At 27.9% G+C, this 57671-nt stretch carries 43 protein-coding genes and 14 tRNA genes (2 of these 57 cut by a window edge); 49 read left to right on the top strand and 8 right to left on the bottom strand.

The features are described 5' to 3' along the window. The 3 genes from MPUT_RS03925 to MPUT_RS03195 all read right to left on the bottom strand — a co-directional run. On the bottom strand, positions 1-310 hold the 5' portion of the coding sequence (locus MPUT_RS03925; protein WP_331838522.1) for an AAA family ATPase. Its footprint begins 290 nt before the window's first position; 310 of the gene's 600 nt are visible here — the first part of the coding sequence; it begins with the start codon at positions 308-310; its stop codon lies beyond the left edge, outside the window. Between the two features lie 116 nt (positions 311-426). After that, a complete protein-coding gene (gene alaS / locus MPUT_RS03200) occupies positions 427-3117 on the bottom strand; it encodes an alanine--tRNA ligase (RefSeq protein WP_014035345.1) in 2691 nt (896 codons plus the stop codon). A 99-nt stretch (positions 3118-3216) separates the two neighbouring features. After that, positions 3217-3717: a hypothetical protein gene (locus MPUT_RS03195; protein ID WP_014035344.1), complete on the bottom strand. Its 501-nt coding sequence runs from the start codon at positions 3715-3717 to the stop codon at positions 3217-3219. 335 nt (positions 3718-4052) lie between these two features. Here MPUT_RS03195 and oppB point away from each other — a divergent pair, with 335 nt between their 5' ends. Genes oppB through oppA form a run of 5 tightly spaced genes read left to right on the top strand, consistent with a single transcriptional unit; the run spans position 4053 to position 12810 of the window. Then, positions 4053-5297, top strand: coding sequence for an oligopeptide ABC transporter permease OppB (gene oppB, locus MPUT_RS03190; protein ID WP_014035343.1), 1245 nt, complete (start codon positions 4053-4055; stop codon positions 5295-5297). 17 nt (positions 5298-5314) lie between these two features. Then, the gene (oppC, locus tag MPUT_RS03185; RefSeq protein ID WP_014035342.1) at positions 5315-6331 is read left to right on the top strand and encodes an oligopeptide ABC transporter permease OppC; all 1017 of its coding nucleotides are present in this window, start codon (positions 5315-5317) and stop codon (positions 6329-6331) included. A 16-nt stretch (positions 6332-6347) separates the two neighbouring features. Beyond that, positions 6348-8045, top strand: coding sequence for an oligopeptide ABC transporter ATP-binding protein OppD (gene oppD, locus MPUT_RS03180; protein ID WP_014035341.1), 1698 nt, complete (start codon positions 6348-6350; stop codon positions 8043-8045). A 2-nt stretch (positions 8046-8047) separates the two neighbouring features. Further along, the gene (locus MPUT_RS03175; RefSeq protein ID WP_014035340.1) at positions 8048-9895 is read left to right on the top strand and encodes an ATP-binding cassette domain-containing protein; all 1848 of its coding nucleotides are present in this window, start codon (positions 8048-8050) and stop codon (positions 9893-9895) included. Positions 9896-9909: 14 nt separating this feature from the next. Beyond that, the gene (oppA, locus tag MPUT_RS03170) at positions 9910-12810 is read left to right on the top strand and encodes an oligopeptide ABC transporter substrate-binding protein OppA (RefSeq protein WP_014035339.1); all 2901 of its coding nucleotides are present in this window, start codon (positions 9910-9912) and stop codon (positions 12808-12810) included. Positions 12811-12898: 88 nt separating this feature from the next. On the opposite strand, the gene msrB is transcribed toward oppA, so the two are convergent. Beyond that, entirely contained in the window at positions 12899-13828 is a 930-nt protein-coding gene (msrB, locus tag MPUT_RS03165; protein WP_043714034.1) for a peptide-methionine (R)-S-oxide reductase MsrB, read from the bottom strand. 164 nt (positions 13829-13992) lie between these two features. Here msrB and MPUT_RS03160 point away from each other — a divergent pair, with 164 nt between their 5' ends. Both MPUT_RS03160 and MPUT_RS03155 read left to right on the top strand, forming a co-directional pair. Beyond that, entirely contained in the window at positions 13993-14880 is an 888-nt protein-coding gene (locus tag MPUT_RS03160) for a Cof-type HAD-IIB family hydrolase (protein ID WP_014035337.1), read from the top strand. A 203-nt stretch (positions 14881-15083) separates the two neighbouring features. Continuing rightward, positions 15084-16493 carry a BspA family leucine-rich repeat surface protein gene (locus MPUT_RS03155; RefSeq protein WP_014035336.1) on the top strand — a complete coding sequence of 470 codons (1410 nt, stop codon included), beginning with the start codon at positions 15084-15086 and terminating at the stop codon, positions 16491-16493. 195 nt (positions 16494-16688) lie between these two features. Here MPUT_RS03155 and pepF read toward each other — a convergent pair whose 3' ends face one another. The 3 genes from pepF to MPUT_RS03140 all read right to left on the bottom strand — a co-directional run bounded on the left by pepF (position 16689) and on the right by MPUT_RS03140 (position 20669). Continuing rightward, positions 16689-18482 carry an oligoendopeptidase F gene (gene pepF, locus MPUT_RS03150; protein ID WP_014035335.1) on the bottom strand — a complete coding sequence of 598 codons (1794 nt, stop codon included), beginning with the start codon at positions 18480-18482 and terminating at the stop codon, positions 16689-16691. After that, on the bottom strand, positions 18483-19169 hold the full coding sequence (locus tag MPUT_RS03145; RefSeq protein WP_014035334.1) for a hypothetical protein: 687 nt from the start codon (positions 19167-19169) through the stop codon (positions 18483-18485). Positions 19170-19307: 138 nt separating this feature from the next. Then, on the bottom strand, positions 19308-20669 hold the full coding sequence (locus MPUT_RS03140; protein WP_014035333.1) for a M17 family metallopeptidase: 1362 nt from the start codon (positions 20667-20669) through the stop codon (positions 19308-19310). 237 nt (positions 20670-20906) lie between these two features. Here MPUT_RS03140 and tsaD point away from each other — a divergent pair, with 237 nt between their 5' ends. The 15 genes from tsaD to gatB all read left to right on the top strand — a co-directional run bounded on the left by tsaD (position 20907) and on the right by gatB (position 38862). After that, a complete protein-coding gene (tsaD, locus tag MPUT_RS03135; protein WP_014035332.1) occupies positions 20907-21857 on the top strand; it encodes a tRNA (adenosine(37)-N6)-threonylcarbamoyltransferase complex transferase subunit TsaD in 951 nt (316 codons plus the stop codon). 57 nt (positions 21858-21914) lie between these two features. Further along, positions 21915-23045, top strand: a complete 1131-nt coding sequence (locus MPUT_RS03130; RefSeq protein ID WP_014035331.1) for an alpha/beta hydrolase — start codon at positions 21915-21917, stop codon at positions 23043-23045. A 22-nt stretch (positions 23046-23067) separates the two neighbouring features. Continuing rightward, positions 23068-23913, top strand: a complete 846-nt coding sequence (locus MPUT_RS03125; protein ID WP_014035330.1) for a Cof-type HAD-IIB family hydrolase — start codon at positions 23068-23070, stop codon at positions 23911-23913. A gap of 5 nt (positions 23914-23918) precedes the next feature. Then, complete coding sequence (gene asnS, locus MPUT_RS03120) at positions 23919-25283, top strand: asparagine--tRNA ligase (RefSeq protein ID WP_014035329.1); 1365 nt, start codon at positions 23919-23921, stop codon at positions 25281-25283. Between the two features lie 124 nt (positions 25284-25407). Next, positions 25408-26364 carry a glycosyltransferase gene (locus tag MPUT_RS03115; protein ID WP_014035328.1) on the top strand — a complete coding sequence of 319 codons (957 nt, stop codon included), beginning with the start codon at positions 25408-25410 and terminating at the stop codon, positions 26362-26364. A gap of 12 nt (positions 26365-26376) precedes the next feature. Then, on the top strand, positions 26377-27213 hold the full coding sequence (locus MPUT_RS03110) for an RDD family protein (protein WP_014035327.1): 837 nt from the start codon (positions 26377-26379) through the stop codon (positions 27211-27213). After that, positions 27203-29383 (top strand): ATP-dependent helicase, encoded by a 2181-nt coding sequence (locus tag MPUT_RS03105; protein ID WP_014035326.1) that lies wholly within the window; start codon positions 27203-27205, stop codon positions 29381-29383. The genes MPUT_RS03110 and MPUT_RS03105 overlap by 11 nt, the downstream gene beginning before the upstream one ends. A 67-nt stretch (positions 29384-29450) precedes the next feature. Next, positions 29451-29720 (top strand): HPr family phosphocarrier protein, encoded by a 270-nt coding sequence (locus MPUT_RS03100; protein WP_014035325.1) that lies wholly within the window; start codon positions 29451-29453, stop codon positions 29718-29720. Between the two features lie 51 nt (positions 29721-29771). Then, a complete protein-coding gene (locus tag MPUT_RS03095; protein WP_014035324.1) occupies positions 29772-30758 on the top strand; it encodes a CPBP family intramembrane glutamic endopeptidase in 987 nt (328 codons plus the stop codon). A gap of 6 nt (positions 30759-30764) precedes the next feature. Beyond that, complete coding sequence (locus MPUT_RS03090; protein ID WP_014035323.1) at positions 30765-31667, top strand: pseudouridine synthase; 903 nt, start codon at positions 30765-30767, stop codon at positions 31665-31667. Positions 31668-31685: 18 nt separating this feature from the next. Further along, positions 31686-33650 carry a hypothetical protein gene (locus tag MPUT_RS03085; protein WP_014035322.1) on the top strand — a complete coding sequence of 655 codons (1965 nt, stop codon included), beginning with the start codon at positions 31686-31688 and terminating at the stop codon, positions 33648-33650. 8 nt (positions 33651-33658) lie between these two features. After that, complete coding sequence (gene ligA, locus MPUT_RS03080) at positions 33659-35653, top strand: NAD-dependent DNA ligase LigA (RefSeq protein WP_014035321.1); 1995 nt, start codon at positions 33659-33661, stop codon at positions 35651-35653. A 12-nt stretch (positions 35654-35665) separates the two neighbouring features. Next, positions 35666-35962, top strand: coding sequence for an Asp-tRNA(Asn)/Glu-tRNA(Gln) amidotransferase subunit GatC (locus tag MPUT_RS03075; RefSeq protein ID WP_014035320.1), 297 nt, complete (start codon positions 35666-35668; stop codon positions 35960-35962). Position 35963: 1 nt separating this feature from the next. Further along, on the top strand, positions 35964-37418 hold the full coding sequence (locus tag MPUT_RS03070) for an amidase family protein (RefSeq protein WP_014035319.1): 1455 nt from the start codon (positions 35964-35966) through the stop codon (positions 37416-37418). Between the two features lies 1 nt (position 37419). Then, positions 37420-38862 (top strand): Asp-tRNA(Asn)/Glu-tRNA(Gln) amidotransferase subunit GatB, encoded by a 1443-nt coding sequence (gene gatB, locus MPUT_RS03065; RefSeq protein ID WP_014035318.1) that lies wholly within the window; start codon positions 37420-37422, stop codon positions 38860-38862. 34 nt (positions 38863-38896) lie between these two features. Here gatB and MPUT_RS03060 read toward each other — a convergent pair whose 3' ends face one another. Beyond that, positions 38897-39583: a potassium channel family protein gene (locus tag MPUT_RS03060; protein ID WP_014035317.1), complete on the bottom strand. Its 687-nt coding sequence runs from the start codon at positions 39581-39583 to the stop codon at positions 38897-38899. 82 nt (positions 39584-39665) lie between these two features. Here MPUT_RS03060 and MPUT_RS03055 point away from each other — a divergent pair, with 82 nt between their 5' ends. The 27 genes from MPUT_RS03055 to MPUT_RS02925 form a co-directional block, all read left to right on the top strand. Further along, on the top strand, positions 39666-41306 hold the full coding sequence (locus tag MPUT_RS03055) for a TrkH family potassium uptake protein (RefSeq protein ID WP_014035316.1): 1641 nt from the start codon (positions 39666-39668) through the stop codon (positions 41304-41306). A 7-nt stretch (positions 41307-41313) separates the two neighbouring features. Next, positions 41314-42174, top strand: coding sequence for a bifunctional 5,10-methylenetetrahydrofolate dehydrogenase/5,10-methenyltetrahydrofolate cyclohydrolase (locus tag MPUT_RS03050; protein ID WP_014035315.1), 861 nt, complete (start codon positions 41314-41316; stop codon positions 42172-42174). A 2-nt stretch (positions 42175-42176) separates the two neighbouring features. Further along, positions 42177-42941, top strand: coding sequence for a hypothetical protein (locus MPUT_RS03045; protein ID WP_014035314.1), 765 nt, complete (start codon positions 42177-42179; stop codon positions 42939-42941). A 197-nt stretch (positions 42942-43138) separates the two neighbouring features. Next, positions 43139-43214 (top strand) — tRNA-Asn (locus MPUT_RS03040). A 6-nt stretch (positions 43215-43220) separates the two neighbouring features. Then, positions 43221-43296, top strand: a tRNA-Glu gene (locus MPUT_RS03035). Positions 43297-43302: 6 nt separating this feature from the next. Then, positions 43303-43378, top strand: a tRNA-Val gene (locus tag MPUT_RS03030). 11 nt (positions 43379-43389) lie between these two features. Further along, positions 43390-43465 (top strand) — tRNA-Thr (locus MPUT_RS03025). Positions 43466-43660: 195 nt separating this feature from the next. Next, the gene (locus tag MPUT_RS03020) at positions 43661-45346 is read left to right on the top strand and encodes a BMP family ABC transporter substrate-binding protein (RefSeq protein ID WP_014035313.1); all 1686 of its coding nucleotides are present in this window, start codon (positions 43661-43663) and stop codon (positions 45344-45346) included. 4 nt (positions 45347-45350) lie between these two features. Then, positions 45351-46961, top strand: a complete 1611-nt coding sequence (locus MPUT_RS03015) for an ABC transporter ATP-binding protein (protein WP_014035312.1) — start codon at positions 45351-45353, stop codon at positions 46959-46961. Further along, entirely contained in the window at positions 46951-49545 is a 2595-nt protein-coding gene (locus MPUT_RS03010) for an ABC transporter permease (protein WP_014035311.1), read from the top strand. The genes MPUT_RS03015 and MPUT_RS03010 overlap by 11 nt, the downstream gene beginning before the upstream one ends. Before the next feature lie 2 nt (positions 49546-49547). Continuing rightward, the gene (locus MPUT_RS03005; protein ID WP_014035310.1) at positions 49548-50522 is read left to right on the top strand and encodes an ABC transporter permease; all 975 of its coding nucleotides are present in this window, start codon (positions 49548-49550) and stop codon (positions 50520-50522) included. Positions 50523-50641: 119 nt separating this feature from the next. Beyond that, positions 50642-50716: transfer RNA gene (locus MPUT_RS03000), tRNA-Cys, on the top strand. Between the two features lie 199 nt (positions 50717-50915). Then, positions 50916-50992, top strand: a tRNA-Arg gene (locus MPUT_RS02995). Between the two features lie 47 nt (positions 50993-51039). Beyond that, positions 51040-51116, top strand: a tRNA-Pro gene (locus MPUT_RS02990). An 8-nt stretch (positions 51117-51124) separates the two neighbouring features. Next, positions 51125-51200, top strand: a tRNA-Ala gene (locus MPUT_RS02985). Positions 51201-51205: 5 nt separating this feature from the next. After that, positions 51206-51282: transfer RNA gene (locus tag MPUT_RS02980), tRNA-Met, on the top strand. Between the two features lie 10 nt (positions 51283-51292). After that, positions 51293-51369: transfer RNA gene (locus MPUT_RS02975), tRNA-Ile, on the top strand. A gap of 38 nt (positions 51370-51407) precedes the next feature. Then, a tRNA-Ser gene (locus MPUT_RS02970) sits at positions 51408-51500 on the top strand. Between the two features lie 23 nt (positions 51501-51523). After that, positions 51524-51599, top strand: a tRNA-Met gene (locus tag MPUT_RS02965). 2 nt (positions 51600-51601) lie between these two features. Next, positions 51602-51678 (top strand) — tRNA-Asp (locus tag MPUT_RS02960). A gap of 5 nt (positions 51679-51683) precedes the next feature. Further along, positions 51684-51759 (top strand) — tRNA-Phe (locus MPUT_RS02955). Positions 51760-52171: 412 nt separating this feature from the next. After that, positions 52172-52924, top strand: a complete 753-nt coding sequence (gene tpiA / locus MPUT_RS02950) for a triose-phosphate isomerase (protein ID WP_014035309.1) — start codon at positions 52172-52174, stop codon at positions 52922-52924. Beyond that, on the top strand, positions 52908-53750 hold the full coding sequence (locus MPUT_RS02945) for an HAD-IIB family hydrolase (protein WP_014035308.1): 843 nt from the start codon (positions 52908-52910) through the stop codon (positions 53748-53750). Before tpiA ends, MPUT_RS02945 begins: the two co-directional genes overlap by 17 nt. After that, positions 53743-55341 (top strand): 2,3-bisphosphoglycerate-independent phosphoglycerate mutase, encoded by a 1599-nt coding sequence (gene gpmI, locus MPUT_RS02940; protein WP_014035307.1) that lies wholly within the window; start codon positions 53743-53745, stop codon positions 55339-55341. The genes MPUT_RS02945 and gpmI overlap by 8 nt, the downstream gene beginning before the upstream one ends. Before the next feature lie 28 nt (positions 55342-55369). After that, on the top strand, positions 55370-56596 hold the full coding sequence (locus tag MPUT_RS02935; protein WP_014035306.1) for an ATP-binding cassette domain-containing protein: 1227 nt from the start codon (positions 55370-55372) through the stop codon (positions 56594-56596). Continuing rightward, the gene (locus tag MPUT_RS02930; protein WP_014035305.1) at positions 56577-57533 is read left to right on the top strand and encodes a carbohydrate ABC transporter permease; all 957 of its coding nucleotides are present in this window, start codon (positions 56577-56579) and stop codon (positions 57531-57533) included. Before MPUT_RS02935 ends, MPUT_RS02930 begins: the two co-directional genes overlap by 20 nt. Beyond that, on the top strand, positions 57526-57671 hold the start of the coding sequence (locus MPUT_RS02925) for an ABC transporter permease subunit (protein WP_014035304.1). It continues 658 nt past the right edge of the window; only the first 146 of its 804 coding nucleotides appear in the window; it begins with the start codon at positions 57526-57528; the stop codon falls past the right edge of the window. Before MPUT_RS02930 ends, MPUT_RS02925 begins: the two co-directional genes overlap by 8 nt.

The following is a 57671-nucleotide window of genomic DNA, read 5'->3' as shown; positions in this document are numbered from 1 at the left end:
TAAAAATTTTTAACAGCATAGCAAAATTGAATTTCATCGATAAAACATAATTTTTTTTCTTATTATTAGTTACTTTAGATCTAATATGTTCGCCTAATAAAAGGAGATTTCTATATTTTATACTGTCATCTCCATCAAGTTGCAGTACTATAGTTTGATCTTCTTTTATTTCTCAAGATAACAAATATTTTTTATATAGAGTAAAAAGAAGCTCTAATTTATCACATCGTCTTATTCCGGTTATAACTTTCACTCGGTTATTATCTTTTTTATTTATTAGTTTTTGTAAATAAAAATCGCGCTTAATCATACTTTATCCACAAACATTTTGAGTGGAATTCTACCTTTTTTGTTTATGAGATTGTTAAAAATTAATAAAAAAACCTCATTTTGCTAATTTTTAAGCTTTTGAGGTCTGAATTAAAATTATTTTTTAATATATTTTCCTTGAGCAAGGTTGGCATTTCCTCCACCTTTTGTTTCTAATCCTTCGAGGTTGTTAAAAATGTCAATCGCTTTATATTTTGATTGTAAGCTTTCACTTACGCCAACAACTATAAAGTTTGTATCACTTGTTTGACTAGCTAATATTACAATTAGATCATTGTATTTATTTCTCAAGTCATCAGCTAATTGTTTTAAATCTTTGATAGTTAAATCTTTTGTAAATAATTTAATTTCATTAACACCATTTTGGTTTAATTCTGGTTTTAGATTATTAAATTGAGATAGCTTAGATGCAGTTAATAAATCAGATACTTTTTTATCATAATCTTTGAATAGTTCTTTTAATTTAGCAAGCAATTCTTTGATTACAACTAAGTTTTGTTTTGTAATAGTTAAACTTTTGATTTCTGAAAACACTTCTTCAATCATTTTATTTTCTAAGATAGTTTTATTTTGGTTATATTTTTCAATAATGTTTTCAGCATCATCTTTAACTAATTTAAATTGCTCATTTAAATATTCACTGACAGCTTTGTTTGAAGTTAGTGCTTTAATTCTGTATAAACCACTACCTTTTGATTCTAGACCTGTAATAATGAAATCTTCAATCTCAGAAGTATTATCAACGTGAGTCCCACCACATAGTTCTGAAGAAAAATCACCAAATTTAACAACTCTTACAATATCGTCATATTTTTCAGTAAAAAATGCTAGAGCATGATACTTATTAATTGAATCTTGTAAACTACAAAAGTAAGTTTCTCTGTCAATATGTTGATTAATTTTTTCTAAAACTAATTTTTCAGCTTGTTCTAGTTCTTGGCTTGTTGCTAAGCGGTTGAAAGTAAAATCTATACGTAAACCATGTTCATCATTATATGATCCTGATTGCATTACACTGTTTCCTAAAACTTCTCTTAAAGCAGCATGAATCATATGAGTTCCTGAATGATTTTTCATTGTATAGAAGCGTTTATCTTGATCAACTCCAGCACTAACAACATCACCAACTTTTAAGGTTCCTGAAACTTCTATTCTGTGGATGTGTTGGTGTTTTGGACCTTGTTGAACATCAACTACAATTGCATTAGCATTGTTATTAGAAATAACACCAGTATCAGCCGCTTGTCCACCTTTTTCAGCATAAAAAGGAGTTTTATCTAAAATCACATAAGCTTCCGAATCAGTTATTGAATCAATTTGTTTATTATTTGTAAACATATAAACAATTTTTGCATCACTTCTTGATGTTTCATTTCAACCTGTAAATTCTGATTCAACATCTAATTTAGTAAATAATTCATTTTGTTTATCTCAAGCTTTTAAGTCTTTTCTGGCCTTTCGAGCAGTATCTCGGGCTTGTTCTAGTAATTGTTCAAAACCTTCAACATCAACTTGCACATTGTGTTGTTGAGATATTTCTAAAGTTTGTTCAATTGGAAAGCCGTAAGATTCAAATAATAATAAAGCGTGTTTAGCTGAAACTTGTTGTTCATCTTTAATAATTTGTTCTAATAATTCATAACCTTTTGATAGTGTTTTTAAGAACTTTTCTTCTTCAGCTTTAATTGTTTGTTCAACTAGGGCTTGTTTTTGTTCTAAGTATGGGTAAAATTCTTTCATAGCACTAACTACTTGTGAAACTAAAGTGTATAAAAATGCTTTACTAATTCCTAGTTCTCTTCCAAAAATAGACGATCTTCTAATTAAACGTCTGATAATATATCCACGATCTTTATTTCCAGGAAAAACACCATCACTAATTGCAAATGTACAAGCTCTAATATGATCTGCAATTACTTTAAAGGCTGTATTAATTCTTGTTTGTTTAGCCTTAGGATTGAAATAATTATCAAATGAGTATTTAAATTTAGGATCACAAATTGTTTCAACTTTTTTAATTGTTGGTCAGAAAATATCAGTTTCAAAATTAGTTGGGGTATCTTGAAAAATTGAAGCAAGTCTTTCTAGTCCGGCACCAGTATCAATATTTTTTCTTGGTAATTCAGTGTAGTTATTATTTCCGTTGTTATTAAATTGTGAAAATACGATATTTCAAACTTCAATGTATCTATCATTTTCAATATCATCACTAATTAGTTTTGGTCCAATGTTATTCGGATCTCATTTTTGCCCACGATCATAAAAGATTTCAGTGTTTGGACCACATGGTCCTTGACCAACATCTCAAAAGTTAGTATCTCTTGATAGTTTAAAAATATGATCTTTTGGTATGTTAATTTCTTCGGTTCAAATTTTATAAGCTTCTAAATCTTCATTAAAAACAGTTATGTATAACTTGTTTTTATCAATTGCAAATCATTGTGGTGAAGTTAATAATTCTCAAGCTAAATGAATAGCTTTTTGTTTAAAATAATCACCAATTGAAAAATTTCCTAACATTTCAAACATTGTGTGATGACGTGCAGTAACTCCAACATTTTCAATGTCATTTGTTCTAATTGATTTTTGAGAGTTAGTTAGTCTTGGTGAAGGTGGAGTTTTTCTACCATCAAAATAAGGTTTTAAAGTAGCAACTCCTGAATTAATTCACAATAAAGATGGATCATCAACTGGAATTAATGAAACTGGTTCTAAAAAATAGTGTTGTTTTGATTTAAAAAAATCTAATCACATTTGTCGAATTTGATCAGCTGTTAATTTTTTCATATTATTTTTCCCTCTAAAAAAGTGCAAAAATGATTACTTATTAATAATAATTATACCTAACAGAGTAATAAAAATATAATCAAGCTAGTGCGATAAAAACTAGATATTAAACACTAAATAAATAACAATTGCAAAAAGAAACATCAAAAAAGAACTAGATCAAAAGATCTTTTTAATTCTAACTAATTTAGCTTCATAATTTTGTAGTGTTTTTTGATAACGTCTTCTTCGATCATTAAAAAACTCCATAGCATGTTTATTTCTTAAATAACCAATAATAATAGCAATTAAAACTAAAATACTTGCATAAAAAATCGCAAACCATCCAACACCTTTTCAGTTTCTAAAACTAGAAATACTACTAATATTTAAAGTTAAATATCCAAATAACACTGACAATAAACACCCAGCCACAAAAATAGCTAAAATAATTAATCAGTCTTGTCATCTTAACTTTTTTAGCTGATTGTATTCTAAGACTTTTGAGTGATAAGAATAATTATCATAAACAGCTTGAATCTTTTGTTCAACTTCTTTGTTATGAGCTTTTCTATCATCAATTCTATTCTGTTTAATTTCTTTTGAGACTTTATTTTTCATCTTTAATCCTTTGTTTTAATATTAATTGTTATAAAAAAGTTAATTAATATTTTACAACAAACACTAATATTTGTTAATTGAACTTAAGAGTGGTTTGTTAGAAAATAATATTAGTAACTTAAAATATGTTGCAATAAAATTAGTTTAATAATTACTAGTTTAATAATGATAATTTATTAGTTGAAATTAATAACAACACCAATTTGGTCTAATAAAAAAATTTATTTTAGTGTTATTTTTTTTACTTTTTTCTTTTTAAATGTTATTCTCTAAAGAATAAATAAGTTTTAACAGAGAAAAATACTTGTTAAATTGATTAATGAAAGGAGCGTATTATGAAAGAATTACAAAAAACTGTTTATGATCAAAAAATCGATCTTCAAACCGAACTTTTATCAGAACAATTTGATTTATCTTCAGAATTAGATAAACATCAAAAGATCAGTAAACTAACAGCTTTTAAGTACTGATATAGTGATCTAAGTGCTAATATTTATAAATTTTTTGTAAGACACCCTTTATATGGATATTCATTTAAAAGAATCTTTTATGGATTACTTACTTTATTAGTAGCGATTGTTATACTTTATGCAATTACAAGAGCTATTACTCCTGATGTTAAATATCTTCCTCCAAACTACGAAAAACTAAAACTAACAAAAGCTCAATTAGATGAGCTAATGATTGATAGAATGAAAAAATTTGGAGTTTATGGTCCTTTCTTAGAACAAGTGTTAAATTATTTAAAAAATATTACACCATTTATTCCTAAATATATTTTAGTCAATGCTGAATATGCATTAGATCAAGCAACAAACAAGGTAATTGAATCAAATATCATCTATCAAACTAGATTTGTTTATCTAGGAGTTGTATCAAGTCCTTCGATTGCTGAAGAAAGTTCAGATGTTTTAGAACTGTTTAGAAAAGCAATGCCATATTCATTTGTTTTTGGGTCAATTGCAATTTTAATTGCTAACTTTTTAGGTATTGTGATAGGTATTCAACAAGCTAAAAAGAAAAATAGAGCATTTGATGGAATTGTAAGTACTGCTTCAGCTGCACTAATAGCACTTCCTACACTAGTAATTGTGTTGGCTGTCTTTATTTTTTCAGTTTCAATACTAGGTAACTCAGGACTTTATAATAGTGGAAGTTTTGCTACAAGATTCTGACCAATTATTACCATGGTAATTATTAATATACCGATTGTAGCAACTTATACTAGAAGATATGTTTTAGAAGAAATGACATCTGATTATGTAAAATTTGCTCTAGCTAAAGGTATGAGTGCAAAAAGAGCATACTATCTACACATCTTTAGAAATTCAGGAATAAGAACAATTAGAACAATTCCAAGTCAAATTATTTTAACTGTTTTTGGTTCATCAATACTTACTGAAACTCAATGATCAATTCCAGGAATGGGTCAATACATTATCAAATCAGCAGGTGGAAATGACTTTTTCGTATTCTTAGGATTTACAGTATTATCTTCATTTGCAACAATATTTGCTTCACTGTTATCAGATTTAATTTATGTTTGATTAGATCCAAGAATTAGTTTAACTAAAAAATAAGAAAGGATTGGTATGTTATGCAAAATAAACAATCAAAAAACTCAAAAGATGTTTATTATAGTTTTACACCTGAACAATACCAATCTTTTGAATTAGCAAATGGTATTAGTTTAAACGATCTTGATCCAAGTTTATTTACTCATGTTGGATTACAAGAAAAAACTTCAGAATCTATTGCTACTAAACCTTATAGTTATTGAAAAGCAGTTGCAAAGATTTTATTTACAAGTAAAACTTTTATTATATGTACTAGCATCTTATTATTAATAATTCTTATGTCAATTATCGTTCCTTGAGGAAAAGAAGCCGTTCCTTTAATTAGACCAGGATCATCAGCACAAGCTCCAAGTGCACAACACTTATTTGGACTAGGAAAACAAGGTGAAGATTATTGAATTGAAATCTGACTAGGTTTAAGAACAACACTTGCTTTTTCTTTTGTTGTAACAATATTACAATTATCAATTGGAATTTTAATTGGTCTTGTTTGGGGTTATTTTAGAAAGTTAGATATTCTATTTTATCAAATAACAGCTATTATTCTAATTGCTCCACAACTAGTTATGATTATTCTAATTATTTCGATATTTGGAACTGGTTTTTGACCAATGATTCTGGGAGTAATTGTTCAAGCATGAATTGGACCGGCACTAAACGTAAGAACTACAGTCTTAGCTGTAAGAGATTCAGATTACAACGTCGCTTCACTTACACTTGGTTCTAAATCAAGCAAAATTATTAGAAAAAACATTTTACCTAAAATCCTACCAATATTAATTCAAGTTGCAGTATTTTCAATTCCAACTGCCATTTCAATTGAATCAACTCTTTCTTATTTAGGTCAAGGATTTGTTGATGGGATTAAAACTACTTCACTTGGTAAAATTCTAGAACTAGCTATTGGTGGAACTGAATGACAAGTCTTTCCACATCTAATCATTATTCCAGTGATTTTTATTTCAAGTATTTCATTATTATTTTTCTTAGTATTAAAAGTATTTGCAGACTCATTAGATCCAAAAAACCATCGTTAGAAAGGCCGACTTGATTATGAAACAAAAAGTTATTTTATCTATTAAAGACTTAGTTGTTAAGTTCAGAGTTCGTTCTCAAGTTTTGACTTCGATAAGAAACATTAGTTTTGATATTTATGATGGTGAAACTATTGCAATTGTTGGTGAATCTGGATCTGGTAAATCAGTATTTACTAAAACTTTAACTAATATGTTAGAAGATAATGGATATATCGCTAATGGTTCAATTACTTATTATCCTAATCAAAATTCTAATCAAAGCTGATCAAATTTTTCTAAAGAGACTAACTTAGTTGATTTTCATAAAAATAACTTAGAAAACAATTCTAGAAAACAAATTAGAAAACATAATCAGTTGAAAATTAAAGAACTTCAAGCTCAGACTAAAAACTTACAAACCATAACAGTTGATACAATTAATTTCAAAATCCAAGAATTAGAAACTAAAATCCAAGAATTAAAAAAATATGAGTTTACTAAAAATAATAGACAATTAGCTAAACGTGATAGCTATATTAAAGAAGTTGCAGAGCTAAATAAACAAATAGAATTATTAAAAAATCCTAAAAAATTAGATTTCAAAATCCAAGAATTACAAAGAACAATTAATAAGTTAAAACAAGAAAACGCTAACTTTCAATCAGTTTCCATCTTTAAAAAGATTCAATATTATCAAATCATCAATTATATTACTAAAAACAAAGATGACTTAGAATATGATCTAAATCTAGCAAATAAGTATTTAGATAAATTAGCAAATATTGAGTTTAAAAATGATTTTGAAAGTTTAATACTTGAAATCTTAACTGATATTTCTAAACAAACAAAAAAACTTGACAAAGCTAAAATTGAATCACTACTAGAATTATGAAATTTTATTAAACTACCAAATTTTATAATCAAGAAAAAAACATCAAAGAGTTTAGAACAACTTCGTGGTGGAACTATTGCAACCATCTTTCAAGATCCAATGACTTCTTTAAACCCTTTACTAAGTGTAGGATTTCAAATCTCTGAAGTTTTAAGACTTCATAATAAATTATCAAGATCAGCAGCTAAAGCCGAAGCAATTAATTTAATGAAAAAGGTAGGTATTCCTAACGCTGAAAAACGTTATAAAGATCTTCCGAGAAAATATTCTGGAGGGATGAGACAAAGAATTGTTATTGCGATTGCCTTAGCTTGTAGACCAAAAATTTTAATTTGTGATGAACCAACTACTGCTTTAGATGTAACTATTCAAGCTCAGGTGTTAGATCTAATTAAAGAACTTAAAAAAGAATATAAGTTTACTGTAATTTTTATTACTCATGATTTAGGTGTTGTTGCTAATGTTGCTGATCGAGTTGCAGTTATGTATGCCGGTCAAATTATTGAATATGGAACAATTAATGAGATCTTTTTCAACTCTCAACACCCATACACTTGATCATTGTTATTATCACTGCCACAACTAGGTAAAAAAGGTGAAGATTTATATTCAATTTCTGGAACACCACCTTCATTATTTAAACAAATTAGCGGAGATGCATTTGCTCCTAGAAACCAATTTGCTTTAGCTATTGATTACAAATACGAACCAATTATGTTTAAAGTATCAGATACTCACTATGCAAAAACTTGATTATTAGATCCACGTGCTCCTAAAATTGATCGACCAAAACAATTAGAAATGTTAAAAGATGCCGTTAAACAAACAAAGGTTGGTGAGTAATTATGATTAAAGATAAAGAAAAAATCATCAGAGTACGTGACTTGTTAATTCAGTTTGGTAGTGGAAAAAATAAAGTTAAAGCTGTAAAAGGTGTAAGCTTTGATATTTATAAAGGTGAAACTTTTGGATTGGTAGGTGAATCTGGATCAGGAAAAACTACCATTGGTAGAGCAATTATGGGGATTCAACCTGTTACAGATGGAGCAATCTTTTTTGAAAATAAACTACTAAGAGGTAAAGCTCCTAATGTTTATGCTATTAATCAAAAAATCTTTAGACATCTAGATGCAATGAAACAAAACCAACTAACAACTTCTCTATGTTTAAATGATTATTTAAATGAGTTTAAAAGAATTTTTTATAAATACACCCAATCTAAGTTCTATAATTTTAAAACTAAACAATTAGAAGATTATCCAGATAATGTTTCAAGAACAATTGTTGAAGGAACTAATTTAAAAGATACTAAACTAGTAAGTATTAAAAAGAATGTTAATTTATGAATTGTTTTTGAAGCTATTAACGATAATCTAAAAAGAATGTTAAAAATCATTAGGTTACAAGATAAACTTTCAAAATTTTTAGCTACAGTTTTTGAATATATTGACACTAGTAAAGAACTTTCAACAAGCATCAAACAATATCAAAAGATTGTTAGTGATATTATGTTTGAAATTAAACAACACGAAAATCAAATTTATATCATTTTACAAGAAATGACTGAAATTAGAACCAAAGTTGAAAAAGGTTATCACACTTCAATTTCTAAATTCTTTGATGATTTAGGAGTTAGATTAAAAAAAGTTATTGCACTTCAAAAACAAATTTCAGTTTTAATTGAAAAAGCCAAAAAAGCACAAATCATTAATGTTGCTTTGACTGCTCCTAAACAAAAACAGCTAATTATTTCAAGACAATTAGATGCAGTTAAAAACGAAACTTGACTAGTAAAAGATTTTCAAAAACTTGTTGAAATTATTCAAGAAAACAACTTTTATAAGGCTTTGCAAGCTGGTGAGATTTTCCAACAACCAACTAAACAAGCAATTAAAGAAAATAAAAAAGATATTCAAATGATCTTTCAAGATCCAAGTTCTTCATTAAACGAAAGAATGGCAGTTGAAGAAATTATTCAAGAAGGTTTAGATAATTTTCCTGAACTATATCGAAATGATCAAGTTAGAAAAGCTTATATTAAATGATTTAATCAAAATAATACTCAACAACAACTTGATGAAAATAGTCAGATCAAAGAAAGTGATATTAAAAGATATCTAATCACTGAGTTATTAAAAACTGTTGGGATGCTTCCTGAACATCTATCTCGTTATCCACACGAGTTTTCAGGAGGACAACGTCAGAGAATTGGAATTGCCAGAACACTAATTATGAAACCTAAATTTGTTGTTGCTGATGAACCAATTTCAGCACTTGATGTTTCAATTCGTGCTCAGATTATGAATTTGTTAAGTAAATTTCAAAAAGATTTTGATTTAACTTATATCTTTATTGCTCACGATTTAAGTGTTGTTAGATTTACAACTAACCGAATTGCAGTAATTTATCGAGGTGATATAGTTGAATTGGCCGAATCTGATGAGTTATTTGAATGTCCACTACATCCATATACTAAATCATTGTTAAGTGCAATTCCACTACCTGATCCGATTAAAGAACGAAATAAAGTCCATTTTGAATATAAACCAGATGAACAACACTATGATTATTTAATTGATTTTCCTAAATGAAGAGAAATTAAAAACGGTCATTATATCTATGCAAATGATAGAGAATTTAAAAACTATCAAATTCAATTAGATAAATATTACAAATCTAAAAAAACAAGATAAAAGAAGGTGAAAATATGAAAAAGATATTAGGATTAACAACTTCAACATTATTAATAGCTTCAAGTTCAATGACCGCAGTTAGTTGTTCACTTGGTGTAAATCCGTACAAGTTGCTTTCAAGAAGAATTTCAGATACTACAGTTTATAAAGATTTAATTACCCAACCAATTGTTACTTGAAACTCTGCAATTAATAACAGTAGTTCAGATGGTAAAGTAATTTCTAAGCTACAAGACACTTTAATAACTGTTGATAAACATGATAATTTTGAAGGAGCTTTAGCTTTGAAATGAAAAGCTGATACTGATTTCAAAACTTGAAGTTTTAAACTTAGAAAAAATATCAAATGAACTGCAATTGAAAATGGAAAAGCTGTCGATAAGGGAGCAATTACTGCTAAAGACTTTTTCAACACCTTCAGATATGTTTTTAATAAAAATAATAGAGCACTAACTTTAGATATTTGAAGTTCTGCTCTAGCTAATGCTAATAAATTAATTAACTTTTTAAATAAACTCTCAGACCCTAATTATAACAAGAAAGAAAAAAAACCTGATGCTTTATATAATCCGCTCTTTGATAGAGAAAACGCTGGTGAACCAAAGGCTAACTTATTAAAAAAAGAAATGATATCTAGTTACTATCTAGACAGAGCTATTATGGCTTTTAATTTAGAAAATGATGAAAATAAAGCCATGACAATGGCTCTTGATAAGACAATGTCAACTAAAGACATTGAAGCTAAATCTTTAAAAGATGGAAAAATTATAAGTAATAGTAAAGATGGTTATGACATTTCGTTTAAATTAGAAAAACCCACAAGTTATTTTGAAACAATTATTTCTTACTTAAGCTTTGCACCTATGCCAGACATTTCTGTTCAATACGTTCAAGACAAAGATCAAGGGTATTCAAAATTTGCAGGTACTTTATATGCAAAACCATCAGAAAAACAATCTGGTTATGAAACAATGTGATACTCTGGACCTTATATTGTTGATGAATACGTTTCTGGTAGAAATTTGAACTTAAAAAGAAACGAACATTACTTCAATAAACAAAATGTGCATATCCATAAAATGCTTTTTAGTTACACAAATAAAGGAGATCCTTCATCAAGTAGATACTATTTTGAAACAGGTGATATTTCTTCATTTAAGGTAGTTCCAAATGATATTGCTGGTTGGAGCAAATATGTTGGTAATAAAATAGAGGATCCCTCTTTTATGGGTACTAATGTTGTTAAAACAAAACCAACAGCAAGCTGAGCCTTTGCGTTTAATTATCAAAGTTCGGGTACATCAACATTCAAAGATGTTCAACTTGATAATCAAGGTAGTTTAGTTAATAACACAAGAACGGTAAGAAACACAAAACAAGATTCAGAATTAAATAAAACAATAGCATTAAATTCTTTTAGAGTAATGTTTAGATACTTATTAGATCGATCAATTTTTGCCAAATTTCACTCTAGTGCCATTGATGGTAATAAAAGATTAAGTAGTTCTTTGAGAAACACCTACACAAGTCCATTTATATCGACTTATGAAAATAATAAAAATGAAATTCCAGTTGCTGATCCAAATTCGGGTGAAAAGACTGCGGACTACTTAGATTTTATGGCAAAAAACTACTTTGATTTAAGTAAAGGGGATGAAGCTAAGAATCAAGGAAAAGAATCAATAACAGGTTGATTAATTGAAATTTTAAAATCTAAGAGTTTGTTGGATAAAGTTGACATCAATTCCTGATATAAAAGATTTGGAAATGTTAGCAGTAATAAAGGTCAGAAAAAATCTTCACTTAGTCCAGGTAACGATGCTTTTTTTGAAAATGATCTTTTGGCACTACTAGCATTCTTGAAAGATGATGATCAAAAAACTTCTATTAGTAAAATTGACGAACTATATCAAGATTCATCTAAAGTTAGTTTTAAAAATGAAGATTTAGCTAATCAATTTATTAATTTGATTGGTAAATATGATCAAGTTGATGAGAGCAAGTCTTATCCTGAACAAGAAAATAGACTATCTTTTTTACATAAAAAAGTAGAATTAATAAAAAAACAAGTTAGCGAAGATATGAAAAAAGTTGGTGTTGACATTTCAAAACCATTGACTATTCCATTCTTGATAAATCCGGGAAATTCAAGTACAGGAGGTTCTAGTGGTTACAAAAACTATCTAATACAAGCGTTTAAGACATTTAACTTTTTAGTGCGTAAAAAAAATGGTAGCGATATGAATTCACCATTTGTTATTGATCCATATGAACCAGGAACTGCTAAAGAATATGGTGAATTAGTAAGAGAAGGAAAAAGTGCAATAATGGAAATTGGTTGATCTCCAGATTATGCCGATCCAACAAACTATCTTTACACAGTTTTATACGGTGGAGCGTTTGACTATATTATGAATATGGATAAAGTGTTCAATAAAGGAAGTAATGGTGATTTTACGGAGACAGAGTCTATTGAATCGGATAAAGAACACTATAAACAATTAAAGAAAGCAACCGAATTTTTATCAAAGGAAGTTGAAAACGTTGATAAAAATAAATCTGATAAAAAAGATAGATATACAGAATTAGCCAAACTTGAAAACTATTTAAACTTATCATCAGCATTAATAATTCCTACTTATGTTAGAGAATCTGAGTTTTTACCTACTGTTTCATTTGTTGATCAATTAACAATATCACGTTTTCCTATTGGAAGTCAACCTGATCGTATGGTTGGAGTAAAACTTCAAAATCATATAATGCAAAGAGATGAATTTAATAAAAAACTTAATAAATTTAACGAAGAAAAGAAAACAGGATATCAATCTCTATATCCTAATGAAGATGGTCAATACATTAATAATTTCAAAGGAAATTGAAATGATGCAGTAGAACCTAAAAAATCTAAAGTATAATTAATTAGTTGTGTGTTAAACACAACTTTTTTATTATTTAACTCAAATAAAAAAGGTATTGCTACCTTGATTCTACTTATAATATTAATTATTTAACGTATTGTTTATATTCAGAATATCCTTTTTCATCCATATCTTCTAAAGCAATAAAATCTAAAGCAGCACCATTAATACAATATCTTAATCCACCCATATCTTTAGGCCCATCATTAAAAACATGACCTAGATGATTATCTCCTTGACCAGAACGTACTTCAGTTCTTAACATATTATGTGAAGTATCTTCTAAATAACTAACAGCTTGTTTTTTAATTGGTTGGCTAAAACTTGGTCACCCACAACCTGAATCAAATTTAGCTGATGAAGAAAATAATACTTCTCCAGAAATTTTTTCAACATAGATGCCTTTTCTGTATTCTTTATTTAGTTCTGAAGTGTGTGGTCTTTCAGTTGCTGAATGTTTTAAAACATCATAACTTAGTTGATCTAAAGAAAGTTCTTTTCTAACTTGTTTTAAGATTTCTTGTTCATGATCAGTTAAATTTAGATCAATACTTAAATCTACGTGACAATAACCTGTAGGATTTTTTTCTAAATAATCTTGGTGATATTCTTCAGCAGTAAAGTAATTTTTTACTTCTTCAAGTTCAACATAAAATTCTTTGTAGTTCTTTTTAAAGATATTAAATACTGATTCAATAACTTTACGATCATTAATATCAGTATAATAAACACCAGTTCGATATTGAATTCCAACATCATTTCCTTGTTTATTTAATGAATCAGGATGAATAATTCTAAATAAGTGAACTACTATTTCTTCAAGTGAAATAATCTTAGGATCATAGTCAATTTTTACTGCTTCAGCGTGTAGAGTTCTTTTTAAACTATAATATGAAGTACGTTTAGTTGTTCCATTAATATAACCAACTTCAGTTTTAACTATTCCTTTTAGTTTTTGAAAATATGCTTGAACTCCCCAAAAACAACCACCAGCAAGATAAATTGTTTTCATCATTTTTTACCTCCTTACCTCCTAAATTAATATTTTAATTTATATTATAAATTAGATAACTATTTATGTTATTTATTAATAAAATATTTAGACTAATAATAATTATCTAGATATGTTATTTTTTAACCACTTTTTTATAATTATATAGTGTAGATTGGAGTAGTATTATGAAGCTAAAAAAACTAGATGTTAAAAGGTTAATATTAGTTGATTTAGATGGTACTGTGTTAAAAAGTTCTACAGATGATGAAATTCATCCTGTAACTAAAAATGCCTTACAAAATGCTATGAAACAAGGTCATACTGTTTGTATTGTTACTGGTCGAGCTTATCGAGCTATGAAAGATATTTATAAAGAACTAGGATGTGATACTGTAGTTGCTACATTTGACGGAGCTCATATTCATGATCCATTAAAAAAACAACTAAAAAGAATTATTCTTCCAATCAACAATGATATTATTATGCAAATTATTAATGAACCAGAAATTAAAGATGCTGTAGACAACATTTTAATTGAATATTATAATAAGACCTTAATCTGAAAAGAAGATAAAGATTTAGGTGATTTTTTTCACTTAAAAGAAATTGATCCTAAAGATGAAACTAAAGTATTTATTAAAGGTTCACCTTATGAACTTTGAACAGATCCTAGCAACAACATTGTTTTAAAACTAAAATCTAATCAAGTTAAAGATCAGGTTCTGCGTGTGTTGACTAAATATCAAGATGCTGTTAAAATTCAAAGTAATGTTTTATATGGTGTGAAAGCCAAAAGTGAAAAACCCTTTATTACCTTAACTAATAAAAATGCTGATAAAGGTTTTGCTGCTGTGTTTCTAGCTCAGTATTATAATAAAGATTTACAAGATGCAATTGCGTTTGGTGATCAATTAAATGATTATGATATGTTAAGAGTAGTAGGTCACGGAATTGCTATGAAAAATGCTATTGATGGTTTAAAATTTGTTGCTAAGGGAATTACTCATTATACTAATGATGAAGGTGGCTTAGGACATTATTTAAATGGATTATTAAATGGTGAAGAGATGTAAAAAATAACTAACTAGCTTAGTTATTTTTTTATTTAATAACTATTTTTATTATCATTATCTTTTTATCCTACGTATCTTAGAGTATTTTAAACTTAGTTAGGTTTGCTAAAGATGTGCTTTCTTAATACAATATAGTTCATAAGATCAAGTAATCTTATTATTAAAATATATTAACTAACAATTAGAAATTTGAAAGGAAAACTATGAAAGAAAACAAAAATAAACTAAAAAAATGATCGCTCACAAGTTTTTTAAGTTTAACTATTATTTTAACAATTATTACATCAGCAATTGCAATTTCTAGAATTAGCCAAACAGCAAATGATCAAACTCATGCTAATAAAGAAAGATTATCTGATGATTTACAAAAAGAAAACAAAGATCAAAAACTTGATTTAGATACTTTAATAACTAATAAATCACTTGGAGTAATCCGTTTAAAAAATATAAATAAAGAATATATAACTGATAAATTAAATTTATTAAATAAAAATCATCATTTAGATCTATCGCAACTTTCTTATAACAGAATTAATTTTTCTAATGTTACAATTAGTGCTAAACAAAATAGTAATAATTATAAAGGAGAAGTTAAGATCTCATTTATCCCAACTGATGATCAAACTAGCGATCAAGATATTAACAATCATAAAGTTAAATTAACAGCTGAATATGACCAACATGATACTATATGTACTAAAATCGGATATTTTACAAATGATAATAAAGAAATTGTAATAGAAAAATTTAAAGAAACTGTAGTACAAGTTTCTGAATTCTTACCTGAATATATTACAAGTCTAGCCAAAGTTTTTGAATCAAATCAAAACCAAACTATTAAAGGAATAGAAGCTTGAGATACAAGCAATGTCACTGATTTTTCAAAAGCATTTTTTATTGCCAAAAAATTTAATCAAGCTTTAACTTGAGATACTTCAAAAGCTAAAGATATGAGATCAATGTTTCAAGGTGCACTTGCCTTTAATTCTTCGTTAGGTGATAAGTTTGATACATCAAAAGTAACTAATATGTGAGGTATGTTTCAACAAGCAACATCATTTAATCAATCTTTAGGAGATAAATTTGATACTTCAAAAGTTACTAATATGGCAGCAATGTTTAATATTGCTTCATCATTTAATCAATCTTTAGGAGATAAATTTGTTTTAAATATTAAAGATCCAAAAAACTATAAAGCAATTTTTTGAAGTGCAAAAAGTTTTAACCAAGATTTATCACACTGAGAATTACCAGTAGATAATATAAGAGAGTTTATGGCAAAGCATGTAAGAGATTGAGAAGACAAAAACTTGCCGTTATCAATAACCAGAGACACAAATCTAATTGCATTTAAAAATAGTATAAAAAATTTTTTAAATCAAAGTTTACAAAATAAAATAGTAGCCAAACAATCATACAAAGATATTTTAGAAGTGATTAAGCAAGAATTGAATAGTAATTTTGACAATGTAGAATCAGTTGAATTAATGACTGGTTTTAGCAAAGAATCTAAAATAACAGATTTAGATCCAGAAGGTTTATTAAATAAAAAAATTAGATTAAAAATCAATAATAGAATTGGACTAGAACTTGATCTTAAGGTTGTTAAGTAATTAGACTAGCAACTTGATTAACTATTATAATTTGTAATTATCTGATACTATCAATCTAAGATGTAGCTTAGAGCAATGTAAATCTATAAAAGTTTTGGGTTACAATACCATTATTTATGCAAAGACTTTTTAATAAGTCTTTTTTATTTAATCAAAAAATAAAAATTTACACCTTTTTATAGTGTAAATTAGTTTTTATTTTAATAATTCTTTTAACTGATTAGTGTAATTGATAATTCCATTAATCAATGGTTGGTATGTTTCTTCTTTTGTAAAATCAATACCAGCATCTAACATAATTTTTAATGGTTCTTTATGTCCACCAGCTTTTAAAAAGTTAAGAGTTGAATCGATATTTCCTTTTTTAATATCATCATATAATTTAAAGCTTGCTGTAACATCAATTGCATATTTATAAACATAAAATGGTGAGTGAAAGAAGTGACTAATTCTTGGTCATCCAAATCCTTGTTTTTGATCTTCTTGTTCAATTTTATCAAACACTGTATATGCATAATCATTTTGAACTTCAGTAAATAAGTTATTTAATAGTTCAGCAGTGAATGGGATTTGTTTTTCAACTAGTTGACTTGCTCTATATTCAAAGTCAGCAAATTGAATTTGACGATAGAATGTTGAAGTTAGATCAAAAAGTCTTTGTTGTAATAAATAGATTTTTTCTTCTTTTGTTTGCGCATTATTAAACATAAAATCAAACAATAAATGTTCATTAATTGTTGAAGCTACTTCAGCTAAAATAATTGGATATTCACTTAATGGATAAGGTTGGCTTTCATCAGCAAATAGTGTGTGAACTGAATGTCCACATTCGTGAGCTAAGGTATTAACTGAGCTTAATTTATTATCTCAGTTCATTAAAATAATTGGTTCGATACCATGTCCACCAGTCGAATATGCTCCATCTCTTTTATTAGTATCTTCATAATAATCAATTCGATTAGCTGATCAAGCAATTTCTAATTTTTCTAGATATTGATCACCTAAAACTTTTAAAGCTTTTCTAATAATTTCTTTAGCTTGATCAACTGTAAAGCTACGGTTATAGTCTTTTACTAGTTTTAGTTGTCTGTCTGATGGGTAAAATTTTTCTAACTTAAAAGTTTGTTTAATTAGTAATAAATAATCTTGTAAAGGTTTGATGTATTTTTTTCCAACTTCTAATAGTTTTAAATAAATTGAAGTATCAACCGAATCACTACTTAAACTAGATTGTAAACTTGACTGATAATTTCTTAGTTTGACACTTTCAAAATCAGCTTGTAAAATACCTTCATAAATTTGAGCAAAACTGTGTTTTCTATCACTAAAGTTTTTGCTAAATAATTTAGTTGCTTCAAGTCTTAGCTGTTGATCTTTAATCGGATCTGAATCTTGACTAATTTCAGCTAGTAGTGAATTAGTTAACACTTGTTCTTGGTCTTTGTAATTAATTTTTTGATCTTGTCTATCAGCATATGCTAAAGTATCATACATCATTGAAATCGCACCACAACTTTTTGAAACTTTTGAAAGTAGTTCTTCATCGTGTTGATCTAGAATATGTTTAGCTTGTTCAAAGAATTTTTTAAAACCATATTCGTACTTTTGATATTTCTGATCTTCTTTTAATCATGAAAAAATAGTTTCTTGACCAATTTGTTTAAGTTCTGGATTAACAAAAGCAGTTAATGTGTAAATTTCTTGTAATGCATTAATTAAAAGTCCTTCTAGAGTTCTATAAACTTCATTAGTTTGATCAGTATCACCCATTCTTGTATAAATTGATAATTTATTAGCAAGTAATCCAATCTCTTCATCTAATTCGATACTTCTAAAAAAGACTTCTTTTTTATTTAAATTACCTTTAAATTTTTCATATTCTTTTGACAAACTAATTAGTCTATCAAGATCTTGTTTCCACTGGTTTTGATCTTTATAAAGATGAGAAAAATCTCATTTGTATTCATTTGTTGCTTGACTTCTTTTCATTTAAGCTTTCTGCTCGCTTTCTAATTGTTTGATCAATTCTGCGTTTTGTTCTGATAATTGAGAAATAAATTGATCCATTTTTCTAACTGCTTGGTCGAAAAAAGAAATTAAATTAGCTTGTAAGTTAAATAATTGTTCTTTGTTTTCTAATAGTTCATCTTCTTTTAATTTAGAAAGTTGTTCTAATCTTTCGCGATAGTTTTGCATTCCGATATTTAATGTTTGAAGCAGTGCAGATAATTGCATATTTTCAAGATCAACATCAATAAAAATTTCGGTTTGTTGTTTGATTAGATCCATAGTTTGATAGTCTTTAGTATCAAATGTAATTGGTTGTTTATTTAAAAATAAGTTATAAGTTTGGACTAAATTTTTAATGTTTTCCGGGTGAATGCTAGTTGATAAATTAATTCCTTTAGCATCAATTTCAGTTAAGTTCTCAGTTGAAGTAAACCCAATATTATCTTTAAAAATTTCTAGTAATTCATCAGAAGAAAAAACCTTGTTTTGTAAATCAATAATAATAGAATTAACTATTTTTTGAGTTAAAGCTAAACATAAAAGAGTTTTTTCTTGTGTTGCATCTGGTCTTAAAATTAGTACAGGAATTGTTCTGGTTAGTACTTCGTCTTTTGAAAGTGATTGAAAATGATCAGCTTTATAAAATGTTCATGTAGTTAATTTCATAATTTTCTCCTTTACACTTTTTAATCTAATTTAATAATTAGTTAAAAGCATTTTATATATAATTACTTATTTGACTTACTTGTCAAGTAATAAAACAAAACCTCTTAAAAATTAAGAGGTAGTTTGAAAATAAATTAACTACTTATTAAACATCTCAAATAATGTTCTAATTAAAACACCTTCACCGCGTCCATCTTGAGTTGAAGCAGTTGCTGCTATATCAAAGTGAACAAATGGTTTATTTTCAGCAAATTCATTTAAAAAGGCAGCAGCAGTTGAACTTCCAGCATCTCTTCCTTTACATGAGTTAGTTAAATCAGCCATAATAGTATCTTTTTTAACTTTTTCTAAGTGTTCATCAAAAATTGGCATTCTTCACATTCTTTCACCTGTTTTTTCAGATACTTGTTTTAGAATTTCTCATTTTTGATCATTGTGAGTAAATACTCCTGTAGCTCATGGTCCCAAAGCAATTGCGATTGCTCCAGTTAGTGTGGATGCTTCTCAAATTTCAGTTGCTTGTTTTTCACGAATTGCATAAGTGATTCCATCAGCTAAAACCAATCTTCCTTCTGCATCAGTGTTGTTAATTTCAACTGTTAAACCATTCATTGAAGTTAAAACTGATTCTGGTAAAGTAGCTGAACGTCCAATTCTATTATCAGTAAACATACCAATTCCAACTACATTTACTTTAGCTTTAGCTTTAGCTAAGGCCATAACTGTTGAAAGCATAATTGCTGCTCCAGACATATCAAACTTCATTCCATCTAAAAATTGTGATGGTTTTAAGTTATATCCTCCAGAGTCAAAGGTAATTCCTTTTCCAACCAAAGCAACTTTAGGTTGAGATTCATCGCCAACATATTCTAAAACAACTGCTTGGGGTTCATAAGGAGATCCGGCATTAACTCCTAAGAATAATCCCATTTGTAATTTTTCAGCTTCTTTTCTACCTAAAACCGAAACTTTTATTCCTTCAATAGCTTTAGCTTTTTTAACAATTTCTTCAGCTAAGTATTCACTAGTTGCAATGTTTGGTGGAGTGTCTTGTAAACTTCTTGCATAGTTAACAAATTCCATTTTGATTTCTTCAATACTAATCAATGATGAAACTTCTTCTTTTGTTAGTAAGTTATAAACTGGTTTTTCTGATTTTTGACTTTTTTTGTAAGTAACTTTTTCAAATGATTCAAATGAAATTGCTTCATAAATTGCTGAAATAACTTTCTTTTTACATCCACATTCAGCTGCGGCAATTTCAATAAATGAATCAAGATCAACATTAACAGATAGTTTATTTGCTTTAACAAATTGTTTAAAAGCTTTTCTAAGCTTTGCGATTAGATCTTTACCATCTTTTTTAATGACCATATAAATGGTTTTATCTTCACTAATTAAAGTGGTTTGGCAATCAACATCAGCAACAAATTTTTTGTCTTTTGGTTCTGTTAACCCAACTACTGTAAGTTCTTGATTTTGATCATTGAATTTAATCATATAAAATTCTCCTTGTATTTTTAAAATTAAAATTATTATAACATTTTAACAACTTTAGAAGCTATGAAATCTTAAAAGCTTTTAATAATAAATTGTCAAAATTAAACTAGTTTAAGATAGTCAAAATTACAAGAAACTTGCTAATAATTTATTGAAAAAGCAAAGCTAACAAAAGTTATTAAAAATAATTAAAATTAAATGTAACATAAACTAATTAAAATAAAAAGAAAGGTCAAAATGAAAATCTTAGCTATTGAATCAAGTTGTGATGAATTTTCAGTTTCAATAATTGATAATCACCAAATATTAACTAACATAATATCTTCTCAGATTAAAGACCATCAAGTTTTTGGTGGAGTAGTTCCAGAACTAGCAGCTAGATTGCACGTTCAAAATTTAAATTGAGTTTTACAAGCTGCTTTAAAACAAGCAAATCTTGAAATTGAACAAATTGATTATCTTGCTTATACTGAAAAACCAGGATTGATTGGATCTTTGATCATTGGAAAACTAGTAGCTGAAACTATTAGTTTATATATTAATAAACCGATTTTAGCTTTAGATCATATTCAGGGTCATATTTATGGAGCAAGTATTGATCATGAATTTATTTATCCTGTACTAGCAATGGTAGTTTCAGGTGGTCACACTCAAATTATGTTAGTTAACTCAGCTAATGATTTTCAAGTTATTGGCTCAACAACTGATGATGCGATTGGTGAATGTTATGACAAAGTAGCAAGAGTTTTAGGATTGGCCTATCCAGGTGGACCTATTATTGATAAACTAGCTCAACAAGGTAATAAAAACGCTTATCAACTTCCAATAGCTAAAAATGATCACTCATATGATTTTTCATATTCAGGATTAAAAACTGCCTGTATTAATTTAATTCACAATTTAAAACAAAAAAATCAAACTATCAACTTAAAAGATTTTGCAGCTAGTTTTCAATTTGCTGCAACTAGTATTGTTGAAAAAAAACTTGAAAGAGCAATTTTAGAATTTAAACCAAAAACTTTAACAGTTGCTGGTGGAGTTAGTGCTAATAGTCAAATAAGAAAAATAGTTTTAGATCTAGGAAAAAAGCATAATATTAAAAATACTTTTGTTCCTAAAATTAGTTATTGTACAGATAATGCAGCTATGATTGCTAAATTAGCATATGAAAAACTCTTAAATAAGTAGTTATTAATTAAATTTAGTTTTTAAAATCAATAATAATAAGTATAAGCAGGTGTTGATATGAGATATAAAGAAAAAAAGAATTTATTAAAAAAGACAGGTAATAGAAGTTTTAGGCTTTTAAATAAATCGTTTATTGATTTTTATGTGCTTTTAGAAAATTCAATTTTCTTTAAAAGAACTCAAAATAGAAAAGATATTTATATTAATCCTGAAATCAGTAATATGAATAAAATTATGAAATTTTATTTTAAAAAACCACAACTAACTTTTGAAATTAATGACAATCTTGCTCCAATTAAATTTGAAACAAAAGACAAAGTTAAAATTAGTGGTTTAAAATATATTACTAACTCAAAATCTAAAAAATGAATTATCGCTTCACATTGATTTACTGGAAATAAGTATTGAAGTTTATACTGAGCAAAACCATTTATTGAGCTTGGATATAACATTTTAGTTTATGATTTTAGAAATCACGCTGATTCTGAAGATACTGAAATCATTACTATGGGCTTATTAGAAAGTCAGGATCTAAAAGCAGCAATCAAATATTTAACTGATAGTGAAAAACCACAAGTGATTGGACTAATTGGTATGAGTATGGGTGCTTTTGTCATTAATTATCTGACAGTTACTGAGCAAGAATTTTTAAAAGCAACTAAAGTTAAATTTGCAATTTGTGAAGCAACTTACGGGTCAATTGAAACATTATTATCTAAATTATTAAATTCTAAATTTAAATTCTTTAATAAAAAGTTAACTAAAAAGAAAATTTCTGAAATTTTAAAATCTCAAGAAAAAATAACTTTATATGATTGAAGAGAAATGAACATTTTTGATAAATATGAAAAAGAAAATGTTAAACCTGCTCAAGTACCAATTTTATTTATTCATGGATCAAATGATAAATTAGTTAATTCATCTGATACTACTAGATTATTTATTAATCGCTCAAAAACAATTAAAAATGATGAATTACTAATTTATAGTTTTTGTAATCATTGCTCTTCTTTAAAAGAACATTATTTTCAAACTATCTATCGATGATTAAAATTTGAAAATAAAATTATTAAAGATGATCAAGCAACTAACAGTGCATTTGAAAAACTCAAAATTACTAATACTATTATTAATAGTAATTTCAACGAAAGTTTAGAAATTTCAACATTCTATTTTTCAGAGAATTAGAAATATCAGGAGAACAAATAAGATGTCTTTAAAAAATATCAAATTAATCGTAACTGATTTAGACGGAACGGTTTTACAACATGGTAAACTAGCAAACGATTTTGATCAAAAAGTCTTTCAACTAGCTAATCAAAAGGGAGTTTATGTCACTATAGCAACAGGTCAAGGTTATAAATCAGCAAAACCTAGAGCTGAATTATTCGAAATCGAAAAACATTTAGATTTAGCTGTTTTATCAAACGGAGCTATGATTTCTAAAATCTCTGAATTCAAACCAATTTATGTTAATAATATCACTAGTCACATAGTTTATAAAATGGTTAAAAAACTAACTGAAATGAAGATTTGTGTAGTTGTGTTTACAGCAAGTATTGCCGATGTTTATTGAAACCAAATTCCGTTTGTAGTTGAATCAATGAATCAAAGAAATTGATTTGATAGATTTAATAAAATAGTTTGTTCAACAGATTCTGAATTTGAATTTAAAGATGTTGTGCAATTAATGACATTCGTTCCAGAAAACCAACAACAAGAATTTGAAGAGTGATTTTATCAAGAAAGTATGGACAAACACTTAACAATTATGAAAAATAATATTGAAAGTATGCCAATTTATGAATTCACTAATATCAGTGCAACTAAAGGAATAGCTATTAAAAAAATGGCAGAAATTTTAGAAATTGATCCTGAAGATATCATCGTTTTTGGTGATAATATGAACGATATGTCAATGTTTAAAGAAATTAGCAATTCTGTTGCAGTTGGCAATGCAGTTGATAAAATTAAAAAAATAGCTAAGTATACTACTGAAAGCAATGTTGATGCAGGAGTAGGTAAATTTATCAAAAAACATATTCTGGAGGACTAAAAGTTATGGAAATTAAACAATTAATTGATCAACAAAATCAACTAGCTGACACCCAAGTTTCAGTGATTGCAAGAATTAGATCAAACAGACAAGGAAAAGCAGTTTCATTTATGGTACTGACTGATGGAACTACTTTATCAGATATTCAAGTTGTTTATAAAACAGAAACCAAAGGATTTGCTGATGCTCAACAAGCAAGAGTTAGTTCTATTGTAGAAGTTAAAGGAAAATTAGTTTTAACACCAGATAAACCTCAACCATTTGAAATTCAAGCAACTGAAATTGAATTATTAGATCAAGCAATTGAAGATTACCCACTACAAAAAAAAGAGCACTCAGCTGAATTTTTACGTGAAATCGCACATTTAAGAGCTAAAACCAAAACATTTAATTCAATTTTTAGAATTCGTTCAACTGCGGCTTATGCAATTCATAAATTCTTCCAAGATAAAAACTTTGTTTATGTACATTCTCCAATTATCACTGGAAATGATGCCGAAGGAGCCGGAGAAGCGTTTTTAGTAACAACTCGTCAAGATGGCGATTATGCACAAGACTTTTTTGCAAAAAGAGCTAGTTTAACAGTTTCGGGTCAATTACACGCTGAAGCTTTTGCTCAAGCTTTTAAAAACGTCTATACTTTTGGTCCAACTTTTAGAGCTGAAAATTCAAATACTGCAAAACACGCTGCAGAGTTTTGAATGATTGAACCTGAAGTAGCATTTGCTGATCTACAAGATAACATTAATTTAATTCAAGAAATGGTTAAGTATGTCATTAACTACATTTTTGAAAAAAACTACCAAGAATTAGAATTTTGTGATCAAAACTTAGAAAAAGGATTAATCGATAAATTAAATAGCGTTAGAAATTCTGAATTTAAAATTACAACTTACACTCAAGCAATTGAAATCTTAAAACAAGCTGTTAAAAACGGTCATAAGTTTGAAGTATCTGAGATTGAATTTGGACTAGATTTAGGTACTGAACACGAAAGATATATTTGTGAACAAGTTAATAAAGCTCCAACATTTGTAACAAATTATCCAAAAGAAATCAAAGCGTTTTATATGAAGCAAAATCCTGATCAAAAAACAGTTGCAGCAGTTGATTTACTAGTTCCAGGAATTGGAGAATTGGTTGGTGGAAGTCAACGTGAAGATGATTATCAAAAACTAATTTCAAGATGTAAAGAAATGAAAATTGATGTTGATCAGTTAGATTGATATAACAATCTAAGACAATATGGATATTATAAATCTGCAGGATTTGGTTTAGGATTTGAAAGATTGATCATGTATGTTACTGGTGCTTCAAATATTAGAGATGTTATTGCATTTCCAAGAACGCCAAAAAACTTATTATTTTAATGATATTACTAGTTTGCAAAGGCAAACTTTTTTTATTTTGTTGACTGCAAATTAAACTAATATATTAAAACTACTAATAGTGTAAAATATAGATATTGATATAAGAAAGCTGGAGTGATATACAATGTTAATCTCATTTGTTATAAGTCCACAATCTCGATTAGACAGATTAGAATCAACAATAAATTCTATACTTAATCAAACTAATAACGCTTTTGAAATTATTTTAATAATTGATTCTAAGACAACTACTGATCAAATAAAACAATATTTAGATAATTTATTTGATAACAATAAAAACATTATTATTAGTGAAAATAACCGTTCACAAGAAACTAGTCAAGAATGAAATCTTGCAATCGATATTGCTAATAATAAATATCTAGTTTTTGTTAAAGAAGGAGATCTTTTAAAACCAGATTTTGTTGAACAAATAAATAGAATTGTCCAACAAAAAAATCCTGATCTAATTCAATTTGATTCGAAATACACAGGTTTACTTACAAATGTTTCAAAAAACGTTTGTTTAGATAAAAATCAACTTTACAATCTTGAAAAAAGTTATGATCCTTTTGCTTATGTTAGAAGACTTATTTATTCTAAGGCTTTCAACTTAGAAGTTATTAAAAAAAATAACATTTATTTTAGAAGAAAAGTTCGTTTTGATAGCTTATTTACTTTTGAATTTTTATCTTATGCAAAAACTTTTTATGCAACTGATCAAGTGCTAAGTGATCATCTTGTTTCAGTTATGAAATATTCAGCACTTGATATTATTAATCAGTGACCTCATATTATGAATTATTTTAGAAAAATTGGACGATACAAGCAATTAAGTGATCAGTTAAATTATGCGTATTATTATGAACTTTGTTATAACTTTTTAGATTTAGTTAAACTATTTAATAACCCAACTTTATATAAAAAAGCTCTCAACCAATCACAAGAAAAAGTTACTAATAAACTTGATAAATTTATCAAGCAAAATAAAACCTTTTTAGAAAATAAAGATCCTGATTTTACTCAAAGAATGAATGAATTTAATAACTATATAAATTCAGAATTAAAAAAAATTAAATAATTAAAGATGTCTATGCAAAATAAAACTACTTATGCAATTATCAATTATTCTGAAAGCAATCAAAATCTAAAAGATAATCAGTATTGTTTAGCTAGTGTATGAAAAATACTTTTTGCTAGACTTTTTGATTTACTAATAGCTTCAATGCCAATGATTTTAATTAGTCTATTATGAAAACTCCAACCTGGAGATTTGGTTTTACTAATAGTTAGATATCTAATTGTTGGAGTTTGAATGTTTGTTTATTTTGTGGTGTTTTGTTGGTTATTAAAAGCTCAAAGTCTAGGAAAAAGGTTATTTAAAATTCAATTAATTAGTTTAAAAAAGCACAAAATTACTTTTAAAGATTTATTTTTAAGAGAAGCTGTTTTTATCTTTATTCCATGATTAATTGGTGTAGTTTGTTCTATTTTATTAGCTTGGCTACTGCCTAGTCAATTTTCAGAAAAAAATAAAATTTGAATCTCATTTTCAGTCTTGATTTATCAAATAGGTTTAATTATTGTTTTATTGTGATGAGTTGTTATTTTGATATCAGTTAAATTTCATAAATTGCACCAAGCAAGTATTGATATAAAATTAAAACTAGTTGTTGTTGAAACTAAACCAGCTCAGAAAAGTTCGAAAAATGATTTGAACCAAAAACTTTTAAGAGATGATCAACACATTAGCTTAACTCAACAACCTGGTAATTTTGACCTAGAATTTATTGATCAAATTAAAAATCAAGAAAAATATGAATATCAAAAATCAATTAACTTAAAAAGAAAAAAACCAATTGATCAACTAAAACTAGATAGCAAAGAACCTATCAAACAAATTGAAAGTGAGAAAAAAGATGAGCATTAACAAAATTTTAGATTCATTAAATCCCCAGCAACTAGTAGCGGTAGTAACTACTGACAAACCAGTTAGAATTATTGCTGCTGCAGGTAGTGGTAAAACCAGAGTCATTACTGCTAAAGTGGCTTATCTAATTGAAAATCTAAAAATCAAACCTTCTAGGATTTTAGCAGTTACTTTTACAAATAAAGCTGCCAAAGAAATGAAATCTAGGGTTTTAGAAATTGTTGGTGATGATTCAAAATCGGTGTTTATTTCAACTTTTCACTCATGATGTTGTCGAGTTTTAAGAAGTGATGGATCAAAAATTGGTTTAGAAAAAAACTTTTCTATTATTGATTCAGATGATCAAAAAACAATTATTAAAAGATGTGTTAGAGAATCAAATATTATTTTAACTGAAGAGCAAAAAAGAATTTTTGATAAACAAATTCTTTACAAAATTAAACAATGAAAAGAAAATTTGTATTCTTCAGATGAAGCACTAAAAGATGCTTTAAATACCATTGAAAGATACTATGCTGTGATCTATAAACTATATGATCAAAAATTAAAAGAGTCAAACTCATTAGATTTTGATGATTTACAAATTTATGTTTATAAGTTATTTGATACAAATCCTGAAGTGTTAGTTAAATGAAAACAAGCTTATGATTATGTAATGGTTGATGAATTTCAAGATACTAATGAGATTCAGTTTGCTTTAATCAAGTTTTTAACTAAAGATACTAATCATCTAACTGTAGTTGGAGACCCTGATCAAACTATTTATTCTTGGCGTGGTGCTAAAGTTGATATTATTCTTAATTTTTCGAAAGTTTATCCAAATGCTGTTAGTATCTTTTTAAATCAAAATTATCGTTCTACTCAACAAATAGTTAACATTTCAAACGGTTTAATTAACAAAAATAAAAATCGTGAACAAAAAGTAGTTTTTACTAACAATAATAGTGGTAAAAAAGCAATTGTAAAAGAATGTGATTCTCGACAAGATGAAGCTAGATATGTTGCTAGTCAAATTAAACAACTAGTCAAACAAGGCTATCAATATAAAGATTTTTTTATTCTACACCGAATTAATGCTTGATCTCAGGAATTTGAAAAAGAGTTATTTAATCAAAAAATTCCTTTTCAATTAATTGGTGGAATTAAGTTTAGAGAACGAAAAGTAATTAAAGATGCAATGGCTTTTTTAAAAATGATTTCTATAAAAGATAGCATTGCAAGTGAAAGAGTTTTAGGCTTAATTCCTAAGATTGGATCAGTCACTATTAAAAAGATTACTGATTTATCTGAACAAGAAAAACTTACTATTTTTGATTTACTAGTTAGTGATGATAAAACTTTGATTTATTCAATTACCAAACAATTAGATGATTTATCTGAAGTTTTAAAAACCGCACATCAAATGTTTTTAAACAACGATTCAGTTGAAAATATTTTAAGATATTTATTAGTAAATACAGGTTATGAAGAAAAGTTAAAAATCACAAAAGATGATGAAAATTTAGCAAACATTAATGCTTTTTATGATCAATTAAAAAACTTTGATAATGATTTTAATAGTCAATATTATTTAGAAGAAAATAAATTAATTGCATTTTTACAAGAAGAATCACTTACAGGTGATGCTGATGAACAAACTTATTCTGATAAAGTCTTATTACTAACTGTTCATGCAGCTAAGGGATTAGAAAATAAAGTTGTTTTTATTGTTGGAGTTAATCAAGGAATTTTTCCTTCCAAATCATCTGTTAATATTCAAGCAGAAATTGAAGAAGAAAGACGAACTTTTTATGTGGCTTTAACCAGAGCTAAAGAACAGTTGTACCTTAGTTATATCAAAGGTGAATATTCTTATATTATGAAATCTGAACTACTACCAAGTAAGTTTATTTTTGATCTAGATAAAACAGATTATCAGTTTGAATCTAAATTTATCAATTCTTTAGATTATCAGCAACCTAGACAAATATCTAAAAAAATTTCACCAACAATCAATCCTCAGCAATTTGTTGATTTTCAACCCGGAGATATGATTAACCATATTTTGTTTGGAAATGGTATGGTTTTAAAAGCAACAGGTCTACATTTAGAGATCGCTTTTGAGAATAAAAATCACGGAATCATGATGATTAGAGCAGATAATCCGGCTCTAAGTAAAAGAGATAATTAAATTTTTTGAAAACTTTTTTAGAAGGTATAATAATAGTATTATTAACTATTTGGGAGGAAATCAAATAATGGCAACATTCACAGCCGTTATTACAGATAAAGTTGGTTTACACGCAAGACCAGCTTCTGTAATAGCAAAAGAAGCGTCAAAATTCAGTTCAGAAATTACAATTATTGCTGGTGAGAAAAAAGGGAATTTAAAATCAATTATGAACGTAATGGCAATGGCTATTAAAACAGGAACAGAAGTAACTATCCAAGCTGATGGTTCTGATGCTGATAATGCTATTGAGGCTATTAAAAAAGCTATGGTTGAATCTGGTTTAATTGAAAGGTAATTAAAAACAACCAACCGGTTGTTTTCTTTTATTTTAATAAGAGGTAAAAAAATGCAAAATAAAACAGATAGATTTCAATTAAAACCAACCAAAGTTGATGAGAAATATCAATTTAATTTCCATACGTTCAATCCTAAAGTTGAGGGAGTTTTAGTTTTATTTTCACTAGTGGTATTGCCACTAATTTCGATTATATTTTTAAATATTTTCAAAAAAAGTCTTAATTTAGATTCGGACAAAATGGGTTTAATCATCAATATATTGACACTAATTTTTTCAACTATTGGGGGAATTATTTTTTGAAGATTAAGACCAACTAATTTTGTGAGTTCGGGAGCAATCATTCTATTTCTTTTTCCACTAATACTATTTATCAGTAGTATTGCTGGAATAGTCTTTATAACAGTTGTTCCTGGATTACTTGATAAAACTACATCTAAACCAATTGGTTGAGGAGCAATTATTCTAACATTATTTCAGATTCTTGGTGAAGTTTTATTAATGATCTTTGCTTTTAAAAAAATAACTGATTTGAAAGCAAAGATGATTGCAACTTTAAAAGAAGATAAATTACGTGTACTATTAGTAGTTAGCATTTTTACTTTGTTAATGTTTTTAATAGCATCAGTTTTATATGGAATTATTGCAGCCAAACTAGGTTTGGGTGAATCGCAAAACCAACAAGCGTTGGTTGAACCTTTAAAAGATCCAAAAACTAGAATAGCTTATATTTTTGTTTTAATTGTACTAACTATAATTATTGGTCCTTTACTTGAAGAACTTATCGCAAGACAAGCAATTTTTACAACAGTTTCATCAAGATGATTATCAATTATTACTTCAGCATTATTTTTTGGAATCATGCATATTGGATCAGGAGATATTGCCAATATTGGATCATATGTTATTGGTGGATTAATTCTAGCTGTAGTGTTTGATATAACTAGGGGAAATATCACTTATTCTTGATTAGTTCACACTTTGTATAACACAATTATTCTAATAATTGTGTTAGCTTCAAAAGACGCTTTTAAATAAAATGCTATGACAAAGTTTAAGATTAATAAAAATGATCATCATCAATCAATATTTAAATTCTTAAAAAAATCTTTTTCAAATACTCCAATTTCAGTGATTTATAAATGATTAAGAAAAGGTGATGTCAAAATTAATTCTAAAAGAATTAAAAATCACAATTACCTTTTAAAAGAAAACGATATTGTTGAAGTTTACGATTCAAATAAACCAGTTTTAAGAGATAATTTCAACTATTTAAAAGATGTTAAACTTGAGATATGTTATGAAGATCAAAACTTAGTCATTGTTAATAAACCTGCGAATTTAGAAATGCATTCAACTTATAATCCTTGTTTAGATGATATGGTGAAATCTTATTTAGTTGATAAAAAAGAATATCATCCTAAAAAAGAAAATTCTTTTGTGATTTCTCATATTCATCGCTTAGATAAACTAACTTCAGGACTTGTGATTTATGCTAAAAATAAAACAAGTATGGACATTTTAACTAATGCTATAAAAAATAAAGATCAAATTGAAAAATATTATTATGCTTTAGTTTCTGATGCTTGAACTTTAGATGCAAAACTTAGTTTAACAGGCTGGATTAGATATGACTCTACAATCCAAAAAGCAATTTTTTCAAATCGAGAATTGCCTAGTTATAAGAATTGTAAAACAGAGTTTAATCTAATTAAAAACAATTTAATTTTAGTAAAATTAATAACAGGACGTAAGCATCAAATCAGAGCGAGCTTGAGTTATTTGAAAAATCCAATTTTAAATGATTTTAGATATGGTGGTAAAAAAATTAATGATCAAAAGATTATTTATTTATCAGCAAGTAAACTAGTTTTTGATAATCTAGAAAAACCTTTAGATTATTTAAACAAAAAAACAGTTGAACTAATACCACAATGAGCTAAATAACAAAGAAGGAGGTCACATATGAAAACATCTGCAAAATATGGTGTTTTCAGTGCGTTTGTAGGTGTTTTAATTTCTCTTACAAATATGTTGATTCAATTCTTAATGATCTTTTGAATTCTAAAAACATTTGGTACTGAAATAAATGGGTTTATTAGAATTAGTATGTCTTTATCATTAATTGCCGGAACAAGTGAAGGTGCACTAGCAATAGCAACTATTGTTATGTTAATGAGACCTTTGTCTGAAGGTGATTGAATCTCAGCTAATGAAATTTTTTCAACTGCTAAAAGAAGATATAATAACAACATTATTTCTGGATTTACATTGATATTAGTTTTATCAATCTTATATCCATTAGAAATCGCATTAGCTCCAACTATTATTGGTGGAGAACCAGCTAAATGATCATTAGAATTTTTATCTCCTTCTGGTAATAAAACAAGCTTAAGATTTTGAGAATTAAGCTTGATATTTTTTATATTTGGATTTAAAGAATGTTTATCAAGTGGTTTATTTGGTGTTTATGAAAATATTTTAAGTGCTGATCAAAGAAATGGAACAAGACGATTAGTAATTCTGTTTTCAGATATTCTAATTTATGGTTTATTTTTTGTAGGCTTAAACCACTATTTAACAATTGGTGATAGTTTTTCACCAGTTTATATTTTTTTAATCTTTTTAATTTATCCATTTATCAGAGGTTTTTTAATCAAACAATATGTGCGTTTGAAATATCCGTGATTAAAATTTTATAGTGATTTTAATAATTCTCATTTAGTAAGAAGATCATATAAAATCTTTTGATCTGAAATCGGAATGTCAATTTTAGGTAAAACAGATATTTTAATTATCTTTTTAGCATTGGGAGCATCTGCTTTGAAAGCAACCTCTTTACTATCTCTTTATATGGTAGTGGGAGTTAATGTTAGAATTCTTATGTCAACTCTGATTACTTCATTTAGAGAGTATTTTTTAAGCATCATTATTAAAAACGGTCGATTAGATTGAAATTCTTATATTAATTATGAACTTTATACTTATGTTGTAGCAGCACTATCATTTGCAATGATTTCTATGTTAACGCCTTTTATTGTTTCAGGATTATTTGGGTCAATAGTTTTAAAAGATAATTTACTACCCGCAGATCGTGCCAACATTGAATTTATCTTTACAAAGTTCACTTTTTCAGTAATTTTTGCACTGACAACTGCTATTAACATTATTTTAGAAGGAAAATTTTCATTAGTTCAAGCCAAGGGAATGAACAAAGCAATTGGAAAAGGCATTAATGTTATTGCGCTAGTTTATTTGATTGTTTCATTTTCAATTACTTTAATTGTTGCTAAGAGTTTAGCAACAACAAATACTATGAGAGTACCAACTGTTTTAGTTGTTTTTTATGTTTTTAAAATCATCTTTTTATTAATTGCTTATCTTTACTTATGAATCTTTACTTGAGATAAGTTAGTTTATGTTGCTAAATTCAATTCAATTATTCAAAACTTGATTTATCTTTTAATTGCTTTGTTAATTCCTTATTTAGTTACAATTTTTGTTATTCAAAAATTTGTACCTATTAACTTGAATACTAATGTAATAGTTTCATTTTCTGATCTATTAAAAGTTTTATCATCTTCATTATTACTAGCTCTAATTATAGTTATTTTCCTACCATTAATAATTAGACCGTCAGTGGGAGTAAGTTTATTTTTGGGTTTACCAATTATTAAACAAATTGTTAAAAAACAACAAGATGATAATAAAGTTAAAAGATTTATTGCTGAAGGTATTGATACATCAAAAATGTTAGAACAACAAGAACTACTAATCAAAGTTATGTCTGAATATAGCAATTATGATGATGAAGTTATTGATCAAAAGGACTTTAAGTATCTAAAACATAAAGAAAAACCAAAAATTTATACTTTGAAAAATACTGATTTAGATCCTGATCAAGAAAAAGAAATCGATTCAGATTTCTAGGAGTATCTATGAACAAACAACAAGCGTTACTAGAAATTAATCAACTAAAAGAACAACTTAACAAGTGATCTTATCAATACTATGTTTTAGATAATCCAACAGTTGATGATGCTGAATATGATCAGCTTTTGGTTAAACTAATTAGTTTAGAAAGAAAATATCCCGAGTTAATTACTTTAGATTCTCCAAGTCAAAGAGTTGGTGGAACTGTGATTGATGCCTTTAAAAAAGTTCAACACCAATCAGCAATGTTAAGTTTAAATAACGTTTTTAGTTTTAAAGAATTTTTAGATTTTAATCAGCAAATAGCTAAAGTGACAAATACTATTGAAAATAGTTATTTTGCTGAATTAAAAATTGATGGTTTATCAATTTCTTTGGTTTATGAAAATGGAGTTTTAACAACTGCTGCTACTCGTGGTGATGGCATAATTGGTGAAGATGTGACTGTTAATGTTAAAACTATTAAATCAATTCCTTTAACAATCAATAAAAAATCTAGAGTTGAAATTAGAGGAGAAATTTATCTATCTAAATCAGAATTTGAAAAGATTAATCATGAACGAATTTTAAATCAAGAACAATTATTTTCTAATCCTAGAAATGCTGCAGCCGGAACTTTAAGACAGTTAGATTCAGCAATTGTTGCTAAAAGAAAACTTGATGCATTCTTATATTATTATCTAGCTGATGATTCAGAAAATCTTACTCAACAACAATCAATTGCTAAACTAAAAGAATTAGGTTTTAAAACAAATCCTGAATGCATGTTATGTTCTAATTTAGATCAAGTTAAAGATTATATTGATAAATACACAAAATTAAAAGATCAGTTAGATTATCAAATTGATGGAATTGTTTTTAAGCTTAATGATAAACAACTTCAACAACAAGTAGGTTATACTGTTAAAGCTCCAAAATGAGCAACAGCTTACAAGTTTCCTTCAGAAATTAAAACTACTAAGTTATTAGATATTTTTCCAACTGTTGGAAGAACTGGAAAAATTACTTATAATGCTAAACTAGAACCTGTGAAATTAATGGGAACTTTAGTAAGTGCTGCTAGTTTACATAATGCTGAATTTATTAAATCTAAGGATTTAAGAATTAATGGTTATGTCAAAGTTAAAAAAGCTGGTGATATTATTCCTGAAGTTTTACAACCAATAATTGATCCTGATTTTGTTAACTTAAAAAAATGAAAACCTGATCTTTATTGTCCTGCTTGTTTTAGCTTGTTAGAAAAAAATGACAATGAAGTAGATCAGTTTTGTATTAACCTTTCTTGTCCTAGACAAGCTATTAGGTGCTTGCAACACTTTGTTAGCCGAAATGCTACTAATATTGTGGGACTTGGCGATCAGCTAATCATCACTTTATTTGAAAATAAAATTTTAACTAATATTTTAGATATTTATTATTTAGATCAACATAAAGAACAAATTTTAAACCTAGAAGGTTTTGCTCAGAAAAAGTATGACAACTTAATTAAAGCAATTGATCAGTCAAAATCAACTAGCTTTGATAAAGTTTTGTTTGGTCTAGGTATTAGACACATTGGTCAAAAAAACGCTAGAATCTTATCTAAACATTTTAAAAGTATTGATAATTTAAAAAACGCTACTTTTGAACAATTAATTAGTATTGATTCAATAGGTCCAGTAATGGCACAATCTATTGTAGATTGATTTCAGATTCGAGAAAATATAAAATTAATAGAAGAATTAAAACTAGTTGGACTTAACTTTTCATACTTAGATTCTCAAATTTCACAAGGATCTACAATAGCTAATAAAACATTTGTAATCACAGGAACTCTATCACAAAAAAGACAATACTTTGAAGAAATTATCTTAGATAACTTAGGAAAAGTGACATCTTCAATTACATCAAAAACCGATTATTTACTAGCTGGTGAAAATGCTGGATCTAAACTAAAAAAAGCTCAAGACCTACAAATCAAAATAATCAATGAACAAGAGTTTTATAATCTACTAAAATAAGGAGAAAAAATAATGAAAAGCCTAATTGATAAAAATTATTTAAAATCTCTAGCAAAAGATCTGATGATAGAAGCAAATGATCAAGAATTAGATTATGTGCTTTCTATTGAAAACGCTATTTCACAAAAGCTTGAAAAAGTTATTAGTATTGATACTGAAAATGTAAAACCAACTTTTTATCCTTTAAAAGATATTGGTAGTTTTTTGCGCGAAGATGACAACCCACAAGTTATTGATCAAAAATATCTTTTAGAAAATGCACCAACTAAAGATCAAGACTACATAACAGTGGTAAAGGTGGTAAATTAGCATGGACTATAAAACTAAAAGTATATTAGAACTGCGTGATGATTTAATTAACAAAAGAATCACTACAACTGAATTAGTTAAAAAAGTGATTAGAGAATTAAAATCTGAATTAGATTCTAACACCATTAACTATCTTGCTGAAACTCAAGCTTTGAAAAAAGCAAAAGAAATTGATGCTAATTTTGACACTACTAATCTTTTATGTGGAATTCCTTATCTAGCAAAAGATAACTTTTCAACTAAAGATATTCCAACATCTTGTTCATCAAAAATTTTAGAAGGTTATGTGCCTGGTTTTTCAGCAACTGTGATTGAGCGACTAGATGATAGTGGAGCAATTTTACTAGGAAAAACTGCTTTAGATGAACTTGGAATGGGTGGAACTGGTTTATCTTCATGTAATGGAAAAATAGTTAATCCTAGAGATAAAGCTCGACTAGTAGGAGGATCAAGTTCAGGTTCAGCTTATTTAGTAGCTAAAGGTATTGTACCTTTTGCCACAGGTTCAGACACTGGAGATTCAATTAGAAAACCTGCTAGTTATAATGGAATTGTTGGGTTCAAACCAACTTATGGAGCTTTATCTAGATATGGCTTATTACCTTATGCACCAAGTTTAGATACTTGCGGGTATTTCACTAGAAATGTTGATGATATGGCAGTTTTATGTGATGCAAGCTTTGGTTTTGATCCAAAAGATTTTACTTCTATTGAAGTTAATGAAACTAATTTCTATCGTCAACTTAATAATTTTGATAACACAAAAAGTTTTGGGTATTTAACTAATGTGCTTGATGCTCTAGATCAAGAACATAAACAAAAATATCTTGATTTATTTGAACAATTAAAAACAAAAGGATATGCCGTTAAACCAATTGATTTTTCACAAGAATTATTAGATGCAGTTTCACCAGTTTATATGATGATTTCATTTAGTGAAGGTGTTTCAACAAATGCTAACTTAGATGGTATTAAATTTGGAAGCAGAGTTGAAGGTAAAGACTATATTGAAATTATGACTAAAACTCGTAGTCAAAAATTTGGTCCAGTTGTTAAAAGACGTTTTTTAATTGGTTCATTGAATTTAAAACGTGAAAATCAAATTAAGTATTTAATTAAAGCAAAAAAAGTTAGAACACTAATAAATCAAGCAATTGACAAAGTGTTTGAAACAGTTGATGTCTTATTATTACCTCCAGCAAGATCAGTTGCTCCTTTGATTGATAAAGCTGAAGAAGTAGACGAAAACTCATCTCAAAATGAGTTTTTAGATGATATTTTAATTCTTTCCAATTTTTCAGGAACACCATCAATTACGATTCCATTTTTTGAAATTGAAAAGATGCCAGTTGGAATTAATATCACTACCAAAGCAAAATCTGATCTTTTAACTTTACAAGCAGCAAAATTATTAGAAAACATCATCGGTATTAAAAACCAAATAGTAGAGGATTAAAATGAAAAATTTTGAAGTTATTATTGGTATTGAAAATCATGTGGAATTAAAAACAAAAACTAAGATGTTTTCGCCTGCTCCTGTTAGTTTTGGTCAAACTCCAAATACTCAAGTTCACGAAATTGATATGGCTTATCCCGGTTCATTACCTTCAGTTAATAAAAAAGGTGTCGAATTAGCGATATTAGCATGTAACGCTTTAAATATGAAGATTGACACTTTATTAAAATTTGATCGAAAAAATTATTTTTATCCTGATCTAACAAAAGGATTTCAAATTACACAACAATTTAACCCAATTGGGTTAAACGGAAGTTTAGAAATTACACTAAATAATAATCTTAAAAAAATCATTGAAATTGAACGTTTACACATTGAAGAAGATACAGCAAAACAAATTCATAAAGATGATTTAACTTATCTTGATTACAATCGTGCTGGAGTTGGATTAATTGAAATTGTTACTAAACCTGTAATTAGAAGTGCTGATGAAGCTTGTGCTTATGTTGAAAAATTAAGAGAAATATTATTACTTTTAAATGTAAGTGATGTCAAAATGAATGAAGGGTCACTAAGAACTGATATCAATATTTCTATTAGACCATTTGGATCTAATAGCTTTTCAAATAAAGTTGAAATTAAAAATCTAAATTCAATTTCAAATATTAGAAAAGCAATTGATTTTGAAGTTGTCAGACAAACTGAAATTATTCTTGCAAACAAAGTTGTTGAACAAGAAACAAGAAGATTTGATGATTCAACTAATAAAACAGTTTTAATGAGAAGTAAAAGTGACGCTTTAGATTATCGTTATTTCAGAGAACCAAATATTTTTCCTATTCAATTAGATAAAACTTGAGTAGCTAGTGTAATTAAAAATTCTCCAGAATTAGCTGACCAAAAACGTTTGAGATATACAAATGATTTAGGTTTAACTTTAGAAGATGCAAATATCATTTTAACTAGTCTAGAAATGACTGAATTTTTTGAAAAAACAATTAAATTAACTAACAATTATATAAAAGTTTCAAAGATGCTAATTTCTGATGTGCAATCAAAATTAAACCTAGATAATTTAACAATTGATCAAATTAAATTATCACCTGAAAACTTAGCAAGTGTAATTAATTTAATTGATCAGCAAATTATTTCTTCAAAACAAACAAAAATCATCATGCCGATTATTTTTGATTCTAATGATGAAACAGTTGAACAAATTGTTAAAAGACTGAATTTAAAATTAATTTCTGATCCTAGCCAAATTAAAAAAATGTTAGAGCCTATTTTAAAACAAAACATCGAACTACTAGCTCAATATCATCAAAGACCTGAAAGAGTTATTAAAACTCTTATGGGACAATTAATGAAAATTAGCAATGGAAATGTTAATCCAGATTTAGCAACTACAATTATTGATCAAATGATTAAAAAACTTAATAAATAAAAAGATTTGCAAAGTTGATTGTGCAAATCTTTTTTTATTCTTCACCTTGAATTTTTTTAGCTAGCATATTAATAATTGTGTTTTTTGCAAACACAAGTATCATATCTCCTTCTTTTAGTTCTGCATAATCATCTGGTAGAATGATTTTACCTTTATGTCTGATTTGAATAATATTAAAATCTTTGTTAGATGATAGTCCAATTTCTTGAATAGTTTTATCAAAAATATCAGGATTAGCAACTTCAAGAGTTGATGAAACAAATTCATCATCAATAGATTGTACATTAACATCAAAATCAATGTTAAACACTGATCTTATTGCAGTAATTTGTCCAGCAATTCTATCAGGTACAATGATCTGATTTTCAGCCAATCCTAGAGCTAATAGAATACGTCTTTGTGATTCATCTTTTGCTCTTACAATAATTTTTTTACATTCCAAGTCTATTAAATTTAATATAGTTGCTAGTGATGCTTCATTATTTCCAATTCCAACAATCACTCCATCATAAGATTGAATTCCGTGTTTTTCTAATGCTCTTTTGTTTGTCGAATCTAAAACAATTGCATCAACAGTGCTGTATTCTGAAAGATATAAATTTAGTCTTTTTTCATCACGATCAAATACAGTTATTGATTGTCTTTTTTCAACAAGAGTAGCAATAACTGATAAAGCAAAGTTAGAAATACCAATGATTGCAAAGTTTTGTTTTCCTGCCATGATTTGCGCACCTCTTTAACTACATTAAATTATACATAGCTTTTATAGTGATATAATTATAACGTTGAAAAGAGGTGCAAAGATGGTTCCAAAAGATCACGATCAAAATGAAACAAACTCAAACCAAAACAACACCTCAAAACGTTTTAAAAAACCTTTTTTTAAAAAATGAAAAATTCAAGAAAAAGATAAATTTTTTATTAAATTTAAAAACTTTTGACCACTTTCTAAGACATCAGGAAAGATTTTTTTAATTTATCTTTGCATTATTTTACTTGGAGCACTGTTACTTTCGATTCCTAATTTTGCTCTAACACCAACTGCAAATCCTAGATATAGTTGAGACTACCTAACTGGTATTTTTTTAGCTTCTAGTGCTTTTAGTGATACAGGATTAACTGTGATTGATGTTTCACATTCTTATACTTTTACAGGTCAGTTAATTTTATTATTATTAATTGAAGCTGGTGGGATTGGAGTTTTAACTTTTAAAGTAGTTTTATTTTTAATAATTAATAAAAAAATTTCTATTTCAGATACTATGGTAGCTCAATCTGAAAGAGGAAGCACTATTACTAATTCAACTATTCATTTAATTAAAGATGGGTTTATTTGACTTAGCATAGTACAAGTAACTTCAGCTTTTATCTTATTTTTCTTATTCTTTTTCAATAAACCTGGAACTGTTAATTCAGCAGGTGTTCAACTAAATGTTGTTTCACCTTATCATAATTTTTGAAAATCATTATGATTTGCAATTTTTCATTCAACAAGTGCTATTAATAATGCTGGCTTTGATATTATTTCACCTAATTCGCTACAACCTTATAATGTTGATAATCACAGAGTTTATGCAATTCAAGTCATTTTTATGTTGGAGTGAATTATTGGTGGATTAGGTTATCCAACATTTCATGATATTAAACGTAAAATTCAAGCAAGAAAACAAGGTCAAAAAGTTAAGTTTAGTTTATTTACTAAATTAAACTTTTGAGTTTATTTAACACTATTTATTTTGGGCCCAATTGGAGTGTTATCAACTGAATATGCTAGTTATGATAATTCATTAATTTTTCATAGTTTTGTCAATGGTCAAAAAATAACCAAGCCATTTATAATTAGTTTTGTTGATATTTTATTTAATACTACTGCTTCACGTAATGCTGGTTTTTCAACTATTAGTATTGATAATTTTAACCCAGGATCAAAATCAGTTTTAGCAATTTTAATGTTTATTGGTTCAGCTCCAAGTTCAACAGCCGGAGGAATCAGAACCACAACTTTTGCAATTCTGTTATTATCTACAATTTCAATTATTAAAAATAGAAAATATACCAGCGTTTTTAAAAAAACCATTCCCGATGAAACGGTCAGAAGAAGCTATGCCACCTTTTTTATTTCATCATTTTTAATCTTTATTGCCTTATTTATTATTTATATTGATTCACATCAAGTATTTGAAAATATTGCAAAAACTGGTTCAACTAACAATCAGAGTGTAACAACTCAAATACTAGTCTTGATAACTAGTGCATTTGGAACGGTTGGGTTAAGCCCTTTAGGTTATGATGATATGTATAAACTAAAAGCTACTACTAAAATATTATTAGTTTTAATTATGTTTATTGGACAATTAGGTGTTTCTAATACCTTGTTAATTTTTATTAAACCAGCTAGAGAAGAAGCTTTAAAATTCTTAGATGAAGATGTAACTATAGGATAGAGTAATTATGATCATTTTAGATGGAAAAAAAATTGCAGATCAAAAAAAGCAAATCTTAAAACAAGCAGTTGAGCAATTAAGATCACAAAATAAAAGAATTCCTAAACTAGTAGTGTTATTAGTTGGTGATGATCAAGCAAGTAAAGTTTATGTTGCACATAAAACCAGAGCAGCTAATTTAGTTGGAATTGAATCAGAAGTTTTAAAATTTGATCAAAAGGTTTCTAAACAAGAATTATTTCAAGTTATTGACCGATTAAATAATGATAATAGTGTTGATGCAATTTTATTACAATTACCTTTACCAAGTCAGTTTGATGAAGAATCATATCTACAAGCAATTTCTGTTGAAAAAGATGTTGATGGTTTTCATTACATTAATCAAGGTAAAATGTTTCAGAATTATCAAAGTACTTTTCCTTGCACTCCATTAGGTGTCATAAATTTGTTAAAAGCATATAATATTAAAGTTGAACATAAAGATATTACAGTTGTAGGTACTTCAAATATTGTCGGAAAACCATTAGCAATTATGTTGTCAAATATGGGTGCAACTGTAAGCATGTGCAATAAAAATACTACTGATATTAGTAAATATACTAAAATCTCAGATATTGTTATCTCAGCAACAGGTAAGCAATTTATCATTACTAAAGAGATGATTAAAAAAGGTGCTGTTGTTGTTGACGTTGGTATTACAAGAGATTTAGTTACTAATAAATTAGTTGGTGATGTTGATTTTGAAAATGTTCAACACTTAGCAAGTTATATCACACCAGTTCCGGGAGGAGTTGGTCCTATGACTGTAGTTACATTATTAGAAAATACACTTAAGCTATATTACGACCGCGAAAAAGGAAGTAGCTAAAAATGAAAAAAAATTTACAAAGATACTGACAAAAAATTATCTATCTCTTTGACGCTAAACAGGCATATGAATATAATAAAACTTTTAAAACAAGTAATTTAATTATTCAAATTTCAGCCGGTGTTGGAATGTTGTTGGCTTGATTTATGTTTATTTTTGGAATCGTTGGTTTAGTTGTAGGAGCTGAACGTCTTGTTTCAAGTTCAATTAAACTAAACACCGCAGCAGGAGTTAGTTTATTAATTTTAGGAAGTTATATTTTCTTATTTTCTGCTTTAGCTTTAACATTATCAGTAATTAGTATTTATTTTCGATCAACTGTTTTAAAAGTGGTTCTATCAATTGTTGCTATTAGTTCAGTTGCATGTATGGTTGGTGGAATTTATCTGTTGTTTGTTAAAAAAATCCCAGACTCTAATTTAACTATCAATCAAGTAGAACCAGATGATCAAGATTATGAAGACCCAGATTATGATGATGACAATCAAGATCAAGACTATGAAGAACAAAAACTAGCATATCAAAGACAAGAACTTGAAAGACAAAGACAAGAGTTAGAAAGACAAAAACAAGCTCAAAAACAACAAGAACAAATTAATAGAGCTAGGATAATTGAAAAATTAAAGCAAGTTCAAAAGATCTATGAACTAGTTCAAAAAAATGAAATTAGTCAAGAAAGATTAGATTTAGTTTTTGCAAAAGATGAAGAATTTAAAGAACTTTATGAACAAATAAAACTAAATCATCAATTAAAAGATGAAAGATAATCGCAACTTTTTTGATCTAAAAATTTTTAATTAAGCAATTTTTAATTGCTTTTTTATTTAGTTTTTATTTAGATTTTTTGAGCTTATATTTTTTGAAAAAAACTTCAAAAATACTTGAAACTTAAAATACGTGGTGATATTATCTTTATTGTCTTAGATAAAATTAACTAGTGACCAAACAATTATTTAAAGATTTTGGCTTTTTAGCTCAGTTGGTAGAGCAACCGGCTGTTAACCGGTTTGTCACAGGTTCAAGTCCTGTAAAAGCCGCCATTATCTGGCCTGTTGGTGAAGCGGTTAACACACACGGTTTTCATCCGTGGACACACGGGTTCGAACCCCGTACAGGCTACCATATTTTGGAGTGTTAGCTCAGCTGGGAGAGCTCCTGCCTTACAAGCAGGCGGTCATAGGTTCAAGTCCTATACACTCCACCATTTTTTATTTTGCTGACTTAGCTCAGTTGGTAGAGCAACTGACTTGTAATCAGTAGGTCGTAGGTTCGACTCCTATAGTCAGCACCATTTTGAAAATACAAGCATCTGTTAAAGATGCTTTTTTTTACTTTTATAACAACTTTAATTAATCTGTAGAAAATTAGAAATTATCTCTTGTCTTAAACTAAGAAAAACTATTAATAGCATCTTTAATAACTTATAATAAAATTAGGACTATATTTATTTAAATAAATATATTAGAAAGAGAAAGGAAATCTAGCAATGAAAAAACTTTTAACAACTTTAACAGCTATAGTTGGAACTAGTGGGTCAATTTCAACTTTGATTTCATGCAAAGTACCAACCTTTGCTGAAGGTGTTTTAGGCCAAAAAGTTGTTATTGTTACAGATGGTGGTAATATCAAAGATCAATCATTTAATGAAAGTGCTTGAGAAGGTGTAATTAAATACGGTGCTCAAATTCATAGTAATTTCGATATAAAAGATGAAAAGGAGGCTAGAAAATTTAATTATGCAAGTTCAATTGGTGGAAAAACTAGATGAGATGCCGGCAGTCACTCATTTAAAGATCAAGATATAGAATTTGCTCAAAAAAATAGTAATAATTTTGTTGAAACTCCAGATCATTCTATTGATGCTTTTAGAACTTCATATAACACAGCAATTTATAAAAAAGCAGATGCGATTTTACTAGCGGGATTTGGTCATTTGAATGCTGTTGACTATGCTTCAGATAGAATGCAAAAATCAGGAAATAAAACAGTTGTTTTATTAGATGCCGCATTTCAAAAAGACAATATTATTTCAGTATTATTTAATTCTGAATTAGCTGGATTTAATGCTGGTTGAGATGCAATTATGTGAGCAAATCTTCCAAAAATGACTAGCTTGAATAGCGGTGAGTTTTCTCAAGAAGCAATGGAGGCTTCTAAGAAAAATGATGGATCTATGCCATTACAAGGAGCAAAAGCCGGAAACAAATATATATCAATAGGTATGTTTGGTGGAATCACTAATAAGAATGCTGTTGATAACTATATGTGAGGACTTCTTGCAGCAATGCATGTATATAATAGTAAATTTGCTGGTCAAACTATTAAATTAAAAGACAATAAAGAAAAAGAAGTTGAGTATAAGTTACAACCTGTTTATTTTGCTAATGAAGGAATAAGAGCAACTGCCGATAAATTAAATAATGTTAATGAAAATGCTTGATTTTCAAAAGGGTTTGATGTTGGTGGAGCAACAAAATCAGGAGTAGTTGACAGGCTAATTGCAAATCAAGCAGATATTATTTTCCCTGTTGCTGGACCGCAAATTAATGATGTTTTAGAAGCTACAGGATATAAACCTTATGTTATTGGTGTTGATACAGATCAAGTTACTAGTGTCGGGGCATCAAAAAAAGGTAATGAAACTAGATTTATTACAAGTGCTAAGAAAAATATTGTTTCAGCTTCAGTTTATGCCTTAAATAGAGCAAGATCCCTACAAAAAGCTTTTGTTGATGGTAAGGAATACACTAGAATGATCAAAAATGGTGCTATAAGTAATGATGTTAAGGATGGAAAAACTTTAGTTGGTGAAGAATCTGATTGATCAATTTCTTCATCAAGAAAAGCCGATACAAAATGAAATCCTGAAAGAGTTAATGGGCTTGTAACAAGTGCTGCCAACTTATCTGTTGAATCTATGAACTATTCAAAGGGAAAAGCTATGGAAATTGAGAAAAAACTTAAAGAAGCTTTAAGAGACTCTGGAGATACCTTTAAAAAATATATATCAAAATCATCACTAGATAAAGCATTGGATTTAATTGGAAAAACTATGAATGGTAGTGAGTGAAAAGACTTAAAGTTAGAAAACGATGGTATTGCAGGAATTAAGGATTACTGAGATATGTTAAAAAAATCAACATCACCAACTAATTTAAAAAAGGAAGCATAAACTTATGAACGAAAAAGAAAAACAAATTGATTATGCTATTGAGATGCAAAATATTACTAAAACATTTTTAAACGGAGCGATTGTTGCTAATGATGATGTAACAATTCAAGTTAAAAAAGGTGATATTCATGCCTTAGTTGGTGAAAATGGTGCTGGTAAATCTACATTAATGTCAATTTTATTTGGTTTATATCAACCTACATCTGGAACAATTAAAGTTAATGGAAAAGAAGAAGAAATAACAAATCCTATCAAAGCTAATAAATTAGGAATCGGAATGGTACATCAACACTTTAAACTAGTAGAAGTAAATACAGTTTTAGAAAATATTATTTTAGGTGTTGAAGAAATTAAAGCTGGACTATTTTTAAATAAAGTAAAAATGCGTGCTGAATTAATTGAGATTATGAATAAATATGATCTACATGTGGATTTAGATGCAAAAATTCAAAATATCTCAGTTGGAATGCAACAACGTGTAGAAATTTTAAAAATTTTATATCGTAAAGCCGATATTTTAGTATTTGATGAACCAACTGCTGTACTAACTCCACAACAAATTGAAGGTCTTTTAAAAGTGATGAAAAATCTTCAAAAAGCAGGAAAAACTATTATTTTTATTTCACACAAAATGGATGAAATTAAACAAGTAGCTAACGTAGCTACAGTGATTAGACTAGGTAAAAAGATCATTGATTTAGATGTTTCTAAAGTTACAGGAAACGAAATTGCTGAAGCAATGGTTGGTAGAAAACTTGTTGAAGTTAAACATAGATACACTGAACCACTATCTGATGAACCTCTGCTAGATGTTATTAACTTAACAGTTAAAAAAGATACCAATCCTAAAGTGTATGGACTAGAAACTTTTAGTGTAAAAGTAAGACCCGGTGAAATTGTAGCAATTGCTGGAGTTGAAGGAAATGGTCAACGTGAACTTGTTGAAGCAATTACAGGTTTAGTTAAACCAGTTTCAGGCGGGATTGTCTATAAAAAACTAAACATTGTTAATAGTAGTATTAAAAAACGATACGATATGGGAATGGCTCATATTCCTGAAGATAGACATAAATATGGAATGCTGCTTGATTTTTCTGTTGAAGAAAATATTGTTAGCCAAGAAATTGATAAAAAACCATTCTCACAATTTGGATTTATTAATAAAAAAGCTGTCTCAAGATATGCTCAAATTGTTGTTAAAGAATTTGATGTTCGTGGTTCAAGAAACGGAACCGCGGTCGCTAGAGGACTTTCTGGAGGTAACCAACAAAAAACAGTTGTTGGGCGTGAAATTAAAAAAGAACACGATTTATTAGTTGTTGTTCAACCTACACGTGGACTTGATGTTGGAGCTATTGAAAATATTCATTCACATATTTTAAAAGAAAAAGAAAAAGGTAGAGCAATTTTATTAGTTTCATATGAATTAAATGAAGTTATGGCTCTTGCTGATCGAATAGTTGTTATTAATGATGGAAAACTAATCGGTCAACTTCCTGGAAAAGGAGCTAAAAAAGAAGAAATTGGAGCGCTGATGACTGGTCAAACTTTAGAACAAATTAGAAAAGAACAAGCAATTAAGACTGGCAAGGAGATAACAAGAAATGCAATCTAAAATCTGTTGAACCTTATCTAGAAAAGCAAAATACTGATTTAGTTCAGATGCCGCAAAAACTAAAAGAAAATATATTAAAGGTTCTTTATTTTCAATTCTTGCAGGATTTATTGTTTCTGGTATTTTTCTATCATTTTTAAATATTAATCCTTTCCAATATTTTGCATTGCTATTTGGAATTAATTTTGATTCAAACTTTTATGAAATAAGTTTAAACTGAATGGCAGTTTATATTGTTGCAGGACTATCAATGGCGATTGCTTTTAAATCAGGAGTGTTTAACATTGGAGCTTCTGGACAGATATTAACTGCAACAAGTGTTGCAACAATCATTTTATTTTATGGCAAAGAAAATCAACAAGTGACATCAGTTGATGGTTCAATGATTGTGTTGATGTTTCTTGCTTGTGTAGTATCTGCTGCTTTTCTAGCTTTTATTGCTGGATTATTAAAAGCATTATTTAACATTCACGAAGTTGTGTCAACTATCTTATTAAACTGATCAGTATTTTATATCTTTAAATGATTTTTTGGTCATTTTAAAGAATTTGCAGGTGGGTTGTCATTTACTTCAAAAAACATTCCAGCTGAACAGTTAAATATTGGATCTAATACAGTAGTAATTCCTTTATTAATTGCTTTGGTTTGTGTGGTTGTGGTATGAATTTTATTTTCAAAAACAACTTTAGGATTCAAACTAAAAGCAGTAGGTTCATCACCAACAGCTTCTAAGTATGTAGGAATTAATGTCAAAGCTCAAATTATTAATTCACTAACTTTATCAGGAGCACTGGCAGGAATTGCTGGATTTATTTCAATGTTTACAGTTAGTCCAAACAACTTTTTTGCTACTAACAGTTTACCTACTTTGGGATTTGATGCAATTGCTGTTTCACTAGTGGCATTTAATAACCCAATAGGAATTATTGGAATTGGGTGGTTATGAGCAGTAATTAAAACTGGTGGTGGACCTGTTTCATCACTATACAATATCTCTACTCAAATCAGTGGATTGATTTCAGGAATTTTAATTTATTTCACAGCAATTGCATCAATCTTTATTATGTTTAAACCTTGAGAGTTATTAAAAAACCGATTCAACTTATTAACTTCGGGTGTTAGCAAAGAAATTGTTTGAAAATTAAAATGACATCAGTTTAAGTTAAAACTACAAAAAACCTTTTTAATCTTTACAAAACAATATAAAGATCAAGTTAATCAAACTTATCAAGAATATCTAACCAATCAGCAAGTTCAAAAACAACTAACTAAACCACATTGATTCTGAAGTGGAAGAAAAAATGTTAAGTTAGCCTTAAAAAAAGAACTTAACCATTCAATTATTATGATTGATAATAAAATTGATGAAATTAAAACTTTTGTTAATGAAGATAAAACTAGACTTAATGTTAATGGTCTAAAAATTAAGTTAAAAGAACAGTTAAGTTTAATTGATGCTAAATTTATTCAACAATCTCGTGATTATGATTTAGAACTAACAGATTATAAATACAAAGTTAAACAAACTAAAGATAAAGTTTTAAAAGAATATTCAACAGCCGTGAAAGAAAATAAAAAATTTCATAAATTAAGAGTTCAAGAAATTAAAATGTTTAGAGATACTCAAATTGGAATTATTTCTTATGAATTTGATTATCGTGATAATGTTATTGAAATTAAGGCTAATAAGTTAAAGACCATTGCAATTTTAGAAGAACAAATTAAAAATCTTAAATCAGAATACAAACTACAAAAAGAAATTCTAAAATTAGATAAAACTTTAGCTAGTTCAGAAAAAACTAAAAAACTAGCTGAAGTTAAACAATCAACAAACCAACAAATTAGTCAATTAAAACAAGAAATTACTAAAACTAAACAACAAGCTAGTCAAGAAATTTCAGAACAAAAAGCTAAGTACCAAGCTCAAAAAACCAGAGTTAAAGATGAACAAGTTCAATTACAAGTGATTTTAAGCCAATATCTTGATGATCTTGAAAAAGAACAATACCGTTTTGAACAAGCTAAAAAAGCTGCACTAGCAAACAAACAACAACGTCTTGAAAAAATTGATATTAAGCGTTCACAAGCTGATGTTGATAAAGCTAAAGTTTTATTAAATGAATTGTCAACTTTGATAGATGATCATTTAGATTTAAACTTTAATCAACAAGCAATCAAAAATAATCAAAAAACTTTGAAAAAAGCTTTAGAACTTCAAACAAAAATTAATGAGTTATTTGGAGCTGAAATTATCAAAGATTATGATGCACTAGAATTTATTAATCAAAAGACAAAAATTAGTTTAAAAGCTTTCAAATTAATTACTTTTTTAGAAAAACAAAACATTTATGTGATTACTAGATTTGAAGAACAAGAATTAATTAATCATTATCAGAATTGAATTAAGCAAGCCCAACAAATTCTTGATGATAATAAACAACAGTACCAAACAACTGTTGATCAGGCACCAAGAAAAACACTATCTGAATTAGAAGAATTATTTAATTTAGAAAAATCATTAAAACAACAAACTAACTTAAATATTTTAAAACTAGAAAACACAATGCTAAAGGAGGTTAAGTAATAATGGGGATTTTATTTAACACTAGTATCTTAACCTGAGGATTAGCTTTAATTGGTGTGTTGCTATTTGCTTCTCTTTCATCATTAGTGTCAGAGAAAGCTGGAGTAGTAAATATTGCTGTTGAAGGTATGATGATTGTTGGAGCTTTAGTAGTTTCAATTTTAGGAACTTATTTAAAAACAAGTGATCAGAAAAATTACACACAAATATTTGTCGTTTTATTAGGTGGAATTATAACCGCAATCTTTGCATTACTACACGCTTTTCCATCAATCACTTTAAAAGCAAACCAAATTGTTTCTGGAACTGCAATTAATATCTTAACTCTAGGTCTTGGAATCTTTTTATCAACTTCAAACTGATTTGGAAAACAATCACAAGTTATTGCTAGTGGATACACTTCAATAAATGTCATTAATATTACTAAAGTAGTTGAAGGAAGAACTCAACAAGTAGCTAGTATGTTACCAATATGAACTATTCTAGCTATTGTGATTGCGATTGGATTATTGTTATTCTTTAAATATACAAAACAAGGAATGCGCTATGCCATGGTAGGAGAAAATCCAAATGCGATTGATGCAGCCGGAATTAGTGTAACTAAATATCGTTATATAGCAGTAATTCTATCGGGATTTTTAGCAGGAATTGGTGGAGGAGTTTTTGTTGTTACTACTGTAAGTGGTGGTGGATTATTTAGTGGAAATATGCTGGGTTATGGATTTTTAGGAATCGCTATTATGATCTTTGGGCAATGAAAAATTCCGTTTATTGTCATTGGAACAATTATATTTTCATGGTTGTTTGCACTAGGTCAACAAATCGGAACTATTTCAACCAATAAAACTATTCAAGATATTTCAACTTTATTTAACACTTTACCATTTATTTTAACTATAGTTGCTATGATTGTTTTTAGTAAAACTTCAAGAGCTCCCGCCGCTGTTGGTATTCCGTTTGACAAATCGAAAAGATAGAAAAACTAATAGTTTAAAACAAGCTTTAACTATCTATGTTAAGCTTGTTTTTTATTTTGCAGAAATTTTAAAAATCCATTATAATAAATTATGTACCAAAAAATTATGTACCAAAGTTTGGCAACATAGCCAAGTGGCTAAGGCATGGGTCTGCAACACCCTGATCGTCGGTTCGAATCCGACTGTTGCCTCCAATACGAAAAAAACTTGATCTCTCTTTTATGATTATAAAAAGAGAGATTTTTTATTACTAATAACTCTTTAAAATCTGCATTAAATCAAGCTGAAAAAATATTTTTTTAAATGTTTTATGTTGTAAATTTTTTATTAATATTCTATAATAAAAAAGTCACTTAAAAGTGTGAGATAATAACATAGCAAGAGCCTTTACACGCGCCCGTAGATCAATTGGATAGATCGCTTGACTACGGATCAAAAGGTTGGGGGTTCGAGTCCCTCCGGGCGCACCATTTAGAAAGCTAATTGTTATTATCCTAAAAAAATAATAACAACTATTCGGGAAGTGGCTCAGCTTGGTAGAGCATTCGGTTTGGGACCGAAGGGTCGCAGGTTCAAATCCTGTCTTCCCGACCATTAGATATGGGCCCTTAGCTCAGCTGGGAGAGCACCTGCCTTGCACGCAGGGGGTCGACGGTTCGATCCCGTTAGGGTCCACCATATTTGGCGGGGTAGCTCAGTTGGTTAGAGCGTTCGGTTCATACCCGAGAGGTCGAGAGTTCAAATCTCTCCCCCGCTACCATCATTATTATGGACCTTTAGCTCAGTTGGTTAGAGCATCCGGCTCATAACCGGACGGTCATTGGTTCAAGTCCAATAAGGTCCACCATAATTGAAAGCATCAATTATGTTAAGAAATGGTAACACGGAAGATTACCCAAGTCCGGCTGAAGGGATCGGTCTTGAAAACCGAGAGTCGGGGAAACCCGAGCGGGGGTTCGAATCCCTCATCTTCCGCCATTTAATAGAAAACAAATTAGTGTCGCGGGGTAGAGCAGTTGGCAGCTCGTCGGGCTCATAACCCGAAGGTCGCAGGTTCGAGTCCTGCCCCCGCAACCAATGGCCCCATAGCGAAGTTGGTTATCGCGCCTCCCTGTCACGGAGGAGATCACGGGTTCGAGTCCCGTTGGGGTCGCCATCAACGGTTGTGTAGCTCAGTTGGTAGAGCAGCAGACTGAAGCTCTGCGTGTCGGCGGTTCAATTCCGTCCACAACCACCATTTGAGAGATTGAGATCATGTAGCCAGCAATGGCTACTTTTTTTATTCAAAAATTAAAAAAGTTATTAAAAATTAGTTTTAGAAATCTTAAAACCTCTAGTTTTGAAAATAAGTATTTAGCTTTTAATTTTAATAAATAAATCAATAAACCAAACTAAATTAATTGACAGTCACTAGGTTTAAAAATTAGCAAATGACATTTATCTTAAACTTTAAAAAACCATAATAATCTAGATAAGATCACTGATAAATTAATTAGCAAAATAGCAATAAAATTAGGGTTAGTTATACAAACTAAATTTTTATTTTAATAAATTTACAAACCAGAATAGCTGTCTGTTTGCTGAATTGATAAAGACTATAAATATTTATATAATTATTAATGATATTTAGATGAAAGGTATAAAAAGTCATGAGAAAAACAGTTATTTTTGGAAACTGAAAGATGAATGGTACAAATCAAAGTATCAAAGATTTTTTAAGCATTACTGATAATAAAATAAACGATAAAAATGTTGTTGCTGGACTAGCGGTTCCTTTTACTTTGCTTCAAATAGCAAAACAGTTAACTAAAAATATTAAAATAGCTGCACAAAATGTTCATTTTCAAGAAAATGGTGCATTTACTGGTGAAATTTCACCACTGATGTTAAAAGATTTAAATGTTGATTATGCAATAGTTGGCCACTCTGAAAGAAGAGAAATGTTTTGTGAAACTGATCAAATGATTAATCAAAAAGTTAAAATTCTATTAAAACATAATATAATACCAATTATTTGTTGTGGTGAGTCTTTAGAAATTAAACAAGTAGCAAAAACCATTGATTTTGTAAACAATCAAATAATTCAAGCACTTAAAGATGTAACAGCTGATCAAGTAGTTAAAATAATTATTGCTTATGAACCCATTTGAGCAATTGGCACAGGTAAAACTGCAACAGCTCAAGACGCTGAATTAGTATGTCAAGCAATTAGAGATAATCTGGCATCTATTTATGATCAAAAAATAGCTGATCAAATTATTATTCAATATGGTGGAAGTGTAAAACCAAATAATATTAAAGAATATCTACAAATGCCAAATATTGATGGAGCATTAGTTGGTGGAGCTTCGTTACAAGCTGATGATTATTTAGAATTAATAAATTATGAACAAAAAAATTAAATTATTAATTTTAGATATGGATGGCACTAGTTATCATAAAATGGGTCCTATAATTCAAGATAATATTGAACCATTAAACCAAATTATTGACAAAGGAATTGAAGTAGTATTTGTTACGGGACGACCTGTTTTGTCAAAACAAAACAACTTAGAAAAACACGGTTTTACTAAAAACCATACTTTAATAGCAGGTTATAATGGTGCTTGTATTTTTGATCTACAAACAAATAAAATTCTAGCTTCTAATCCAATAAAATGAAGCATTGCTAAACAAGTTTATGATTTAGCAGCAAGTAGTAAATTTAAAGATCATGACATTAAAATTTGAGGTTATGCTACTGATTTAAAAACAGTTGTTTTAAGCAAATCAAAAGATTTAACAACTGATTATGATAGTGAATTAAATTTATTTGATGGAAAACTTGTACAGTTTGCTGAAATTGATAAAGAATATGATTTTTTTAAATTATTAGCATTTAACGCTAATAAGGAATTTTTTGAAACTTTAAAAACCCAGTTAAAACTAAATGTTTCAACTGATAATAACAAAATAATTGAAATTAATATAAATGGTATTAACAAAAAATTTGCTGTTGACTGATTTAAAAATCACTTAAATATTGAATTAGAAAATATTGCTGCAATGGGTGATGGTATGAATGATTATGAAATGATCAAACACGTTGGAATTGGAGTTGCTTTTAAAAACTCTGTTGATGCTTTAAAAGAAATTGCTCAAGTTTATATCGATAAAACAAGTGAACAAGGTGCAGTTAAAGAATTTATTAATAATTATATTTTATTAAGAAAGGATACAAATGACTAAAATAAGACCTGTATTACTAGCTATTTTAGATGGTTGTGGAATCGCAAAACCTGGTAAAGGTAATGCTGTTGAAAATGCAAATATGGAATTTGTAAAAGAAATGCAAAGTAAATATCCATGAGTACAAGCTCATGCTTCAGGAAAATGAGTAGGACTTCCTGATGGTCAAATGGGAAACTCAGAAGTTGGACATATCCATTTAGGTGCTGGAAGAATTAATATGGAATCTCTAGCTAAATTAAATCACGAAGTCCAAACAAACCAGATTTCACAAAATCCTGAAATTTTAGAAGCATTTGAACAAGTTAAAAGTCACAATAGTTCTTTACACTTAATGGGATTGTTTTCAAATGGTGGAGTTCACTCTCATATAGATCATATGCTTGCTATTTATAAAGCTGCTATTAGGTTTGGAATCACAAATATTAAGTTTGATTTAATTACTGATGGACGTGATACAGCTCCAAGACTTGCTGATAAATTTGTTGAACAACTATTAGAAATTATTAGAAAAAATAATAACATTGGTCAAATTAGTTCAATTAGTGGTCGTTATTATGCAATGGATCGTGATAAAAGATTTGAAAGAAGTGCACAAGCTTATAAGTCAATCGCTTTAAGACAAGGTTTAAATTCTTTTACTGATCCAATTGCTTATATCAAAAGCCAATACAGTATTGGAAATGATGATGAAATGATATTTCCAGCATTTAATTTGTCAGTTGATGATACTCAATTACAAAAAAATGATGTAGTGATTATGACTAATTTTCGTCCTGACAGAGCAATTCAAATTTCATCAATTATCACAAATTCTGAATATTTAGCATGAAAAGATCCAGCATTCAAAGGCTTATATTTTGTTGGAAATGATATTCGTTTTGTTTGTATGATGAAATACTCTGAAACAGTTGCTTCTGAACATATTGCCTATCCTTCAAAACCATTAACAAACACCTTAGGACAATGAATTTCAAAACTGGGTTTAAAACAATTACGAATCGCTGAAACTGAAAAAATTGCCCATGTGACTTTCTTTTTTGATGGTGGAAATGACTTTTTTAAGAACGGTTTAGCAAAACCTGATGAAATTATGTTAAAAAATGCTTGTATTGATTTAATTGCTTCTCCCAAAGTAGCAACTTATGATTTAAAGCCTGAAATGGCCGCTATTGAAATTACAGATAAATTAATCGAAGAAATTAATAAAGATCAATTTGATTTAATAGTTTTAAACTTTGCAAATTGTGACATGGTAGGTCATACTGGAAATAATCAAGCAACTGAAATTGCATGTAAAGTTTTAGATCAACAATTAAAGCGAATTCACGATGAGTTTGTATTAAAACACAACGGAGTAATGTTAATTACTGCTGATCATGGTAATGCTGAAATTATGCTTGATCAAAATAATCAAATTAATAAAAAACATACAACTTCACCAGTTTATATTATTGTTACCGATTCAAACCTTAAATTAAAACAAAAAGATGCTGCTATTGCTAAAGTTGCACCAACAATTTTAGATCTTATGGGATTAGAAGTTCCTAGTGAAATGAATCTAGAATCAATGATTGAAAAAAATATATAAGACCAATAACTATAAGAAATTAGAGATTATGATAAAAAATAACAATAATGAGATATTAATCAGTATTAAAGATTTGTCTTTTAAATATGCCAAAAAACAGAATCAGCACAATTTAGAGATCCAAGACCTAGAAATACCAAAAGATCAAATTATTTCATTACTAGGACCAAGTGGTAGTGGAAAAACTACCTTATTAAATTTAATTCTAGGATATCTAAAACCTAGTAGCGGTACAATAAGTATCAAAAATAATCCTAAAATTCATGAAATAGCTTACATTATGCAAGAAGGCTCAATTTATGAAAATGTTAGCGTTTTTAATAACGTTTTTTTAAGTGCTAAAAATTATAGTAAATGAGTTGATTTGACTCGTTTACATTTTTTAAAATCATTAGTTAAAGAATATCAAAACCTTGAAAAGCATCATAAAATTATTTCAAATTTTAATGATTATCAAATTGCAATTGAACAAAACAAAAAATGAGATAAAGAAATTAAGTATTTTAAATTAATATTAAGCTTACTTTTTAATAAAGAAATTAAAAATAAAATCACTTTTTTAAAAGCGATCAGATTAAAAAGTTTATTTAGAAAAGAATTTCTTAAAATTGCTAAAAAACTAGATATTGATCAATTTATTGATAAGAATGTTAATCAATTAAGTGGTGGACAAAAACAACGTGTTTCTCTAGCTAAAGCAATTATTAAAAAAACTAATTTAGTTTTAATGGATGAACCGTTTTCAGCACTAGATGCCAAAATTAAAGAATCAACTATTGAATGATTAATAAAAATTAAAAAAGACTTTAACTTAAGTATTATTTTAGTAACTCATGATCAACAAGATGCTTTAAAAATAAGTGATCAAATCATCTTATTAAATGATGGAAAAATCCAACAATTCTCTGACTCAAAAACAATGTATAATAACCCAAATAATTTATTTGTAGCTAAGTTTATCGGAAGCCCGGAGATCAATTTTATCGAAACTAAAAATGATCGTTCATATTATATAAGACACAATAATTTAAAAGTAAAAGCTAATAAATCAGCAGAATACACAATTTTAGATAAAAAATCTTTTGGAGATAGAACTTCTTATGTTGTTGAATTTGCTAAAAATAATAACTGAACTTTTGTTTTAAACAACAATAATTTAAATATTAATGACAAAGTAAGTATAACTTATGATCAAAAAGACGTTTTATGTTTTGACCAACTAGAAAGACGTGTTTATGAAAAAGAAGTTAGCTAGTAAAAAAGTCTCAAACTTAACTCAAATTGTGCTATTGGTTGCACCATTAATGCTTTGTATTTTATTATTTGTGTTATTTCCTATTATTCATACTTTTATTAAGTCATTGAGATTTTCACCAAACCGACATGATCTAACTAGATATGATTATAACTTTGGTAATTACTATGGGATTTTGTCTGATAGTCACTTTCAACACGCTATTTTAAATTCAACATTAGTATTAGTGTTTGCTACAACAATTTCAATGTTACTAGCATTAATATTTTCAGTAATTATTAATTCTGTTGTGATTAAAACAACTAGAAAAATTGTTTTATCAGTAATTTATTCACAATTTTTTATTTCTGGGTTTGCGATTGGTGTTGCTTTTATTACACTTTTTGGAAATAAAAATTATCTTTTCTTGTTAATAGGATTAAATAAATACAGTTTTACATCAGGAGATCATCGATTAGCAATTTGAATTTATTATGTAGTTTTTCAAATATGGCGTTCGTTACCATTTAATTTAATTTTGCTAGCTTCAGCCATGTCTAGAGCTGATTTAAAATATCAAAAAGTGATTTTAAATGATAAATTAACAATTATTCAAAAGTTTAAATATGTAAGTATGACTGAAATTTCTAAAGTGATTTTTGCTATTTTATTTACGAACTTTATTTTTGCTTCATTAATATTGCCTTCAGCAATTCTTGATAATAATTATGATTTAGAAATTAATAATGCTCACACTTTAACTAGTTATACTATTAAATACTTCGGATTAGGTAATAGTGAAATATTAAGATATGAAAAAGGATATGCAGCTGCTTTTTTTAGTTTTAGTTATTTATTATTATTATTAACTTTAACCCAAGTTTTAAGACCAAAAATGATTAAAATTATGATTAATAAAATCAAGTTAGCAAAACAACATGGAGTAGAGCATGTATAAAATAATTATTAAAGAAATTATTAAATACCTACTGATGGGATTTTTATGTGTTTTATTATTATTTCCTTTATATTTTTTATTGCTACAAGCACTATTAAGCAATGCTTCATTAACTGATAATAAGATCTTTTGATTTAT

Origin of the sequence: Mycoplasma putrefaciens KS1 (genome assembly GCF_000224105.1) — a bacterium.
Taxonomy (GTDB): domain Bacteria; phylum Bacillota_I; class Bacilli_A; order Mycoplasmatales; family Mycoplasmataceae; genus Mycoplasma; species Mycoplasma putrefaciens.
Note: the sequence above shows the minus strand (reverse complement) of the source record. Positions and strands in the feature narration are given on the sequence as shown.